This is a genomic window from Bacillus cereus group sp. BceL062 (genome assembly GCF_051780025.1).
GTDB classification, from domain to species: domain Bacteria; phylum Bacillota; class Bacilli; order Bacillales; family Bacillaceae_G; genus Bacillus_A; species Bacillus_A toyonensis.
In genome coordinates this window covers 112567-168672 of record NZ_JBPWGY010000005.1, presented here as the reverse complement: position 1 = coordinate 168672, position 56106 = coordinate 112567, and the positions used below count along the sequence as shown (strand labels likewise).

The following is a 56106-nucleotide window of genomic DNA, read 5'->3' as shown; positions in this document are numbered from 1 at the left end:
TGAAAATACATGGAGATTGAAATGGAGACAAAAGTGTTAAAAATGTTGTTAGGAAAAGGAATATCCAGACTTTGATTAAAAGAAAAAACATGCACAAAAAATGTGCATGTCACATACAAAATTACTTTGCCTCTGGTGCTCTAACAACAGATTCGAATTTACCTTTATGCGAAGCATCGCAATAAGGCATATTTTTTGATAAACCACAACGGCATAAAGAAAATGCTGATTTTGCTGAGAATACATTCCCTTGTGAGTCGACTAATTCCACGTCCCCTGTAACGCGAAAAGAGCCATTATCATTTACTTTAATTTGTACTTTTGCCAACGCTATCCCTCCTTCCCAAACGCTTAATTTCATCATATAATCAAGGGAAGCACTTGACAATATAAAGTGAAACTTTAATTAGTGGAGGGGGTTCATTCCACTGATTATTAGCCTTCACCAATCGGGCGATTACGGGCAGTTAATCTCCCGCCTAACTTCTTTGCTTCAGCCGAATTTTGAGATGGGAGTCTCACTGCCCGTTAACGCGGGATAAAAAGAGCACTTTCTTTGGGAGAGAAGAGAGTGTTATAATGTTTTTTATAACTGACTAGAGTAAGGTGACGAAAGATGGACAAACAATTACTTACATTACGAAATATTGCAAATGAGCGCACGTGGGCATCATTTTTGAATGATAATCATCCATATAGTTTATTGCACTGGTCGATTGCCGGTGTAGGACAAGAAGCGAAGGATGTTTGGTTACTTCAAGATGAGGTAACGTTTCAAACGACAGAATTTCCAACGCTAGATGAAGCTGTGCAATGGATTTCTGAAAACATGGAACAAGTTACAGACGTTTTATCGCAATGAAAAAAACAGGCTTATGCAAGCCTGTTTTTTGTTTCTTTTACGCATGTGTTCAAAAATTGATCAAGAGCTGCTTCATACTCCTCTTTATTTTCGTTATAAGAGCAAGCGTGTGCACCGTGTTCTGCAATATAAAGTTGTTTATTATTTTCTTTTGCTTCATATAGAGCTTTTGTCATATCGGCTAAAATATAATCGTCATCTTTACTATGAATAAAGAGAACGGGATTGTTAATGTTTTTTATACAGTCGATTGGTGAAACTTCACGAATTGTATACCCGTCACGAACTTTTAAAAAAGCATTTGCTAATGGTAATAAAGGCCATTTGGGTAAATGGAATTCAACCTTTAAGCGGTGCTGTAATTGCCCATAGAAATCAGAAAAAGGACAATCTGCAATATAGAAATCAGCACCATCTTCTACAAGTCCTGCGTATTGAAGTAGTGTTGCAGCGCCCATAGATTCACCATGAATACCGAGTATTATATTTGTGCCAAAACGACTTTTTAGCCAGTCAACTACTGATTTTAAATCATGTTTTTCATAGTATCCATAGCTTGTTGTTTTTCCTCCGGTTTTACCATGACGACGATGATCATAAATAAGGACATTATATCCTCTGCTTAAAAATAAGTTTGCATATTTTACAGAGTTCATTTTGTTTACAGTTACGCCGTGACAAAAAACCATAAACTTGTTGGAATGACCTGCAGGAATGTAATATCCATGAAGATCATATCCGAATTGCGAAGGGATATGAATTTCTTCTTTATGAAGAGCATCAAAATCTTCTATACGAAAATGTTTTTTCGATTCTCTTTCTAGAACTTCTTCCTCTGTTTTTTTCTTCAAGTACATCACTTTATTTGTAAAGAAAATCCCAAGGGCAGTTATCGCACCTAGTATAGTAAACAATGCTGCAAAAAAACGTTTCATACTTTACCTCATCCTCCAAATACCGTTACATGTGATACACTTACATTGTATCACAAGGATAGAAAAGGAGAGAAATAGGAAATGGTGCATATAAAAAAAATTACATCAACAATGAAAGAAACAATCCGAATGTTCATGTGTGAAAACTGGGGGAGCTCATTGATGGTTTCACGTGGTAAGGGGCATCAGTTAGAAGAGCTACCAGGGTTTGTTGCGTTTTTAGATGACAGAATAATCGGAATTATAACGTATGAAGTGACTGGGGATTTGTGTGAAATTGTATCGTTAGATAGTTTTGAAGAAAGGAAGGGGATCGGGACGAAGCTTGTGGATTGCGTATTGCAAGTTGCTCAAGAAGCACAGTGCCAAGGAGTTTGGCTCATTACAACAAATGATAATATGAACGCGTTACGCTTTTATCAAAAACGTAATTTCATGATGACAAATTTATATGTAAATGCAGTAGAAGAGGCGCGAAAAATAAAGCAAGAAATTCCGCGCATTGGATATAATAATATCCCGATTTTACATGAAATTCAGATGGAGTATCGTTTATTAAAATGATGTAACAATTTTCAGAAATATAAGTTATTAATCTTGACGAATATTGTAATTTAAGTTACCTTAAAATTGTAATCTATTACCATATTAAGGGGTGACGATGTGGCAACTATACGTGATGTTGCAAAATTGGCAGGTGTTTCAGTCGCAACCGTTTCACGAGTTATTAATGAAAAAGGATACGTTCATGACGAAACAGTAAAACAAGTAAAGGAAGCAATTGAGGAATTACGTTATAGGCCAAACAGTGCAGCAAAGCCATTATTTAAAGAGAATTCAACAATCATTGCATTACTTGTAGAGAATTTATGTAACCCATTAAACATCACTTTGCTACATTGTATTGAGGAAATAGCATATAAAGAAGGCTATCAAATAATCGTTTGTAATATAGAGAATAAAGATAGATACATACATATGTTGAAGCAAAATAACGTTGCAGGTGTTATTTTGACAAAATCAGTTTTTAAAAGTCTAGGGAAAATCGAATTCCCATTTGTTGTGATGGAGGACAAACAAACTCTTACAAATCATTATGAAAGTGGACAGAGGGCTGTTTCTTTATTAAAAGAGAAAGCATGTCACTTTCTTGCTTATTTCGGTGAGGGGGAAGAAAGTGAAGAAATGGAAGAGCGTATATCAGGATTTTTAGACGCTGTTTGGGATGAAGGGATCTCTTATCGAGAAGCATGTGTACAAAGGTATACGAATAAACAGTTTATTACATTATTGCAAACTCATCCGTATATAGATGGAATTGTAGCTTCAAGTGATAAGGTTGCTACCGAGTTAATTCGAGCAGCCAAATTTCTAAATATACATATACCAGAAAAATTAAAAATTATTGGACCGAATGGGAGTATCGAGAGTGAATGGATAGGTCCATCACTACCAGCAATTGAAAATTACGTCGAAGAAGAAGCGAAAATAGCTTTTCAACAATTAAAAGGGAAAATGAAAAAGTAAAAGGTGCGTTTTATACGCACCTTTTACAATGTAATTGCGGCAATAAAGCCAAATATAAGTAACGGTATATTATAATGCAGAAAAGTCGGTACACATGTATCCCATATATGATGGTGTTGACCGTCAGCGTTTAAACCTGATGTTGGTCCAAGTGTACTATCAGATGCTGGAGATCCTGCATCACCTAGCGCTCCTGCTGTACCGATAATTGCAATTGTAGCCATTGGACTAAATCCAAGCTGAATGCAAAGGGGTACAAAAATTGTTGTTAAGATAGGGATGGTTGAAAAGGATGAACCAATTCCCATCGTAACGAGAAGTCCGATAACGAGCATAAGAAATGCAGCAAGCGGTTTGTTATTTCCGATGAAATGTGCACTCGTTTGCACAAGTGATTCAACATGTCCTGTTTTTCGAAGAACAGCGCCAAATCCAGCGGCAGAAATCATAACAAATCCGATAAAGGACATCATACGCATTCCACTTGTTAATATTGCATCTGCTTCTTTAAGGGGGAGACTACCACTAATTGATAAGACAATAATCCCCGCTAAGGCACCGAAAATCATTGATTCTGTTGCTAATTGAACAGTTAATGTAGCTGTGATAGATAATAATCCGAAAGTGATGCTTCGCTTTGTATAGGGAACGATTTCACTTTCGGCGGTATGAATTTGTTCTGTTTCATATGTACGAGGTTTTCGGTACGTAATGAATACTGCTACACATAATCCGATAATCATTCCGATTGCTGGAATAGTCATCGCTTTTGGGATAAGCGCGACATCAAATGTAAGGCCGCTTTGGGCAGCATTTGTTTGCAATACGTCATGATAAATTTTTCCGAATCCTGCAGGGATCCACATATAAGGTGTAATTAACCCGAATGTAATAATACATGTGACAAGTCTACGATCTACTTTCAGCTCGTTTAATACTTTTAAAAGTGCAGGAATTAAGATTGGGATGAAAGCGATATGAACAGGGATAACATTTTGTGAGAAACAAGCCATTGTTAAAATGATGAATAAAATCAGTATTTTAGAATAAACTTGTTTTTTTGTGTCTTGTTCGTTGCCAATCCATTTTAATGCGGTTTGAATCATGGCATCTGGAAGTCCTGTTTTAGAAAGAGAAATAGCGAAACCGCCAAGCATTGCATAGCTTAATGCGATAGGGGCACTGTTTCCAAGACCAGTTGTAAAAGTGTTAATTGTTTCTGAAATACCGAGTCCGCCGATAAGTCCGCCTGTTAGAGCTCCAATAATAATGGCGACAATGACTTGGACACGTAACAAACTAAGCAATAGCATGACTGCTACTGCGACGAGTACAGCGTTCATAATAGATATAATCTCCCTAATTTTTATTCTGTTAAGGCAAGTGAATATGAAGCAGTTTGCTATATTTATACATAATACTTGCGACATATTATTATAAAATGTTTTCTATGAAATGTAAAAGAGCCTTTTGTATTTAATGATGAAAAGATAGCTCTTGTTTGATGGATTGTAAAGAATTAGCAAATAGTTCTGGTTCTTCTAGATCAGGAGAATGTGCTGAATTTGGAAACCAAATCATTTTCTTTATGGGTGCTTCAATAACATCACAATATTCTTGAACGAGTGCATACGGAGTTTGATAATCATAGCGACCAGAACAAAAATATACCGGAATAGATAAACTTGAAATAGACGAAAAGAAATCGATTGTCAGCATTTCTTCCCATAAAACGCCAGATTTTAAATTTCCTGCGAGAAACTTGAACCAATCTAATAGCGTATACTCAGGAGAAAAGAAACCTTTTCGTATGAAAGAAAAGGAAGATCCGTTTTGGATTGCGCCTCCAAATGTGCCAAGCCACTTTCTTTGAATAATAAGACGTCTCGTATCTAAAAATGGTGGTTTGCCTAATTTTAAAAGGGAAGCTAATGCTTTTTTATGATCATGTTTTTTGGCAGAATGAATTAAATGTTGATATAGCAATTCTTCATTTTGTTTCATATGTACAATTTGCCCTATACCGATGTAAGCCTCGATATATTTTGGATATTGATGTGCTATGTTAAGCCCAATAATACTTCCCCAAGAATGACCAGCGAGAAATAGTTTTTGTTTGTTGAACCTTTTAAGTACATATTGAATCACTTCTTTTGCATCGGAAACGAATTGTTCGATTGTGAAATTTGCTCCGAAATCTTTCATTGAAAAGGATTTACCTGCCCCGCGTTGATCCCAATTAATAACGATAAAGTGCTTCTCTAATTCTTTTTGGAAATGGCGAATAAATCCGATTTGTGCCATGCCAGGTCCGCCGTGACAGCATAATAAAATAGGCTGTTCTACGTTTTGACCACGCATGAGGAGGAATTGTTTTCGGTTGTTAATCATAACGCTTTCCATCGTAGCAATACTATTAGGAATGAGTTGTTTATTTTCATTATAGAACTGTGGGGTACAGCTACGAAAAAGCATATTGAAAACCTCCTTTTCTGAAATCGTATGAATCGCACAGGCTATTTATTTTGCATATACTGTTAGAAAATCATTGTAACATACCATGCTAGTGTCATTTCAACATGGGAGGAGGGGAAATTGTGACGATTGGAGAAATTATAGATTGTTTAAATAGGCGTGAATCCATCGCTATTATAGCAAAGCGCCTTGAAATAAGTCCGTATACATTATCGAAGAAATTAAGGTGGATTGGATACGAGTATGATGGAGAACGGAAGAAACGTATTTTTGTAGGAGATGGAGAAGAACCACGTCACTTACAACTCCAAGAAGCGACCGCCCTTCAATATGCGAAAACAGATTATCAAGTATTAATTTATGAGCAATTACAAAGCATTTATGAATTATTAAGAAAGAGAGAAGAAGTAAGTGCACCAATTATGAGTAAAAGTATAGAAAAAAAGAAACGTACCTTCTCTATTAATAAAGAAATATTAGCAAGATTAGACATCATATCAGAATCAAAAGGGATTCAAAAATCTAAACTTGTAGAAGAGGCATTACAACAATTTATACAGCAATTTGACTTTAACAACACATCACATTTTGATAATTGAAGAAAAGGATACTGTGTTCATTATAAGAACGAGTATCCTTTTCTTTGTTTCATGTATATTACGGCTAGAATAAAGGATAAGTGCATATCCTTTGCAATGAAAAGTACAGAGTGCTTATTTCGAGCGTACTTAATTTATTTTTTGAATTCTACCATCAATAGTTGGTTGAATTGGCTCTTTTACTTGTTTTACATAATCAACTAGTGCTTCAAAGTCATTTGGACCAGTCTCTGCATTTTTACCATTTTTAAATGATACGAATCCATCACCACCAGAAGCTAAGAAAGCATTTGCAACTACGCTATACGTTTTAGATGGAGATAATTCTTCTCCATTTGTTAAGCGTATATTCGTAACCTTTTCACCGTTTGGTTTGCTTGCATCCCAAGTATATTGAATACCTGAAATTTGCAGCATTCTCGTTGTTCCTTTTTGCCATTGTTGATTTAAAATATCACGAATATCTTGACCTGTTAAATCTGCTTTAATCAACTGATTTCCAAAAGGTTGAATGCCGTACAATTCGCCCCATGTAATATCACCAGCGTCTAAGTCATTACGAATCCCACCAGGATTCATAAGTGCGATTTGAGTTTGCATCGTTTGGCGCTGTGCATCGGCAACTAAATTTCCAAGTGTAGATTCACCAGCATCGTTTTGTTTACGGTCAATAGATGCTGTAGATTTTCCGACTACTTCATTTACAAGAGGTGCGATTTTTTCTTTATATTGATCTAACTTTTGTTTTACTTGTTTATCAGGTTCGACACCTTCATGGTATGTTGTAACAACTTCAGCTTTTTTCTTTACGATATCTTTTGTTTTACGGTCAATTGTTACATCTACGTCTGAGAAAGCCATCCCGTAAGAGTTCGCTTGTACGATAAGTTTATTATTAACAGTACCATTTACATACGTATGACTATGCCCACCGAAAATAACATCAACTTCTGGATCAGCTTCATTTGCAATTCGGTTAAGGTCGCCATTTGTTATACCAGACTCATCTGTCGTTCCGCCAACATGTGCAAGGACAACGATGGATTTAACACCGAGACGCTTTAATTGTTGCGTTGATTTATTAATCGCTTCCACTTCGTCAGTGATCTGTACATTTTTAAGCATAGTAGGCATAACGACATTTGGTGTATCAGTTGTAACGACACCGATGAATCCTACAGGAACACCATCTACCATTTTTACAGTAAATGGTGGTAAGAATAAGCGACCAGTTGATTTGTTATAGAAGTTTGCAGCGACATAAGGGAAGTTTGCTCCTTTGAAATTCCCTGTTTTTTCGTGGTAACCACCGTAAATGAGTCGTTTCATTTCATCGATGCCTTCATCAAATTCATGGTTTCCGATTGTACCTACATCAAATTTTAAGTCATTTAAAAATTCAATCGTTGGTTCGTCTTGTAACAATGCTGAAACTGGTGGACTAGCTCCGACAATATCGCCAGCATGTACGAGAAGTGTATTAGGGTTTTGTTTTTTACGTTCTTTTAAATAAGTGGCTAAGTAATCAGCGCCACCGGCTTCTTTATTATTAATTTTTTTAACAGTATCTAGTTGTCCATGGAAATCATTAATGCCAAGCATTTGTACGTCTATGTAACGGTTTTGTTCGGCTGGAGTCTGAGATGGGGGAGCGGCGAATACACTTGAAAAAGTAATGGTGCTTAAAACTGCGACAGCGGGAATAATTTTTTTCCACATAATTCATTTCTCCTTTTTTTATAATCTGACATCATACGACATAATTTTAATAGATTCATAGGATTATATCTATATAAAAATTTAGTTTTTTTAAAAAATTAACAAATTTACAAATAATGAATAATAGAGTAATGAACCTTTTTTATTGTCGATTTCAGCATGTATCCTCTATAATGGAGAAAAAAGTAAAAGGTGAGCGGTATGAAGAAAAAGAAACAAAGGCAAGTGCAAAGACAATCTCAAATGAACCAACCGAAGAAAGAATCACTTACATTAGGTGATCAATTAAATGATTCACTCATGCAACAATTAAAAAATAAGAAAAAAGAGTTACAAGTGAGAGAAGAGAAAAAAGAGGCAGCAGAACTGGAAAGAAAGCGTCAAGAGCAAAAAGAACGTGAAAAGAATAAATCATTTGAAGAACTGTTAAGTGAAAGTAATCTTACTTGGAAAGACTTTAAATAATAACGAAAATGATCAGTGTATATCGCTGGTCATTTTTTTGACGAGCTTGTAAGAAAAGGGGAGTTAAAATGAGAAAAATTGTAGTCGTACCATATGAAAATCATTGGATTGAAAAATTTCAAATGGAAGCCGAAAGATTGAAGTCTGTGCTGCCAGAAACAGTGGAGATTCATCATATTGGCAGTACATCAGTGCCAGGACTAGCAGCTAAACCTATTATCGATATGATTATGGAGGTAGAAAGTATCGGTCGTGTAGATCGTTGGAATGAAAGATTTAAAGAGCTTGGTTACATCGTAAAAGGAGAAAATGGTATTTCAAGACGCCGTTATTTTATTCATGGAACGGAGGAAAAACGCTCGTATCACTTACACGTGTTTGAAAAAGGAAATCCTGAGATAGTAAGGCATTTAGCGTTTCGTGATTATATGATGGCGCATTGTGAAGAAGCAAAGGCGTATGCAGTTTTAAAGAGAGAACTAGCCGAAAAATATACATATGATGGCACGTTATATACGGAAGGGAAAAACGAGTTTGTACGTAATATTGATGAAAAAGCAAAAGAATGGAGAAAAGGAAACGTAAATAATTGAGTTCGTATTTTTAGTGTATAAAATTATTATGTCAACTATACGTATATTTTGACTTTTTGGATGAATCTTGTTGAAATAAAGTAGTGGTTTATAAAATGTAACAATGAAAGGGAGAACGACTGTGCATATTCCAACAACTACACTTCATAATGGCGTGAAAATGCCGATGATTGGTCTAGGCGTCTATAAAGCGAAAGAAGGCGACGAAGTAAAGCAAGCAGTAAAAACAGCGTTAGAAGTTGGATACCGTTCGATTGATACAGCAGCTGTATATGAAAATGAAAGCGGTGTCGGTGAGGCAGTTCGTGAATCAGGAATTCCGAGAGAAGACATATTTATTACAACAAAAGTTTGGAACGACGATCAAGGATACGAGGAGACACTCGAAGCATTTGAAAACAGCTTAAAGAAATTACAGATGGACTATGTAGATTTATATTTAATCCACTGGCCAATTAGAGGGAAGTATATTGAAACGTACCGAGCTTTAGAAAAATTGTATGAAGAAGGTAAAGTACGCGCGATTGGTGTTTCTAATTTTCATAAACATCATTTAGAACTGTTATTACCAAATTGTAAAGTGAAGCCTATGGTAAACCAAGTGGAACTTCACCCGATGTTAACACAATTTGAATTGCGTAATTTCTGTGAAGGTGAGCAAATTCAAATGGAAGCGTGGAGTCCGTTAATGAGGGGCGGCGAAGTATTCGAGCACCCAATTATTCAGGGGATTGCTAACAAATATGAAAAAACACCCGCACAAGTTATATTACGATGGGATATTCAAAGTGGGATAGTAACGATTCCTAAATCTGTGACACCATCTCGTATTCAGGAGAATTTTACTATCTTTGATTTCTCATTAACTGAAGAAGAGATGAATCAAATTAATACGTTGAATCGCAATTTACATGTAGGAACGAATCCGGACAAATATGATACGTTATAAAAAAGACTGCCTCCTAATGTTTAATGTTGGGGGCAGTCATCTGTTTTTATCAGTAAATCGATATTTTAACGGTGCAAGGCATATGAATCATGCTTAACGATTTTTTGAAGTTGTATATATTCTTCTTTTGTTACAGGTAACTGTTGGCAAGCGTGTACATTTATCTGTAATTGTTGAATAGAGCTTGCACCAGGTATAACAGCTGCAACAGTTTCGTTATGTAAGCAATAGTGAATAGCTGTTCCTGTTAAAGATTTTTCTCCGATAACTTCTTTTACACTCCCGAGTGTAGTGTTTAATTCATCGTAAGAATAAGAGAGATAGTCCTTTTCTTTTACTCTTTCTATCTTTCTTGCATTGTTGTCAGTTAAAATTCCTTTCGCAAGTGGTCCGCGGGCAATGACACTAATTTGGTGTTCATTAAGAAGTGGGAACCATTCTTCTGGACGACGATTTAAAAGGCTATATTCCATTAGTACACTAACGATATTTGAGCGTTTTGCATACTCACGGATGACATTTGGACGTATAGAAGAAATACCGTAATGGCGAATAATACCTTCTTTTTTCAATTCTTCAAAAGCTTCAATAGTTTCATCTATCGGATCTTCCAGCGTTCCGCCATGAAGTTGATAAAGGTCAATATAATCAGTTTGAAGTCTACGTAAACTTTCTTTTACTTCGGCTTTTATGTAGGCTTTAGAAGGGTCCCAAGCCCAGCCGTTTTTTTCTTCTGTCCATCGATTTCCAACCTTTGTTGTAAGAACAATTTGGTCTCGTTTTCCCTTCAATGCTTTTCCAACAAATTCTTCGTTTAATCCATAATCATATAAATCCGCTGTGTCAAAAAAATTGATTCCTAAATCGATTGCTTCATCGATAATGCGCATAGCTTCTGTTTCAGATGTGCCGAGAGACATACAGCCAAGTCCCATTTCTGTCACAAATAAATCTGAGTTTCCTAATTGACGTTTTTTCATAAGTCAACCTCCTTTCCTTTATTGTACGAAAGGGAAAAGAGGTTGACAAACGTTTACTTTTTATTCGCTGTAAGCCACTCTTGTACGGTTGTATACTCTTTGCCATATTGTTTTAGTTTATGGCGAATCTGCCATGCTTTGCCGACTAACGTGATGCGATTTGGTAAAATATAAACTTTCATTTCTATCACGCTCCTTTCAATGTGGTAAAATGTATGAAGAAAGAATAGGAAATAGAACAGGGAGATGAAATAGTATGAGTAATCTTGCAGAGAGAACGGTAAAAACTGAGCCGATTTTTGATGGTAGAGTTATAAAAGTTCGTGTTGATGATGTAGTATTACCAAATGGAGAAATGAGTAAACGTGAAATCGTAAATCACCCTGGTGCAGTTGCTATTATCGCTATTACTGATGAGGGGAAAATTGTGCTTGTTGAGCAGTACCGTAAAGCGCTTGAGAAGGCGATTATTGAAATTCCTGCTGGGAAATTAGAACCTGGGGAAAAGCCAGAGGTGACAGCAGCTCGTGAATTAGAAGAAGAAACAGGATATGTATGTGAAAATATGGAGCTCATTACTTCTTTCTATACATCTCCAGGATTTGCAGATGAAATTTTATATGTATATAAAGCGACAGGTTTGACAAAAAAAGAAAATAAAGCAGCTTTAGATGAAGATGAGTTTGTGGAATTAATGGAAGTATCATTAGAAGAAGCGATTGATCTTATGAAAGACCTTCGTATCCATGATGCGAAGACGATGTTCGCTGTGCAATATTTACAATTACAAAAATAAAACACTCGCCAAAGGCGAGTGTTTTTTAATTGATTTTTGCATATACACGTGCATCACGTAAGCTACCATCTGGCGCAAGGAAATCATTTTCCATTGTACCTTCTAGAATAAATTCTAAACGTTCTGCTAAGTTACATGCATTGGCATTTGTTGCATCAGTACGAATTTCAATCCTTCTAGCACCTAGCTTATCAAAGGCAAATTGAATGGCACCTTTAACAGCTTCAGTCATATAACCTTGTTTTGTATAAGCACTATGGAGCCAAAAATGAAGTGAAAACTTTGGAATATCCCAGTTTTCAGGCTTGAGCGTAATAGCTCCGATGAATGTACCGGATACTTTATCGTATAAGTGAAAATCAAGTGTTTCACGAAGTAAAAACTGCCCGTGAGCGTTACGAACGATTTCTTCAGCACTCTCTTCTGTTTCAGCGTCAATTGGCATCCATGGTACTAAGTCTTCTAGAGAAGCTTGGATTGCTTCATATACTTCTGCACCATCACCTGGAAACGGCTTGCGAACTTGTAAGCGTTCAGTTTGAAATAATGTTGGAAAATCTAATAATAATGGTTTCAAGAGAAATCCCTCCTATTCTCTACTTTTTAGTTTAGCAAAGTAGAGCGGAATTTCAATGTTAATTCGTCATACTTTTTTTCTTTCTTTCATACATTTTTAGTAAGAGTGTGAACGGAGGGAAGAAAAATGTGGCGAAAAACTTGGCAAAACCGCGTAATGTCTCACATACAGGAAAACTCTTCATTATATATATTTAATGCTGTTTTATTATTGATGGGAGTAATATTTGGAGCTATTCTTGTGAATAGTTTACAAATGAATCAAAAGCAAGATTTATCATTTTATTTACAACGTTTTTTTGGACAAGTTTCTAAAGGAGAATTTGCTATTGCAGGCGAAATGTTTCGAGAAAGTTACTTTTCGCAATTAAAATATATCGGCTTTATTTGGATTTTAGGGATTTCAATTATTGGGTTGCCCCTCATTTTTATTTTATTATTTGTAAAAGGAGTAGTTGTTGGATTTACAGTAGGTTTTTTAGTAAGTCAGCACGGATGGAATGGATTATTATTAGCATTTGTATCTGTATTGCCGCAAAATTTAATTATCATTCCAGTCTTTCTCGTTATGACAACAATTGCTGCAAGCTTTTCCTTACGTATGATTAGGCATCAGTTTATTAGGAAAATAACCGAGCCACTATTACCATTATTAATTCGTTACACATGCTTCTTTCTAGTGATCGGAGTGGTGTTAGCTCTTGCTTCTAGCGTTGAAGCATATGCATCACCAGTTTTAATGAAAGAAGTTGTTGAGGCTATTAACAAAAAATAAATACTTTTTGAGAATAATTATCAATTTGTTTTTATTGTTTTTCTTTTGACAGAAGCCCTTCTTCTGATATAATGGTGTAAGAGTGGCGAGGAGGGAGTAGTACCGAATGGAAGAAAGAATTGAACGAATTAAGAAGCAATTACATGCAGCGAGCTATAAATTAACACCGCAACGTGAAGCAACAGTTCGTGTGCTGCTAGAAAATGAAGAAGATCATTTAAGCGCAGAAGATGTTTACCTCCTTGTAAAAGAAAAGTCGCCAGAGATCGGATTAGCAACCGTCTATCGAACTTTAGAGTTATTATCTGAGTTAAAAGTTGTCGATAAGATTAACTTCGGAGACGGTGTTTCACGCTATGACTTACGCCAAGAAGGTGCGCAGCGTTTCCACCATCATTTGATTTGTACACAATGTGGTGCTGTACAAGAAATACAAGAAGATTTACTTGGTGAAGTGGAAAGGAAAGTAGAACGAGACTGGAGCTTTAAGGTGAAAGATCATCGTTTAACATTCCATGGGATTTGTAAAAACTGTCAAGAAAATGAAACGGATGAAAAATAACCTTTTCCTATTTATCTAGGAAGAGGTTTTTTATTTGAATAAGGTATAAATTGGTGAAAGCTTGGCATATGTTGTAATAACTTATATTTTGGAGGAATTTACAATGCGCCGAGCTTTAAAATTAACTTTTGATGGAATAAAAGTATTTTTATTATTTACAAGTTGTACGATTTTGTTTTATTTCGCTATACTATGGATAAATGAAGAATACGAAAGCTATCATCGTTATGAAAAGCCAAAAGAAGAGACTGTAGAAAAAGTATCAGGGAATGAAGAACCGGCAAAGGATGCTTTCGTAAATAGAATGATGTTTTTCTATGAAAATGGGGAGTAGTGTAGATTGGAAGATCAATTAAAAGATTTTATTCATTATATGATTGTCGAAAAGGGATTAGCGAAAAATACAGTAGTATCTTATGAACGTGATTTAAAAAGCTATGTAAAGTATTTGCAAAATGTAGAACAGATGAAAACCTTTCATGAAGTGACACGTTTGCATATTGTTAACTTTTTGCAGTATTTAAAAGAAAACGGAAAATCTTCGAAAACATTAGCACGTCATATTGCATCAATTCGTTCATTTCATCAATTTTTACTTCGTGAAAGAGCGGTAGAGCACGACCCATCAGTACATATCGAAACGCCGCAAGGAGAACGAAAGTTACCAAAAGTATTATCAATCGATGAAGTAGAGGCGTTACTGCAGACACCAAAAATGACGAGTGCTTTTGGGATTCGTGATAAGGCAATGCTAGAGTTATTGTATGCAACAGGACTTCGTGTTTCAGAATTAATTGCTTTAAATTTAGAAGATGTACATTTAACGATGGGATTTGTTCGCTGCATTGGGAAAGGGAATAAAGAAAGAATTATTCCATTAGGAAGTTTAGCGACAGAAGCGATTCAAAAGTACATTGAAAAAGGAAGAAGAGAATTGATGGGTAAAAAAGTAGTAGATGCACTATTTTTAAACCATCACGGTAATCGATTATCAAGGCAAGGTTTTTGGAAAATATTAAAACGATTAGCGAAAGAAGCGAATATTGAAAAAGAACTTACACCTCATACGTTACGTCATTCTTTTGCTACGCATTTATTAGAAAATGGGGCAGATTTACGTGCTGTACAAGAAATGCTTGGACATGCAGATATTTCAACGACGCAAATTTATACGCACGTTTCAAAAGCTAGATTAAAAGATGTATATAAACAGTTTCATCCGAGAGCATAGTTACTATGCTCTTTTTTCATAGATTAAGAAGAGTAAACCGTTTCACAGAAACTTCACAAACATTTCGTATATTGTTTTCAGCAGAAGACTGGAATATTACAATGTTTTTCCTCTATACTAAAGAAAGTATGAAGGAGGAAAAGATGATGAAAAAACTTATTATGACGTTATTTATCGCGATGCTAGCTTTAGCTGGCTGTAATACAAACAAAGAAGAACCGAAAAAAGAAAAGAAGCTTGAAGCTATAAAAGTAGCATTTCAAACGAATCCGAAAGAAATTAAACCTGGTGAAAAAACAGAAGTACAAGCACTTGTTACACAAGGAAAAGAAAAAGTAACGGATGCTGATGACGTAAAGTTTGAGATTTGGAAAGATGGCGACGAGAAACACGAAATGTTAGATGGTAAGCATAAAGGAAAAGGTGTTTATGCTGTAGAGAAAATATTTGAAACTGATGGAGTATACCATATTATTCCTCATACAAATGCACGTGATATGCACGTTATGGAAGAACACAAAGTTGCTGTAGGGAATGCGAAAGTAGAAGATGCAAAAAAAGAAGAGGCACATGGTGATCATAAAAGTGACACAATGATTCATCTTATGGCTGGTGACATAAAAGCAAATGCTGAATCAACGATGAAAGTTCATTTAAAGCAAAAAGAAGAAGCATTAACTGGTGCTGAAGTGCAACTTGAGATTTGGAAAGATGGCGTTGAAAAGCACGAATTTATTCCAGCAAAAGAAGGGAATAAAGGAGAGTATGAAAGTAAGCATACTTTCAAAGAAAACGGTGCTTACAAAGTGAAAGTGCATGTAAGAAAAGGCGAACTGCATGAACATAAAGAAGAAACAGTAGAAGTAAAATAAAAAGTAGCTCTTTAGAGCTGCTTTTTATTTTTATATGAAGAAATAAATCATAAAATAATTAGCACTTCTTCGCAGAATGGATTACAATAGAAGTGTGAATAAAATAAGAAATTCTACGAAAATGTATTAAAAAGAAAGCGTAAACATGTTATGATATCAATATCAGATGTCTGACATCTGACTTAGAAAAAACTAGAAATGTTTTTGAGTCGTTTCAAATAAAACGAAATAGGTTAGAGAATGATTTAAAGAAGTACTGTTTGACAATGAGAAGGAAAGAGAATTCTTATGAATAACAGTTTCACTTTATAGCGTTTTGAACATACTACAAGAAGTAGAACTGAACTTATAGGAGGTCGCAGTTATGAATAAATATAAACGTATATTCCTAGTCGTAATGGACTCTGTAGGAATCGGTGAAGCACCGGATGCTGAACAATTTGGTGATCTAGGATCTGACACAATTGGTCACATTGCTGAACATATGAATGGATTACAAATGCCAAACATGGTGAAATTAGGTCTTGGTAACATTCGTGAAATGAAAGGTATTTCTAAAGTAGAGAAGCCACTTGGATATTACACAAAGATGCAAGAAAAATCTACTGGTAAAGATACAATGACAGGGCACTGGGAAATTATGGGTCTTTACATTGATACACCATTCCAAGTGTTCCCTGAAGGATTCCCGAAAGAATTACTTGATGAATTAGAAGAAAAAACGGGCCGTAAAATTATCGGTAATAAGCCAGCTTCTGGAACTGAGATTCTTGATGAACTTGGTCAAGAGCAAATGGAAACAGGCTCTTTAATTGTTTACACTTCTGCAGATAGCGTACTACAAATTGCAGCACACGAAGAAGTAGTGCCACTTGATGAGTTATATGAAATTTGCAAAATTGCACGTGAATTAACACTAGATGAGAAGTACATGGTAGGCCGTGTTATCGCTCGTCCATTCGTTGGAGAACCAGGGAAATTCACACGTACACCAAATCGTCATGACTATGCATTAAAACCATTTGGTCGCACAGTAATGAATGAATTAAAAGATAGCGACTATGATGTTATTGCTATCGGTAAAATCTCTGATATTTATGATGGTGAAGGGGTAACGGAATCACTTCGTACGAAGTCTAATATGGATGGAATGGATAAGCTTGTAGATACATTAAACATGGACTTTACAGGTCTTAGCTTCTTAAACTTAGTTGACTTTGATGCATTATTTGGCCACCGTCGTGATCCACAAGGATATGGAGAAGCACTGCAAGAATATGATGCACGTCTTCCAGAAGTATTCGAAAAACTAAAAGAAGATGATTTATTATTAATTACAGCAGACCATGGTAATGATCCAGTACATCCTGGTACTGATCATACACGTGAATATGTACCGTTATTAGCATATAGCCCAAGCATGAAAGAAGGCGGACAAGAGTTACCACTTCGTCAAACATTTGCTGATATTGGTGCAACTGTAGCAGAAAACTTCGGTGTGAAAATGCCAGAATACGGAACAAGCTTCTTAAACGAGCTAAAGAAATAGGGGGATAAACAAATGAATCGTGAACTTATTACAAAATCAGCTTCATACTTAAAAGAGAAATTTCAAGAAACACCACAAGTAGGACTAATCCTTGGATCTGGACTAGGTGTATTAGCAGATGAAATCGAAAATGCGGTAACAGTGCCTTACAGCGAAATTCCTGAATTCCCAGTATCAACTGTAGAAGGACATGCAGGTCAATTAGTATTCGGTACACTTCAAGGTGTAACAGTAGTAGCAATGCAAGGACGTTTCCATTTCTACGAAGGATATGACATGCAAAAAGTAACATTCCCAGTTCGTGTTATGAAAGAGTTAGGTGTAGAAACTGTTGTTGTAACGAACGCGGCTGGTGGTGTAAATACATCGTTCGAGCCAGGTGACCTTATGTTAATTTCAGATCACATTAACTTCATGGGTACGAATCCATTAATCGGACCAAATGATTCTGAAATGGGTGTACGTTTCCCTGATATGTCTACATCATATACGACAGAACTTCGCGAAATGGCGAAACAAGTTGCAGCAGACTTAAACATTAAAGTACAAGAAGGTGTATACGTTGGAATGACAGGTCCTGTATATGAAACACCTGCTGAAATTCGTATGCTTCGTACACTTGGCGGAGATGCAGTTGGTATGTCAACAGTACCTGAAGTAATTGTAGCTCGTCATGCTGGTATGAAAGTACTAGGTATTTCTTGTATTTCAAACATGGCAGCTGGTATTTTAGATCAGCCACTTCACCATGATGAAGTAATTGAAACGACAGAACGTGTTAAAGCAAACTTCTTAGCATTAGTAAAAGCTATCGTAAAACAAATGAAGGGGTGACCTCACAATGAGAATGGTGGACCTAATTGCAAAAAAACGTGATGGACAAGCATTAACGACAGAAGAAATTAACTTTATTGTTGAAGGATATACAAATGGTGATATTCCTGATTATCAAGTAAGTTCACTTGCAATGGCAATTTTCTTCCAAGATATGAATGATCAAGAACGTGCAGATTTAACGATGGCAATGGTAAATAGCGGTGATACAATTGACTTATCAGCCATTGAAGGGGTAAAAGTAGATAAGCATTCAACAGGTGGAGTTGGTGATACAACGACACTTGTATTAGGTCCATTAGTAGCTGCTTTAGGTGTACCAGTTGCGAAAATGTCTGGGCGTGGTTTAGGACATACTGGTGGCACAATTGATAAATTAGAAGCAGTTCCAGGATTCCATGTGGAAATTGAAAATGATGAATTCATGCGTCTTGTAAATGAAAATAAAATTGCTGTTATCGGTCAAAGTGGAAACTTAACACCTGCTGATAAAAAATTGTATGCACTTCGTGATGTAACGGCAACAGTAAACTCAATTCCGCTTATTGCAAGCTCGATTATGAGTAAAAAAATTGCTGCTGGTGCAGATGCAATTGTTCTTGATGTGAAAACTGGAGCAGGTGCATTTATGAAAACAGATGAAGATGCAAAACGTTTAGCAGAAGCAATGGTACGTATCGGTAATAACGTTGGCCGTAATACGATGGCTGTTATTTCTGATATGAGTCAACCACTTGGTGAGGCTATTGGTAACGCATTAGAAGTACAAGAAGCAATTGATACATTACAAGGTAAGGGACCGAAAGATTTAGAAGAGTTATGTTTAACACTTGGAAGTCAAATGGTATACCTTGCTGGGCAAGCTTCATCTTTAGAAGATGCGCGTGAAAAGTTAATTGAAGTAATGAACAACGGCAAAGCGTTAGAATCATTTAAAACGTTTTTATCAGCACAAGGCGGAGATGCATCTGTTGTTGATGATCCTTCTAAATTGCCACAAGCACAATTTAAAATTGAAGTAGAAGCGAAAGAGGACGGTTATGTATCGGAAATCGTTGCAGATGAAATCGGAACAGCAGCAATGCTTTTAGGAGCAGGACGTGCAACGAAAGAATCTGAAATTGATTTAGCAGTTGGCTTAATGCTTCGTAAAAAAGTAGGGGACAGCGTGAAAAAAGGTGACTCCCTTGTTACGATTTACGCAAACCGTGAAAATGTTGAAGATGTAAAAGCGAAAATTTATGAGAACATGAAAATCTCTAAAGAACACGTAGATGCACCAACTTTAGTACATGGAATTGTAACGAAGTAATAAAGTGAAACTTTAATCAGTGGGGGCTTTATCCCCACTGATTATTACCCTTCACTAATCGGGCGTTTACGAGCAGTTGATCCCAGACCTAACTTCTTTGCTTTCGCTGAATGTTGAGGTAGGGGTCTTACTGCACGTTAATACAGGATAAAAAAAGGCTGAGGAGATTTCTCCTTGGCTTTTTTTACTATTTTTTGTTTATAATAATAGTGGGTGAAATTATGATTAGAATATGTGCAGTAACAAAAACAGATGAAGTATTATATGACGTTTCGCTAGAAGAAACAACGAAAGACCATATTGTATGGTATTGGCTAGATTTATATAAGCCAACGAAAGAAGAGTATACATATATTTTGCAAGACCATTTTAAGTTCCATCCCCTTGCAATTGAAGACTGTATAGAATATGTACAGAGGCCAAAAGTTGATTTTTATGATGGATATAATTTTTTAGTTCTACATGGATTTGGTGAGGATGGATTAGAACCGCATGAAATCGATTTATTTATTAGTGAGCGTTATATTGTTTCTTTCCATTTTTCTCATAACAATGCAATCGAAAGAGTATGGAAAACACTTGGTGAAAAGAAACGTATTAAGAAAGGTCCTTTGCATGTGGCACATACAATTATTGACCAAATTGTAGATGACTATTTCGCACCTGTTTATTACATTGAAGACCATTTAAATGCGATTGATGATAATTTAACGGGTGAGACAGCAGGAAGCGTGCTAGAAGAGGTATTTGATATACGTGCGGATTTATCTAAGCTAAGGCGGACAATTATTCCGATGCGTGATTTATTGTATCGTATTTTAAATTCAACTCGTTTTTACGGCATAAGTGATCATGAGATTTACTTTAAAGATATACATGACCATTTGCTTAAATTAACTGAAATGATTGAAGCGAGCCGAGAGTTGACGGCAGATATTCGGGATAGCTACTTTTCATTAAACTCACATCATATGAATAACATTATGAAAACACTAACTGTTTTCTCTACTATTTTCATGCCACTAACATTTATTGCAGGAGTATATGGAATGAACTTTTCACATATGCCAGAGCTTGGTGGGAAGTATAGTTATTTTATTTGTTTATTGTTAATGGCGTTAATTGGTGGCGGAATGATGGCCTGGTTTTATAAAAAAGGATGGTTTAAGTAAAAAACACCGAGGTATTCACCTCGGTGTTTTTTTATTTAACCAATAGCATGTAATACAAACATGGCTAAGAATAAGCATGTAACGATATACATAGATGGTGCGACTTCTTTACGCTTTCCAAGTGCAACTTTTAAGATAGGGTAAGCAATAAATCCGAACGCAATGCCATCAGCGATACTATATGTGAGCGGGATCATAACGATAATTAAAAACGCTGGAAATCCTTCTGAAAAGTCGTTCAGAGGAATTTGTTGAATGCTTGTAATCATCAGACCGCCAATAATAATTAAGATTGGTGCAATGGCACTATCAGGAATTAATTTGACAAACGGAAGAGCGAACAGTGATGCAAAGAATAACATCCCAGTAACGATAGACGTCAGACCTGTTTTTCCGCCTGCAGTAATACCTGCGGCACTCTCTACTGTTGAAACGGTAGGACTTGTGCCAAATAGACCACATGTCATTGCTGAAATCGCATTGGCTTGGTAAGCACGTGGGAATTTGCGGTCATCTTCTAATAAACCGTGCAGAAGTCCCATGTTCTCAAAAATAAGCACCATGCTTAAGGAGAATGTTGCAATCCAAAACGGTAAGGAAGAAAGTTTCCCAAATGACATAGCTCCAAACACATCGCCGTAATTAGCGAATGAGAATGAACTATTTCCCATTTGACTCGTATCAACAAGACCAAATAGCCATGCAATACCAGTTCCTATTGCAATCGTCCATAAAAAGTTTCCACGTACGTTACGAATAAATAATACAAGTGCAACGATAAGAGTAAGCAATGTCGCAAGAACGACAGGATTACTTAATTTCCCCATTGCAACAGCAGTATTTGGATTCGAAACGACTAAACCACCTTTTTGCAATCCGATAAATGCTAAAAACAATCCGATACCGACAGTAATAGCTTCCTTTAATGACTTTGGAATCGATACTGAAAGCACGCGAGCAATTGGTGTAAACGCAGCAATTGCAAAAATAATACCAGAGATAAAGACAGCTGCTAATGCTTCTTGCCAAGTTAAACCGAGCGTATGCACAGCTGTGTACGTGAAGAATGCATTTACACCCATACCTGGGACAAGAATAGCAGGTGCATTTGCCCAAAATGCCATGAGCAGACATCCGACAAATGAACTGAAAACAGTTGCTAAAATTCCAGCCTCAAGTGGAATGCCGGCATCTGATAAGATTGACGCATTTACAATCATTATATATACGATTGTGAAAAATGACGTAACTCCAGCTAAAACTTCTTGTTTTGGTGATGTTTCGTGTAAGCCTAATTTAAATGTTCTTTCAAGTATTCCTTTCATGTTAAACCTTCTTTTTCATATCCCTCTCCCACCCGTGATATCTCTTTTGTAAGAGCTCACCGTCCTTTATTATATCAGAACATCATGTTTTTACAACAACGAAAATGATAACGTTTACTTATAAACGAAATTATTTATAAATACGTAAAAATAGCCCGTATAGTTGAAATGATTTCTAATTCTCCCGATTGAATAGGTGGAGCTGTTTGCGCATGCAAAGTAGCATAGGAAGCAATCTCCCGTGGTAATTGAGCAGATTCTTCAACGAGTGAGAGGGGGACAGGATTAATATTTAAATTGTATGTACTCGCAATAGCACGAGCTTTTTCTACCGCTTGATGCAGAGCCTGAATAAGAGCTTGCTCATAATATTTATTTGGATGAGATATTCGAAAACGTAAACCTTTTGCTAAATTTGCTCCATTTGAAACGGCTATATCATATACTTCCCCTGCTTTTTGTACATTTAAAACGGTAATTTCATACAAATGTTCCACACGATATCCTTGTAGTAACGCTTTATCATTTACATACTCGTATTGAGGAGTGATCGTATAAGAAATCGTTTCTATATCTTTATCAGCAATACCAAGCTGTTTAAGTGCATCCAGCAATTGTTTTGATTGTACTGCATTTTCTTCTTGCGCTTGTTTCACATTTTTACTATCAGTTCGAATGCCAAGTGTTAATAGAACAACATTTGGTTTCGCTTTGACAACACCTTCACCTTGTACAGTAATAGTCGCTTCTTTACCAGTATTAGCTGTGCGTACGTTGTGTAAATAAGGATTCATTCCACCCTGCATTTTCCATCACCATCCTTTTTATATGTATATGTGTGAACAAAAAAGAAATTTATATGAAAAAAGTTACATAAATGAGAATGTTGAGGAAAGAAAGCATATACAACATAGGTATTTATAGATTATAATATGTGTAAATATGATAAAAAAGGGACGAGGCTAGTGAACGAAAAAAGAGAAACACTGATTTTAGATTTATCCGCATCATTTCGAAAGATGATACGTTTATTACAAAATGATATTAATACACGCTTTGCAGAACATATGCCATATAATGAATTTTCTGTATTACGTGCGTTATTTTTAAACAGTCCACAGATGGCTTCGCAAATTGCGAGTGAAGTAAACGTAACCTCCAGTCATATTACAGCTGTTACAGATCGTCTCGTACGAAAAGGGTTTGTAGAAAGAAAGCGTTCAAATTCAGACCGGCGTATCGTGTACTTAGAAATTACAGAACACGGAAGAGAAGTAACTGAAAAACTTGAAGCTGTGCGTAAGGAATACTATAAAGAGAGATTTAAAGGTTGGAGCGACCAAGAAATAGAAATGGTATTAGAATTATTTGGCCGCGTATTATAATAAATGAGGATAGGAAGCGAAAGCTTTCCTATCCTTTTTCTTTTGAATAAAAATATTTTGAAACTCCAATACTTTAATTAAAAAGAATCGGAGTGAAAAATTATGAAACGTATTTTTACGCTTTTCATTATGATTGGAAGTATGTTCTGCTTTAATAAGTTCGTGGATGCCGCAACGCCAATTTATGTCGTTCAAAAAGAATTACAACATATTTCAAATAAGCAACCTATTTTATATTCAAAACTATGGATTCGTTCTATGCAGAATGCCATTTTATTTCATCATAGTGATAACATGCGGCATGAAGATACGATAAGCAATGTGACAAAGTCTTCTCTTGTAAAAGTAAAACAACTTCCACTTCAGAAAGCATCACAGTACATCCCGAGATTATCACAATATATTGCTAAGTTTGAGGCTGAAAATGTTCAAGTGTATTATGTTGCAGCTCGTTATGAAGTGAAAAAAGAAAATCCGTATCAGTTAAATGGAATGAATTATTTTATGCAAGTGTTTATTCAACAAGGGGGAGAATGGAGAATTGCTGAAAGTATAGTTGCTCCAACAGATCAAATCGTAGCAAATGGTGACGGGTTTGGAACGAAGCAAGAAAAAGAGTATGGGAAAAGAAGAGAGAATGTGAAATAACCTCCTCAATAAGAGGAGGTTATTTTATTTGAAATTCCAAGAGACTTTCCATTTTAATATTTTAGGTAGAAGGAAGTAGGTAATTATGCTCGTCACGAAAAATCCAATGTAAAAATTCAGTAATGATTTGTCTCTCCCCAAGACTAAACCACCAACTATTCCTATAAAGAAAATAGCAAGGCTCATAACTATTTTTTGAAACTTTGGATATAGTAAGAAACTTCCATTTCGCTCGTTGACTGAACGAACATATAAATATAAACTGAGTGGTAACAAAATAATGATATATATAATAGGCGCAATCAATAATTTTGCTGAAGGGATTTTTGTAAAGTTTGGTCCGTTATGACGCACTCCATCATCATCAATATAAGAACTTTGTGGATCGTAATCAAAGCGAATAGTAAAATTTTCTGCCGGACCAGAAATCCGCATGTTTTCCATAACCCGATGCATATTGCCATTGTTCTCATGAAAGTCAATATTTGAGTGGACAGCGATGACTCCTGAGATAAGTGTTGGAAGTAATAATGGGAATATGAATATAGCTGCAGTGAGAAGTCCTTGCGAGATAAGATTCCCAGTTATTGTCCCTATACATAAGGCAAGTGTATAAATAGCAATTAATACAATTAACATGTATATAAAATAAGAATGAAATGGGGAAAATACTTGATATTTATTATGAAAAGTTAACTTTTTCATAATAGCAAATAGTCCCCAGTTTATACTAACAGCTGCTACAATGTTACAAATACCAAACAACCATTTTGTCATAAAAAGGTGTGAACGTTTAAAAGGCATAGACCAAAGAAAATCGATGGAGTTATTTTGCCTTTCCCAACCTATTAACGTACAGGCTAGAATGATAAGTGCACCACCTTGAAAGATGACAGGGTCCATAAGTAATAAACCAAAATTGTAATGATATACATATTCCCCTTCTTTTTGCATCTTTAGAAGGTATTGTTGTTCAATCGATGCCAAATAGTATTTGTATGACAAATTGTATAAGCTAACGAACCAAAAGAGCCATAAAACATATTTACTTTGTTGATACGTTCTTAGCCATAGTGCTTTTTGAAACATAGGATCTCTCCTTTAAAAAACTTTATAATTTGTTAGGCGTGATAATACAATATAAGTAATGATTCCAGCGAGAAACAAACCGATATAGTAGTTAAATAAGAAACTAAATTGATTTATTTTATAGCCACCTAGTAATGCAAAGTAAATGGTTGTTCCCCATATCCATATTCGTAAATGTTTTTGGAAAATAAATATCTTTTGAGTGTTTTCATTAGGCGATCGTGTATATAAAAATGAGCCAAGTAGTAAGTAAAATATTGTATACAAAATAGGGACTAACACTGATTTAGCCGAATAATACGTATAAGATGCTGGATCTCTTAAAGTAGTTGGGTCATTTTCTTTTTTGCGCGATTCAGGATTATATTGGTAATAGATCGCGAAATTATATATTGGTGCAACTATATTTGTTTTTCGATTGATTTCATCAAGCTGGTGATACAAGTTGGTATTTGTAGTATCTGTAGCCTGTAAATGGTTTATTGTAAAATTGTACAATAATGGAGTAAATGTAAGTCCCATTAGTAGCCATGGAATACAAAAAGCGATTTGTGAAACAATGCTCCCAGTAAAAGTACCGATACATAATGCAGCTGTATAGACTGCAACATAAGAAACAATTGCATAAAGAAAGTATCGATGAAATGGACTGAATGTTTGATACTCAAAATGAATGGTTGTTCTATAAATAATGTACATAAGGATCCAGTTTACAAGGAGAGACCCTATAATCCATAGTGAACCGAAAGCCCATTTAGAGAAGAAAATATCTTTTCTTGTAAATGGCATTTCCATAAGTAGGGTAATAGATTGGTTGCTACGTTCCCAACCTATTAATAGACAAGCTAAACAAATAATAAGAATAGTTAGCCAAAAACTATTACCTGTATTTGACAAAAAAGCATAATAGTAATAGAAAGTCCCCTTTTCTGAGAGTTCATAATAATTAGCAAGTTGTTGCTGAGCTGCTTTATAGTATCCGAAAGATAAAAGATAAAGTGTACTCAAGAAAAAGAGTAATACAGCATATTTCCCGCGTTTCCAATTCCACATCCATAGTGCCTTATGAAACATACCCATCCTCCTCAAGTATCGTAACGAAGACATCTTCAAGTGACATTGTTAACTCTTCAATAAGTATTGGTTGCTCTTTATAAAACTTTTCAAGCGTTGTAGCAACATTTCCTTCAATTAAAATCGTAAATACTTTTCCTGTTTGATTTAATATTTTAATATTGCTTAAGTTTTCTAGTTTTTGAGGTAATGACCGTTCATAAGCTACTTGTATTTTTGCAAATCGTGATTTTGCATCATCAAGTGAAGTAATAGATGCCACGGTATGGCCTTTTAACATAATGATTGTATCTGCAATTTGTTCCACTTCATCTAAATGATGAGTTGAGATGAAAATGGTAATCTCCTTTTCTGCAACTTCTCCAACGAGAAACTGCAAAATCTGTCTTTTAACGATAGGATCGAGCCCATTTGTCGGTTCATCTAAAATGATATACTCTGCTTTTGTAGCAACGGCTAAAATGATCGCAAGCAGCGCTTTCATTCCTTTTGAGTAACTACGAATCCGCTTGTTTGGTAAGTTAAAAAGTTCAAGCAGTTCGTAGAAATATGATTCATCAAATGCTGTATAAACTGCTTTATAAAATTTCACGATTTCTTTTACTGTATATCCGTTCAGTATGTTAGTAGAATCTGGGACATATACGACCTTTTGTTTCATTTCAGGATGCATATGGATATCTGTATTTTCATATGTAACCGTGCCTTCATCTGGGTCTAAAATGCCGATCATCGTTCGTAATAAAGTTGTTTTCCCCGCACCGTTTCTTCCGAGTAATCCGACGATACTACCTTTTTGTAATGTGAAAGAAACATCGTCTAAAATCGTTTGATTATCAATTGTTTTCTTCAAACTTGTCACTTTCAGCATCCATATTTCCTCCAATCTCTTTATAGTATGAATCTATCCAATCATGAATTTTATCTTTCGTAATCCCAAGATAAGAGGCTTCTAGTAATAATTGATGAAATTGCTTTTCAACCATAGCGATTTTCCTTTCGTCTAATGTTGGGGTAATCGATTGGGATACAAATGTTCCTTTTCCTCGTAACGTTTCAATAATCCCTTGTCGCTCTAATTCTTGATACGCTTTACTCACTGTATTTGGATTTATAACAAGTAATGAAGCGAGCTCGCGTACAGAAGGAAGTTTATCACTTGGAGCTAACATGTTTTTTAATACGAGTTCTTTTATATTTTGAACAATTTGTTCCCATATCGGAGTGTTGCTTCTTGGATCAAGTTGAATATGCAAGAGCAATGTCTCCTTCCTTATATGTATTAAGTGTACTACTATGCATAATACACTTAATACAATATAGGGTATGAATGTATTTGTCAACTGAAAAAAATAGAAAAATATGGTATTAAAAAATGGTAAATTGGAAAAAATAGGTCTGATATAGAATGGAGGGTTAGTCATGAAGCGAGTTTTTGGAATACTTGTTTGTTTCATGTTATTGCTTTCTGGTACTTCAGTTAGTTTTGCACAATCTGAGAAAACGAAGCAGGAGAAAACAGAAGAAACCGCGCCGAAGTTAGCGGAGCAAGCATCGTCAGCAATCGTAATTGAGCAAGATACAGGTAAAGTTTTATTTGATAAAAATCCGAATGAAAAGTTACCACCTGCTAGTATGACAAAGATTATGACAATGCTATTAATTATGGAACAAGTTGAAAAAGGAAAACTAAAACTAAACGATAAAGTTAGAGCAAGTGAACATGCAGCTTCAATGGGTGGATCACAAATCTTTTTAGAACCTGGGGAAGAGATGACCGTAAATGAAATGCTAAAAGGTATTGCCATTGCATCTGGAAATGATGCATCTGTTGCAGTAGCAGAGCATATCGCTGGTTCAGAAGAAGGATTTGTAAATATGATGAACAAAAAAGCGAAAGATTTAGGGTTGAAAAATACACATTTTCAAAACCCGACAGGTCTCCCGGCTAAAGATCATTATTCTACAGCAAATGATATGGCTATAATGGCGAGAGAATTGATGAAGTATCCACTTATTCGCAAATACACAGGTAAATACGAAGATTATTTACGAGAAGATACGGATAAGAAGTTTTGGCTCGTCAATACAAATAAGTTAGTGCGTTTTTATCCTGGAGTAGATGGTGTCAAAACGGGCTTTACAACAGAAGCAAAATATTGCTTAACAGCATCGGCTGAAAAAAATGGCATGCGTGTTATTTCAGTTGTTATGGGAGCACCTACATCTAAAGAACGGAACAATCAAGTGACGAAGCTTCTTGATTATGCATTTGGTCAATATATGACGAAGAAAATGTATACGCGCGGTGAAAAAATTAAGACTGTACAAGTAGGAAAAGGTAAAAAAGAAAAAGTAGATTTAGTTGCATCAGATAATGTGTCTCTTCTTATGAAGAAGGGCGAAAATATGGACAAAGTAAAGCAAGAAGTAATTGCTGAAAAGAAAGTGAAAGCACCGATTAAAAAAGGTGATGCACTTGGCACGCTTGTTATTAAAAAAGATAAAGAGGTTTTATTAAAACAAACAATCGTAGCAAAAGAAGATGTTGCTGCAGCAAGCTGGTGGGAGTTATTTAAAAGAAGTTTTGGGATGTTTTCAACATCAAAATAGCGGCAAACATTTTGCCGCTTTTCTATTCGTATGTAAGTAAATAATTGTTGAATGGTTTCACTTTATGGCGAAATAGTTCTTCTTTTGTCAGTAGGAAGGATTCTTATGTTGTATCACGAAAATCTTTATGTATGTAAATGAGTAAAGTTTGAGCATAAGGAGGAAATCGTGTGAGTCTTTCCATGCAATTAGAAGTAAAACGTGACGTCCTATGTGTGAGACTAGCGGGTGAATTAGATCATCATACTGCTGAAGAGTTGCGAACGAAAGTGACAGATATGATTGAGACACATGGTGTTCATCACATTGTTTTGAGCCTAGAGAACTTATCATTTATGGATAGTTCTGGTTTAGGTGTGATATTAGGCCGATATAAGCATGTAAAGGGATTAGGTGGAGAAATGGTTGTTTGTGCAATTTCACCGCCTGTTAAGCGTTTATTTGAAATGTCGGGCTTATTCAAAATTGTTCGCTTAGAAGAAAGTGAAGCGCACGCGCTCGCGACGTTGGGGGTGGCATAAATGAGAAATGAAATGAACCTTCAATTTTCAGCATTAAGTCAAAATGAATCATTCGCTCGCGTTACAGTGGCAGCATTCATTGCGCAACTAGATCCAACGATGGATGAGCTAACGGAGATTAAAACTGTTGTGTCAGAAGCGGTTACAAATGCAATTATTCATGGATACGAAGGAAATGCAGAAGGTACTGTTTATATTTCTGTAATTTTGGAAGAGGCAATGGTGAAACTCACGATTCGAGATGAAGGGATTGGCATCTTTAATTTAGATGAGGCAAGACAACCCCTTTTTACAACTAAACCTGAATTAGAGCGTTCCGGAATGGGATTTACTATCATGGAAAATTTTATGGATGAAGTAGAAGTTATTTCAAACGAATCTTTCGGGACAACAATCCATTTGACAAAATACTTATCAAATAGTAACGCTCTATGCAATTAAGGAGAATAGCCTATGGACATAGAGGTCAAAAATGAGAAGAAGAAACCTCAGTTAAAGGACCACGAGCTAAAAGCGTTAATTCAAAAAAGTCAAGGTGGAGATCAACAAGCAAGAGATACGATTGTTCAAAGTAATATGCGTCTAGTATGGTCGGTTGTACAGCGTTTTTTGAATCGAGGATACGAACCAGACGATCTATTTCAAATTGGATGTATTGGGCTCTTAAAATCGGTAGATAAATTTGATTTATCTTTCGACGTGAAATTTTCAACATATGCAGTTCCAATGATTATTGGAGAAATTCAACGATTTTTACGTGACGATGGATCAGTGAAAGTAAGTAGATCTTTAAAAGAAACAGGCAACAAAATTCGAAAGATGAGAGACGAGCTTTCGAAAGAATTCGGAAGGGCTCCAACGATTAATGAAGTAGCAGAGGCGCTAGAACTAACGCCTGAAGAAGTTGTTCTGGCGCAAGAAGCGAGTCGTCCTCCTTCATCGATACATGAAACCGTGTATGAAAATGATGGAGACCCTATTACTATTTTAGATCAAATTGCAGATCAATCTGAAACGAAATGGTTTGATAAAATAGCTTTAAAAGAAGCAATTAGAGAATTAGATGAACGAGAACGTCTTATTGTATATTTGCGCTATTATAAAGATCAAACCCAATCAGAAGTAGCAGAGCGCATAGGTATTTCGCAAGTACAAGTTTCAAGACTTGAAAAGAAAATATTAAAACAGATGAAAGATCGAATAGATGAATAACTGTCTATTCGATTTTTTTTATGACTTTAATAGGAGGGAGTTGTTAATTTTCGCAAAAATTAACAGAATTTATTGTTAATTCAGTTAATTTGAAATATAATCCAAGTATGAACTTGTCATAAAGGGGGAAGGAAACATGGAAACGAGGCAACAATGGGGAACGAGGGCTGGATTTATTTTCGCAGCGGTCGGCTCAGCCGTTGGATTAGGAAACATATGGCGTTTTCCTTATACAGCGTATGAAAATGGAGGAGGTGCATTCTTTTTACCGTACTTATTTGCATTATTAACGACTGGTATTTCATTGCTAGCATTCGAATTCGCTCTTGGGCATCGTCATCGTGGTTCTGCGCCACTTACATTCTTCCGTATTCATCCACGTGCTGAATTTATTGGATGGTGGCAAATGTGTGTAACGTTTATCGTTTCAACATATTATGCAGTAATTATCGCTTGGTCTATTTCGTATACGTATTTTGCAATTACTGGAGCGTGGGGGAAAGACACGCAATCATTTTTATTTAAAGAATATTTACATGTTGCAGATAAACCAGGGCAATTTGGGGGGCTTGTGCCAGAAGTATTAATTCCGTTAGCTCTCGTTTGGATTATTGTGCTTGGCGTTGCATTCAAAGGCGTTAAAAAAGGAATCGAAGTTGTTAACCGCATTTTTATTCCTTTATTAGTTGTTATGTTTTTAATTATCGTTGTTCGTGCAGTGACGATGGAAGGTGCGATGCAAGGGTTAGATGCATTCTTTAAACCAGACTGGAGTCGTATTTTTGATGGGAAAGTATGGCTTGCTGCTTATGGACAAATTTTCTTTAGTTTATCTCTAGCATTCGGAATTATGATTACGTATTCTAGTTATTTACCGAAAAACTCAGATACAACAAATAATGCTTTTATTACAGGGTTTGCAAATTCAGGATTTGAATTATTAGCCGGAATTGGAGTCTTTGCTGCTCTTGGATTTATGGCAAATAACATGGGAGTACCAGTTGATAAAGTTGCGAGTGCTGGCGTAGGGCTTGCGTTTGTAGTATTCCCACAAATTATTAATGAATTACCGATGTCACCGTTATTTGGAGTATTATTTTTCTTATCGTTAACTGTTGCTGGAATTACATCACTCATTTCACTTGCGGAAGTATGCTTTGCAGCTGTATCTGAAAAATTTAGTTTGAGTCGTCAAAAGACGATTGGAATTATGGGAACACTTCTCGTGTTAGTTTCTCTTGTTTTTGCAACACGTGGTGGGCTTATGTTTCTAGACGTTGTTGATTATTTCGCTAATAATTTTGGATTAATTACAATTGCACTAGCTGAAGTGGTTACGATAGGTCTTATCTTGCGCCGTCTACCTATTTACCAAAATCATGCTAACTTTGTATCTGATATAAAGTTAGGAACGTTTTGGAGAGTGAGTTTACTCGTTATTACTCCACTCATGTTAGGGTATATGTTAATTGATGGTGTAATCCAAAATATTAAAAAGAACTACGGAGATTATCCGACGGAATTTGTTGTAACATATGGTTGGTCGATAGCGGCAGCATTCCTTCTAGTCGCACTAGTTATTGGTTTGAAAAAATGGAATGCACAAATACATTCAGATTCTGCCCAGCTTGAAAAAGAATGGAAAGATCGAGGTGTTTCATGATGAGTGGATCAGCGATTATGATGATGGTTATTGGTATCGTAGTCATTTGGGGAGGACTCGCATTAAGTATCGCAAATTTATTTAAGAAAAAGGCATAAGCTAAAAACATCTGTACCGAAACGGTACAGATGTTTTTTATGAAAAAATTGTATTAGAAAAAAATTCAATAACCATACTACAACTACGAGGAAGAGTGAAGGGGTGAATGAAAATTGGAAGGAACGATTTATATTAAAATGCGCAATCGTTTAAAAATTTCTCCTGCGTATGAAATAAAGCTGAGTGATGTCGCTCAACTTGCAGGAGATTCTTTTGTAGTTGAGTCTTTACAAAATGAAATAGTTTACAACGTAACAGCACATGATAAGACGCATGTTGTAATTGATGTTATGAAAGTAATTGAAATTATTCAACAAAAAGCATCTCATGTACAAATTAATTTACTAGGTTCTGGACAAACTCTTGTTGAAATTATATATGAAAAAAAGAAAGTGCCCCCAATTTTCTTTGGGCTTGTATGGTTGTTGTTGTTCATTGGAGCGGCTCTTGCGATCATTTATTTCCATGAGGATGTAAGTATGCAACAAGTACACCAGCGGTTATATTACATGATTACTGGAGAGTTTAAGGAGCAACCACTATTATTTCAAGTTCCCTATTCAGTAGGTCTTGGATTAGGTATGGTTTTATTTTTTAATCATGTATTTCAAAAGCGAATTAATGAAGAGCCGAGTCCGTTAGAAGTTGAGATGTTTCAATATCAACAGTCGCTTGATCAATATGTAATTGTTAATGAAAACAAGGATAACACGAAACAGCTTGCCGATGATTGAATGTGGGTTTGTTATATTAATTGGTTTAGCTGGCGGGATTGCAGTAGGTAGCGGATATGTTGCCTTTTTAGCTGTACTTGGTATAATCCCTCGTTTAGCTCAATTAACGAGAAGTGGAAAGCATATTCAATATTTTGAGTGGGCTGTCATTGCGGGAACTTTAACTGGGGCTTGGTGTAGTTTGAAAAACATTACATTTCAAACATCGCAATATTGGCTTGTAATATTAGGTTTATTTTGTGGTACATTCATTGGAATGCTTGCTGCGGCATTAACGGAAGTATTAAATGTTTTACCTATTTTAGCGAAACGAGTCGGGGTAGAGGGGAAAATTGTTGTTTTACTCGTTGCTCTTGTACTTGGCAAAGTAATAGGCTCATTGTTTCACTGGATTTATTTCGTAAAGTAGGAGGCAATATATAAATGACAAACCGAAAACTGAAAGATGATTACATAAATAAAGTGAAGGAGTACCATCCAAAGCCAAACTATTTACTAAATTGTGTGAAGGCATTTCTTGTAGGTGGGCTCATTTGTACAGTCGGAGAAATATTGATGAAATTTTATATACATTATTTTCACTTTAGTGAACAAGAGGCAGGAAATCCGACAGTTGCAACTCTTGTTTTATTGTCGGCGATTTTAACAGGATGTGGTGTATATGATAAAATCGGTCAATTTGCTGGAGCAGGATCGGCAGTACCAGTTACAGGATTTGCAAATTCTATGGCGAGCGCTGCGCTAGAACATAAGAGTGAGGGGATTGTTCTAGGGATTGCTACAAACATGTTTAAGCTTGCAGGAAGTGTTATCGTGTTTGGCGTTGTTGGAGCATATATTATCGGATTAATAAGATATACTTTTAAAATTTTTATGTCTTAAAGGAGGGGCGAGTATGAGGTTGACAGGAAAACAAACGTGGGTATTTCAAAATGATATTTACGTAAATGCAACGGGTACTGCTGTCGGTCCGAAAGAAGCTGAAGGCCCTCTTGGAAAATGTTTTGATATTTCATATAATGACTTGCATTGTGGAGAGGAAAACTGGGAACTTGCTGAACGAAAATTAATGTCAGACTCAATGCAACAAGCAGTGCAAAAAGGGAATATAAAAACATCACAAATTGATTTCTTTTTAGCGGGCGATTTATTAAATCAAACAGTGACAGCGAATTATGTTGCGCGTCAGTGGGGGATTCCTTTTTTAGGAATGTTTAGCGCTTGTGCGACGTCAATGGAAACTTTAGCAGTTGGATCAGCATTTATAGACGGTGGATTTGCGAATCGTGTCTTAGCTACGGTGAGTAGTCATAATGCAACGGCTGAAAGGCAATTTCGTTATCCAACAGAGTATGGGGGACAAAAGCCAGAAACCGCAAATTCAACTGTTACAGGTGCAGGGTCCATATTAATTAGCAAAGAAAAAAGTGCAATTAAAATTACGGCAGCTACGATTGGAAAAGTGCAAGATTTAGGAATTATGAACCCTTTAGATATGGGATCGGCAATGGCACCAGCTGCTGCTCATACAATCCAACAGCATTTTGAAGATTTAGGAAGAAGCGCAGCTGATTATGATTTGATTGTTACTGGTGATTTATCGGCTGTTGGGACACCAATTGCAAAACAACTTTTATTTGAGGAAGGTTATGACCTTGGGCATATATACAATGATTGTGGATTAATGATTTATGATTCAAATCAAGAAGAAGTGTTTGCAGGTGGCAGTGGTTGTGCTTGTTCCGCTGTTGTCACATACGGCCACTTATTACGTGAAATGCAAAAAGGGAATTTACAACGCATTTTTGTCGTTGCAACGGGGGCTTTATTGAGCCCAATGATGATGCAACAAAAGGAAACGATTCCAACAATTGCGCATGGTGTTGTGTTTGAAAGAGTTAAAGGAGAGTGAATTGTGGATTTTGTATATGCATTTCTTGTAGGAGGAGCGATTTGTGTAATTGGACAAGTATTGTTAGATTTTGCAAAGTTAACACCGGCCCATTTAATGGCAAGTTTTGTAGTTGTCGGAGCCATTTTAGACGGATTCGGATTGTATGATAAGCTTATAAAATTTGCAGGTGCTGGAGCAACAGTCCCTATTACAAGTTTTGGACATTCACTATTACACGGAGCAATGCATGCGGCGGAAAAACATGGGTATTTAGGAATTGGTATCGGCATGTTTAGTTTAACGTCTGCGGGCATTTCCGCAGCTATATTATTTTCATTTTTTGTAGCACTTATATGTAAACCGAAAGGATAAATCAAATGAGACGAAGGGTTGTTTTGGTAACAGATGGAGATGAATATGCAAAGCGGACAATTGAGCTGTTAACAAAGGAATTTGGGGGCAGGTGTATTTCAGCATCGCAAAGTAATCCAACCAAATTGACAGGGAAGAAAGTTGTTGAGCTTATTATGCAAACGCCATATGACCCTGTATTTGTCATGTTTGATGACAGTGGATTTATTGGAGAAGGATCTGGTGAAAAGGCTTTAAAATATGTAGCCACACATAAACAAGTTGATGTACTTGGTATTTTAGCGGTAGCATCTAATACACATCATTGGGAATGGGCGCGTGTAGATGTAAGCGTAGATCGGAATGGGAATTTAACAGAATACGGTGTTGATAAATTTGGACTTCCAGATGGTGAAATTGGCAGGATTAGTGGGGATACGATTTATTGTTTAGATGATTTGAATGTTCCAGTCATTGTGGGGGTCGGTGATATTGGCAAGATGTGTGGAAATGATGAATGGGAGCGAGGATCACCTATTACTAGAAAAGCAATTCAATTAATTTTGGAAAGGAGTGGGTTTTATGACGAAGCCTAAAAAAGTGAATATCCCGATTTCGTCTTTTTTAAGTGATAATGAAAATTACTTAAAGCAAACTGTTGGATTGGGTGTCACATATGATGTTGGTATTCGTAAATTTCAAATTTTAAACAAAGAAATTGGTGTGTTATTTGTAAATGGACTTTGTGATACGAATTATATTATCCCTATTTTAGAAGAAGCGGTGGATACAAATGAAATAAGGGATATAGAAGAAGATACAGTAAAGCTTTTAGAGAATCGTTTAATTCATCAACAAGTCAGTAAAGTAAAAACGATGGATGAAGTAATGCTCCAAGTATTATCAGGGCTTATTGTTATATTTGTGGAAGGTGAAACGGAAGCTTTTGCAATTGATGTTCGTAGTTATCCGGGGCGGACACCGACAGAACCAGATACAGAAAAGGTAGTACGTGGTGCAAGGGATGGTTTTGTTGAAAATATTGTTGTAAATACAGCGTTAATCCGTAGAAGGATCCGCGACCCACGTCTTCGAAATGAAATGGTTCGAGTAGGGGATAGATCACAAACCGATATTTGTATTACATATGTACAAGATGTTGCAAATCCAGATTTAGTGAAGATTATAAAACAAGAATTAAATAATATTGAAGTAGATGGGATTACGATGGCGGATAAAACGGTGGAAGAATTTGTAGTCAAACAAGGTTATAATCCATTCCCGCTTATTCGCTACACAGAAAGGCCAGATGTAGCAGCGAACCATTTGTTAGAAGGACATGTGTTAGTACTTGTTGATACATCACCAAGTGCTATGATCACTCCAACAACATATTTCCACCATTTACAGCATGCAGAAGAATTTAGACAAAATCCAGCTGTAGGTACATTTTTACGTTGGGTACGTTTTTTAGGTGTTATTTTCTCGTTATTTTTATTACCATTTTGGTTAGTATTTGTATTTGATCCAACTCTTTTGCCACCGAATCTTGCTTTTATTGGACCGACTAAGATGACGCATTTACCAATTTTATTACAAGTGTTAATGGCAGAGGTCGGACTTGAGTTTTTAAGAATGGCTGCCATTCACACTCCGACGTCGTTATCGTCTGCGGCGGGGTTAATTTCTGCTATATTAATTGGTCAAATTGCCATTGATGTAGGGTTGTTTGTACCAGAAGTTATTTTATATGTAGCTGTTTCGATGATTGGGGCATATGCAACACCGAGCTATGAATTAGGACTAGGAAATAAGGTTGGGAAATTGTTTGTAATTATTTTAACAGGTCTCTTCCATGAGATAGGGTTTGTAATTGGAATGACGATATTGATTTTATTTTTAACGTCTATAAAAAGTTTACAAACACCGTATTTATGGCCGTTTCTACCATTTGATTGGGGCGCGTTAACGAAAATTTTACTCCGACCAACTATGTCTAGTTTAAAAGTGCGTCCTAGTATTGTGCGACCTCAAAATGTAAGAAGACAAAAATAAACGGGATTATGCTCCCGTTTATTTTTTTATTGAAAATTTATTTTTTTTTTAACAAAAACCAAACATTTTTTGTGTACACTTAGAGTAGATATTGTGTATGAAAGGGGAAGAGGACATGATTAAATTATTTGTAAGTGATTTAGATGACACGCTCGTTTACAATGTGAATGATATGCAAAAAGAAGATGAACGTGCACTTTGTTGGCTAGCTGAAAAAGGGACAAATATTTGTTTTGCCTCTGGCCGCTTTACTCACCGAATTGATGAAGTCGTAAAAAAGTTTTCATTCCCGTATTACACAACAGGTTTAAATGGGGCGACAATGTTACTGCCGGACGGTAAAATATTTCATGAATCAAGTTTTGAAGATAGTGTTGCCCAGGAAATATATCGATATATACATAACAAAGGACTAGCAGATATTGTTTGTGCAAATGAGCAGCGATATACAAAAAGAAAAAATGAAAATCATCATACTTTTGAAGAGTATATGGGGGTACATATTGCTGAAATAGAAGCGTTAGAAGAAGAATTTGGTAAGACTGTACATCCAGCGAAATTATTTGTATTTGGAGAAGAAGAGAGAATTGTAGCATTAGATCAAGAGTTACGAAATACGTTTCACAGTGAAGCGGAAGTTTTTATATCAGGTAAACGTTATGTTGATATTATGCCAAGGGGTGTAAGTAAGGGGAGTGCTTTAAGGCGACTAATGGAACATTTAAAAATTGAAGCAAATGAAGTTGCCTGCATTGGAGATTCTTTTAATGACATTTCAATGTTTGAAGTAACCCCGCATTCATTTACTCTTCATCATGCTCATCCATATGTGAAGAAGAAAGCAAATCATGTTGTTCGTTCGGTTGAAGAAGCTGTTATGAAATTACCGTTACTTGTATAAAAAAGAAGCTCGTCACTGACGAGCTTCTTTTTACTTGAATAAAGATTTAACAAAATCAATGATGCTTGAGAAGAAATCTTTAACTTTATCTAGGAAACTTTGCCCTTCTTCAGACCCTAAAAAGGCAGAAACGTGTTCTTTTGCTTTATTTAACTGACTGCCAACTTGATTCCAATCGATATTAAGATTTTTCATTTTATCAAATAACGCTACTAAGTTATCCAACTGTTCATCCGTTAATGTAATGCCGAGTTGATCAGCAATTTTTTTAATTAATGAACGTAAATCTTCCGTTGTTTTTGGCTGCTCTTTTGCAATCTCTTCTTTAATTTTTGCAACAAGTTGAACTGCTTTTTCTTCACCAATTTTATCACCGAGCTGGGCCGTTTGCACCATTTCTTCATTGGCTACTTTTTTTACTTCCTCAGGAATTGCTTTGTTCGATGTTGTTTCATAGGCCTTCATTAAACCTGTTAAAGCAGCAGTTCCTGAAACTTTAAATGGTGCAGTAATTTGAATCTCTGCATCTTTCACACCTGCTGTAATAAGTGCGTTTGTGTACATTGCATCTGTTATTGAATTAATGTTTTTTGAACGTACAATGAGACCAGATCCTGGCTTTGTGTATGTAATCATAGAAGAGGAAATTGCTCGCGTACCAATTTGTGCTTTTGGAACAATTCCTTCTAGAAATTTATGTTCTTCCGCATTAGACACAGTAATAATTGTAGCATCTTTCGGTGCTTTCATTTCTTTTAACAGATCTTGTTTTTGTTGTTCAGATAAGTTTTCTCCTAGTGTAACAATTGATTCTCCCTCAATGATGTCTGCAAATGAAGCTGTTGGCATCATAAATACCGTTACAGCTAATAGCAGAGCTAGTAATTTCGTTTTCACGAAAAATCGCTCCCTTTCTCTTTCTAAAATTTTCGGGCAACACAGTTATTATAGTATATATTTCTTATTTGTCACCTAGCTTTGTCCACATTTCGAAAAAGAAGTATGTAGATTGTCGGATTCTTTTTGTTTCTAGTCATGAATGTGGTAATATAGTGCTGAGATACTTGAAAGGAGACATATACATATGAAAACTTTAGGATACATATTAATGGAAAATGGTGAAAAAATCGAATTGGAATTTTTCCCAGAAGAAGCACCGAAAACAGTAGAAAACTTTAAAAAATTAGCAGAGCAAGGATTTTATGATGGTGTGACATTCCACCGCGTTATTCCTGGCTTCGTAAGCCAAGGTGGAGACCCAACAGGAACAGGTGCAGGTGGCCCAGGTTACTCTATCCCATGTGAGACTGATGGAAATCCTCATAGACACCTTGTAGGATCACTTTCTATGGCACATGCTGGCCGTAACACAGGTGGCAGCCAATTCTTTGTTGTTCATGAGCCACAACCGCATTTAGATGGCGTACATACTGTATTTGGTAAAGCGACAAGCGGTATTGAAACAGTATTAAACATGCGTCAAGGCGATGTAATGAAAGAAGTTAAAGTTTGGGAAGAGTAAGTTATGGAAAAAGGGAGCTTTTGCTCTCTTTTTTATTTTTTAAATAGGAATGAGTATTTTCTTTACAGTACATGATACAAACTGTACTGTAATTGTTGCTAAAATATATGACTTATGAGAACAAACTTTTAACAAATTACATAGAATACACTAGATTATATGTTTCAATAAACATTTTTTATTATATTAATTTTGCTAGAATTAAGTTGCTCTATGGTGACTAATAATGAAGCGGTAATGAGTAGCGGATGTTACTTTTAACTATCATATAGCATTGTTTTTTTAAAATCTACTTAGAAAGAAATAGTACTGAAACATATATTTGACTTTCTTCTTTTCGCTTTGTATGATTATCAAGTTGTTTTAGGCTCTTCTCACTCTGTTGAAAATATTGTAAAATGAATGTGATATGAAAAGAGTGATTGAGGGGATTCATAGTTTGTAACTTTTGTAAGAAGGGATAAGGGTTATGTTAATTCGTTTTAAAAAAAGTTATGAAAAAATTGCAATGGGGCTTCTTTCGTTTATGCCAACTGAAAAAGATGTGAAAACATTACAATTGACAATGAAAGAGTATGAAGCGAAAGAGGATTGGCAATTGTATTTGTGGAAGCAAAATGAAGATTTTGTTGGAATAATGGGGATTGTAAAAAAAGAGAATCAAGTATTAGAAATTCAGCATTTGAGTGTGAACCCGTCTCATCGTCATATGGGAATTGGGACGATGATGGTTCAAGAGTTAAAGAGCAAATTTCTTGAGTTTACAATTTGCGGAAATGAGCAAACAGCAAGTTTTTGCGAAAAGTGTAAAGGGCTTGAACAAAATATACATTCATGAAAGCAGGGATAAGTAGTTTATTATCTCTGCTTTCTTTTTTGTAATTGTTCTTTGCGTTCAGTGATGACTTCTGTTCGATCACGTAATGTGTGCTTGTGTAGGATATATTCACTAGGAGTAGCGTTCATATCTTTCCACGGAAGGTTTTGTTTCTGACATAACTGCATACATTTCTTTTCCAATGATGTGTCCGATAATGGTAAAAATAACGGTACAAAACTTTCTTTTTTTTGTATAGATTGCACTCTTTCATTGAGTAAGGGTAGAAGTTGCGCTTGATTGATTCCTAAACGTTGTAAAAGTGCACTGTTTTTTTCTAAAATTGTGATTGCACTTTTCATCATCTTTGTGGCGCCATTCCAGTTAGTGCGTCTTTGGTGGTATAAAGAAACTGCCACTTGAATGAGACCGACTAAGTAATCATCACGATTTCCTCTCGGTTTGGTTTTCCAATACTCTTCCAATATTTCGTGACATTCAAAATAGTCATAGTCTCCGTGAAAATGAATTAAAAATTGTATGTATTCGGTAGGATACATATTTTTCGCCCCTATCTAACGGTTATAAATACAAGTGTATCATAGAAATATGAACAATAAACGACTAGGAGATTTTCCCTAGTCGTTTATTGTTCATGTTAGCAGAAGCAAGCTGCCCCTACAATAATTAGTAAAATAAACAGTACAACAAGTAATGCGAACCCACCGCTAAAACCGCAATCAACGTGACCCATAGTTTTTTGACCTCCTACATTGTTCTTACTACACTGTTATCATATGAAGCTGTGGGCATGATGACATAGGCATAGGTCTATTTTTAATTAAATTTCTTAAAAAGGTTGGATAGAACATGAGTATGCTCTATACTTATGTTGTTATAGAAAAAATGTGGTGGGATGCTTTGTGCAGTATAATTTTAAAGTAGAGGCTTTTGAAGGGCCTTTAGATCTATTGTTACATTTAATACATCGTTATGAAATTGATATATATAATATTCCTGTAGCGGATATTACAGAACAATATTTGTCTTATGTCCATACGATGAAAGAACTACAATTAGATGTTGCAAGTGAGTATTTAGTAATGGCTGCAACGTTATTGCAAATTAAAAGTAAAATGTTGTTGCCGAAACATGAAGAAGATGTACTTGATAATGGTGATGACTTTATAGATGACCCTCGTCAAGAATTGATGGAGAGGTTAATTGAATATAAGAAATATAAGCAAGTTGCTACTGAGTTAAAAGAAAGAGAACAAGAAAGAGCACAGCTATATACACGTCCGCCAATTGATTTTACATCGTTGCAACAAGAAGAGGAGACAAGCTTACCTCTTGATGTTACGTTATATGATATGCTAGCGGCATTTCAAAAATTAATGCGCCGTAAAAAAGCAAAGAAACCTGTAACAGCACGAGTTACTCGTCAAGAAATACCAATTGAACAACGAATGGCTGATATTCTAAAACAGTTAGAAATAAAAGGTGGCCGTCAAAGTTTTTATGATTTGTTTGCTGATGAAGAACGTGAAATAATGGTTGTAACATTTTTAGCGGTTCTTGAGCTTATGAAAAAACAACAAATTAGCATAGAACAAGAACATAATTTTGATGAAATTTTTGTATCGAGTTCTAATAAATCCGCATAGAGCTTGTATGGGAAATGGGATAGAGAAACAGTTTATCTCATGTTACGTTTTAATGAATCGTTTGGAACAAGAAAAGAAATATTGAACCGAACGCATTGATTGTGATTCGGTTTTTTGATGTGTAATTTTAATGAGAAAATAGGAGGAAGGAGCTCGGGCAATGGATAGAAAAGAACAAAAATCAATCATTGAAGGGCTTTTGTTTGTTTCTGGTGATGAAGGGATTTATCCAGAACAAATAGCGAAAGTTCTTGAAATTGAAGTGAATGAAGTAATAGATATTTTAGAAGAAATGCAAAAAGAATATGAAGGTGCACATCGCGGTTTGCAAATTGTACAATATGCAAAAGTATATCGCTTTGCTACAAAGAAAGAACATGCTTCGTACTATCAGAAATTAATAGATATCCCAACAGCTGCCTCACTCTCTCAAGCTGCTCTTGAAACGCTAGCGATCGTTGCATATCGTCAACCGATTACAAGGACAGAAATGGAAGAGATTCGAGGGGTAAAAACGGACAAGGCACTACAAACGTTAGTTTCACACTTACTTATAAAAGAAACTGGCCGAGCAGAAGGTCCGGGGCGTCCTATTTTATATGGAACGACAAAAGAATTTTTGGACACATTTGGATTGAAAACATTAGATGATTTACCGCTACTTTCTGAAGAGAGTGAACAAATGAATGAAGCAGATTTATTCTTCGGTTCTTTACAAGAAATATCAAAATAAAAGCTTAGCATTTTGCTAAGCTTTTTTTGTATATCAATTATATCCCGTGCCATACTAAGTGAAAAAAAGGAGACGAGTTATGAAGGGTATACGAAGTATTTTGTTGTTAATTTCTGTTTTATTATGTTTTTCTTTAAATAGTACCTCGGCTAAAAGATATATGATGTCTATTCATGCTACGTCTCCTTTACATATGCAGCGGCAATATCTTAGTAAAATGCAAGTGAACTTTTTAAAAGTTGGACAAGGTGATGCAACACTTATTGTATTGCCAAATGGACAAACAATGTTAATTGATGGAGGACCTTATGAAGCAGGAGAGGTTATTATTCAAAAACTAATCGAAAAAGGGATAAACCATTTAGATGTTATTGTCAGTACGCATCCTGATATGGATCATATTGGTGGACTAATTCCGATTGTAGAGCAAATCCCGGTCTCACTTATACTAGATAGTGGAAAAACATATAGCTCTTTTACATATCATACGTATCGAAATAATATTAAGAAAAGGGGAATACCTTTTGTTTCGGTAAAGGAAGGACAATATATACCGCTAGATCCACATGTTTCTATACAGGTATTAAACAATGGGAAATCGAAAGATGAAAATAATGAATCCTCAATTGTTTTAAAGGTTCGATATGGAAAGGCTGACTTTTTATTGATGGGCGATGCTGATGTACGGACGGAACATGAGATATTAAAGCAATTTGATGTACATGCAGATATATTAAAAGTTGGGCATCATGGCTCATATACTTCAACAAGTGAAACGTTTATAAAAAAAGTAGAACCACAGTTCGCTATTCTTTCGTATGGGAGTAGCAATCCGTATGGCCATCCTCACCAAAGTGTAGTAAGGAGATTGAAACGGTACGGTATAATGATATATGGAACAAATAAACGCACTGTAGAAGTGAATACAGATGGGGAACATATTATGATAGGGTCTAGTGGATTAATGCCATTATTGAAGTAATTCATACATTAGAGATGGAGACCGTCCCTTTTTGGAAAAAATGAATAACATATATTATAATTACGAGAGACGTAATTATAATATATGTTTCGTTAAACAAAATGGAAATTTCATTAGAATGTATAGACAACTACTCGTGCGTATATTAAGATGGAATTAGGCGAATAAGGTAATAAGAACAAGTAGGAAAGTTCATGGGAAAGGGTCGATGAAAATGAAAACGCAAATTGTCATCAATGCCAAAATTTACACAGGTCAAGAAGTAGTGGAAAACGGATTTATTCGTTACGCAGAAACAATTAAAGAAATTGGTTTGATGGCTCAATATGTACCACAAGAAGATGAAACTGTTATTGATGCTACAGGGAAGATTGTAATTCCAGGTATGATTGATGTTCATATTCATGGTGGATACGATATTGATGCGATGGATGCAAATAGCGATGGATTAGTAACTCTAGGTAAAGAAATGTTAAAAGAAGGGGTTACAACTTACTTCCCGACAACAATGACACAAGCTCCAGAAGCGATAGAAGCGGCACTAAGTGCTGCAAAGGAAGCGAAAGAAAAAGGAGCACATTTCGAATATATTCATTTAGAAGGACCGTATGTTTCAAAAAAACGTGCAGGTGCACAACCACTAGAACATATCGTTCCTGCGAATATTGAACAGTTTAAACAATGGCAGGAAGCAAGCGGTAATTTAATTAAGTTAGTAACATATGCACCAGAGGAAGAAGGAGCATTAGAGTTTGAACAGTATCTTGCTGAAACTGGTGTTGTTGGCACAATGGGGCATACAGATGCAATTGATGCGCAACTAAAAAATAGAAACATTACACATGCAACACATTTGTACAATCAAATGCGTGGATTACATCACCGTGAACCAGGAGTTGTTGGTCATGTGTTATTAAATCCAGATGTAATGGTTGAAGTAATTACAGATGGCATTCATATTCACCCTGATATGGTGAAATTAGCATATAAATTAAAAGGACCGAAAAAAGTAAGTGTCATTACTGACGCAATGCGAGCAAAAGGTCTTGAAGATGGATTATATGAACTTGGCGGACAGCCAGTACATGTAAAAGATGGTAGTGCTCGATTAGAAGATGGAACGTTAGCTGGTAGTATTCTAAAAATGGATCAAGCTTTCCGAAATGCAATTGAATTTACAGGATGTTCAATCGAAGACGCAGTACGTATGACATCAGTTAACCAGGCAGAAGAGTTTGGATTAAATAATAAAGGTGCGTTAGCGGTAGGGAAAGATGCAGACTTTGTTGTGATGACTGAAAATTTACATGTATATGATACCGTTCGTTTAGGAATTCATATGAAGGAAGGGAAGTAATTAAATGAATATTCTTGTTGTAAAAACTCCAGAAGAATTAGCAGAAGCAGGTTATAAATTAATTGAAGAAGTTGTAAAATCAAAAGAAAATCCAACATTAGGAATGGCTACAGGAAGCTCCCCATTAGGTATTTATGCAGAAATGCGAAAAAATAAACTTGATACAAGTCATGCAACCACTGTAAACTTAGATGAGTACGTAAATTTACCACACGAAGATAAAAACAGCTATCACTATTTCATGCAAGAACAGTTGTTTGATTATCTTCCATTTAAACAAACTTATGTACCAAACGGGATGGCAAGTGATTTAGAGGAAGAGTGCACACGTTACGAGAGCATTCTAGTTGCTAACCCAGTTGACCTACAGATTCTTGGAATCGGTGAAAACGGTCACATCGGATTTAACGAGCCAGGAACAGCATTTAATTCTCCAACTAACATTGTTGAATTAACAGAATCTACACGCCAAGCAAACCTTCGTTTCTTCGAAAAAGAAGAAGATGTGCCAACTCATGCGATTACAATGGGAATTGGAAGCATTATGAAAGCAAAACAAATTCTACTTGTTGCTATGGGGCCTAAAAAGGCAGAAGCACTTAAAGAGTTATTGCAAGGTGAATATAGTGAAGCGTGTCCTGCTACAGTTTTACAACGTCATCCGAATGTAACCGTAATCGCTGATCAAGAAGCTCTATCTTTATGCAGTGAGGCGATTGCTGATGAACATCGACAAGTATTCACCATTTCCGATCTATTATCAGATTCAAGAGTGGGTGAAACAGCTAATTGAGGACGGCGAATGGAAGCCGGGAGACAAAATCCCATCTGAGAATGAACTTTGTGATAAGTTCGAAGTGAGTCGTATGACAATCAGACAGGCGATTAATAATTTAGTGGAACAAGGCTATTTATATCGGAAACGTGGAATTGGAACGTTTGTCCAACTTCCGAAAGTGGAACAAAAATTGCAAGGAATGACGGGATTCACAGAAGATATGATTTCTCGCGGGATGAACCCAAGTAGTCAATTACTTAGTTTCCGCCTAGTTCCAGCTACTGCGAAAATAGCAGACCGGTTGAGAATACAGGAGGGGGAGTCGGTTTATGAAGTGAGGCGTATTCGCTTAGCTGATGATGAACCGATTGCTTTTGAGACGACATATTTGTCGCCAGCTCTTGTAAAAGATATTAACGAAGAAATATTGCAACAATCTTTATATGAACATTTAGAGAAAAAACTGGGCTTTAAGCTTGTTAGCGCTACTCAATCAATTGAAGCTTCCATTGCAACGGATAATGAAGCTGAACATCTGCATATTCCTAAAAAGGCGCCTGTGCTTGTAATGCGCCAATGGTCATATTCAGAAGGTGAGATACCGTTAGAGTATGTGAAATGTATTTATCGTGGGGATCGTTATAAATTTATTACAAACATCGCACGTAACAAATAATATATTTCAGTTTGTAAAGTACAGTAAATTTTAAAGTGTTTAACATGTAAAGAAATAAAAATACGACTCATCCTTATAAGGAGTGAGTCGTATTTTTATTATGAGTAATTACGTGGTTAACAGCATCTTTAACCGTATTTACTACATAGTGAGCGTGCTCTTTTACTGCGTCATCTGCTTGAGACATAGCAAAACTGTGAGGAGTTAAAGAGAACATTGGAATATCATTATAAGAATCCCCTATGCAAGCAATTTCCTCTGGTTGTATTTGAAATTCTTTTAATAAAATAGAAATAGCAGAACCTTTACTAATATTAGGTGGCATTACATCTAAACATTGTTCTGCTGAAATGAAGGTGCTAACTTTCCCATGAAATTTTTCATCAATTTTTTTCTGAAGGAGTTGTAAGCTTTCCTTCGTTCCACCGACAGAAATTTTATTTGGAAAAATTGTATCATCAATTTTCTGTAATAGATTAGGTTCTTCAACAGAAGTCATCGTTACTTGTTGTTCAAGTTCATGAATAAACGGTGTTTTTTCTTCAATGTAGTAGTTATGTTCATCACTTACATAACGGAAATAAGGGTCTTCATTTGTCATAGCTAACAAATCTGGAAGAATGCTGGAATCGAAAGTTGCAGATAATAGCTTCTTATTTTCATGTGTATATACAAAAACACCATTTACACTAATGCGATGGAAATTTGTATTAACCGCTCTCATTAAGTCTGCAATTTCATTATCAAGTCTTCCAGAAGCGAAACAAAGAATTACATTTTGTTCAGCTAAGCTGCGCAAAGCGATAATATCTTGTTCGTCGATAAAACCTCCGTGTTGCATCATTGTTCCATCAATATCACTTACAAACATTTTAATCATGTTGCAATCTCCTTTCTATGTACAGTTGCCCTTACATTATACGCATCATATACAAACATGTCTAAAAAATGAATTTTTATTAAATGGTAGATGTTTTACATTGACGACAAAGAAGAATATTCTGTAACATAAAAGCAGGCTATTTAAGTACGAGGGTGGTGTTATATGAGTAATTATCTAGAAATTAAAAAAGTTTTAAATAATAATGTCATCATTGCTAGCCATCCTGAACACGAGGAAGTAGTAGTGATTGGTAAAGGAATTGGATTTGGAAAAAAAGCGAAAGATGTATTGGAGCAAGAACAAATTGAAAAAATGTTTGTTTTAAAAAATGAACGTGATCGAGAACAATACAAACTGTTAGTGCCGCATGTGAGTGAAAAATTAATTGAATTAATGAATGACATTATGTTCTACATTCAAGAAAAGGCAAAATCGCCATTAAATGAACATATTCACATCGCTTTAACAGATCATATTTCTTTTGCAGTTAAGCGGTTAAAACAAGGACTTACAATAGATAATCCTTTTCTGGTTGAAACGAAAATGCTGTATCCAGAAGAATACGAAATTGCTGAAGGTGTTGTAGACCTTTTAAATTCTCGTTTGCAAATTACATTGCCAGAAGGAGAAATTGGTTTTATTGCACTCCATATTTACAGTTCACTTACAAATTCAGATTTATCTTCAGTTAATCAAAACTCCCGTCTCATTGCACAACTTGTATCTTTAATTGAAACAAGCTTACAAATTACATTAGACCAAGAAAGTATTCACTATTTGCGCCTTATTCGTCATTTACAATATGCTATTGAACGGGTGAAAAAGGGAGAAAAAGTTGAGGAATCACAAAGCTTTGCTGATTTATTAAAGGCAGAATATCCCGTCTGTTATAATTTAGCCTGGAAGCTGGTTAAGGTCATGCAAAAAGAATTGCAATTGCCTGTATATGAAGCTGAAAGTATTTATTTAACAATGCACTTGCAACGATTAGTGAAAGCGGAGCATGTGTAAAAAGACATATATTTTTGTCTAAAATGAAAACGTTAAAAAAAATCATTGAATCGCTTACAATAGTTATGTATAATAACTATTGCAAAGTTATACAAATTTCGACAAACACATTAAGGTAAGTAACGAAAACGTTTGCCTTAATTATAGTGAACTTATACGTAAACCTATTTTTGACACGTGTTACTGATTCGATCAGGCATGAGTGGAGAAAAGCCAGGAATGTAAGCTAGAGAAAGGGATATACTACCCTTTGTATAGCTATCGTTCTATCTTTTTTTCCTCATGCCTTTTTGGCGTTTGTCGGAAGGTATCAATATAGATAAGAGAGGAAGGGTTTCCATGTTTAAGAAGATCTTTGGTGTTCTTCAAAAAGTCGGGAAAGCGTTAATGCTTCCAGTAGCGATTTTACCGGCAGCAGGTATTTTACTTGGATTTGGTAATGCATTTCAAAATCCACAGTTAACAAATGTTATTCCTGCTTTAAAAGCAGATTGGTTCGTAATGGTTGCAAAAATTATGGAACAATCTGGTGATATTATTTTCGCTAACCTTGCATTATTATTCGCAGTTGGGGTAGCAATTGGTTTAGCAGGTGGAGACGGAGTAGCTGGTTTAGCAGCATTCGTTGGCTACCTAATTATGAACAAAACGATGAGTGTGTTCTTAGAAGTAGATAAGTTAGTAAAAGTAACAAGTTCTGGAGCAGACCCAGTGAAAATTGGATTTGCAGATCCAGCATATGCGAATGTATTAGGAATTCCAACGCTACAAACAGGAGTATTTGGTGGTATTATCGTCGGTATAGTAGCGGCATATTGCTATAATAAATACTTCAATATTGAATTACCTTCATACCTAGGTTTCTTTGCAGGTAAGCGTTTCGTACCGATCGCAACTGCAACATTCTCTTTAGTAGTAGGTATTATCATGTGCTTCATTTGGCCATACATTCAAGGTGGCTTAAATACGTTCTCACATCAAATGATTGATGCGAATAGAACGTTAGCAGCATTTATTTTTGGTTTAATTGAACGTTCATTAATTCCATTTGGATTACATCACATTTTCTATTCACCGTTCTGGTTCGAATTTGGTCAGTACACAAATGCAGCTGGCGAATTAATCCGCGGTGACCAAAAAATCTTTATGGCACAGTTAAAAGATGGTGTAGAATTAACAGCAGGTACATTTACAACTGGTAAGTATCCGTTCATGATGTTCGGTCTTCCAGCAGCAGCTTTAGCAATGTACCATGAAGCACGTCCAGAAAATAAAAAATTAGCAGCTGGTATTTTAGGTTCTGCTGCATTAACATCTTTCTTAACAGGTATTACAGAACCACTTGAATTTTCATTCTTATTCGTAGCACCAGTATTATTCGGAATTCACGCTGTATTTGCTGGTCTATCATTTATGACAATGCAAATTTTAGGTGTTAAAATTGGTATGACATTCTCTGGTGGTTTAATCGACTTTATGTTATTCGGTGTATTACCAGGCCGTACAGCATGGTGGTGGGTAATTATTGTAGGTCTTGTACTAGCAGTTATTTACTACTTCGGATTCCGCTTTGCAATCCGTAAATGGAATTTAAAAACACCTGGTCGTGAAGTAGCAAATGCGAATGACGGCGCAGGAAAAACAGAAGCAGGTGAACTTCCTCGAGAAGTATTAGTAGCACTTGGTGGTAAAGAAAACATTGCTTCTTTAGATGCTTGTATTACTCGTTTACGTGTTCAAGTTAACGAACAAAAGAATGTAAACAAAGACCGCTTAAAAGAACTTGGAGCGGCTGGTGTACTTGAAGTTGGAAATAACATTCAAGCTATTTTCGGACCAAAATCTGACACATTAAAATCACAAATTCATGATATTATGTCAGGTCGTACACCTCATGTTGAAAAAGAAGAGCCTGTAAAGGTAGAAGAAACTCCTCAAAAAGTTGATGAAAATGAAACAATCGTATCACCAATTGAAGGGAAAATCTTACCGATTACAGAAGTACCTGATCAAGTATTCTCAGGAAAAATGATGGGAGACGGATTTGCAATCGAGCCAACAGAAGGAACAGTAGTTTCTCCAGTTAATGGTGAGATCGTCAATGTATTCCCTACAAAGCATGCGATTGGTATTCAATCTGAGGGCGGAAAAGAGATATTAATTCACTTTGGTATTGATACTGTAAAATTAAATGGTGAAGGATTTGAGGCACTTGTAGCGCAAGGCGACAAAGTGAAACAAGGACAACCATTATTAAAAGTAGATCTTGCATTCGTAAAAGAAAATGCACCATCTATTATTACGCCAATTGTATTTACAAATTTACAACAAGGGCAACAAGTCGAATTGAAAAAAGATGGAAATGTTAAGAAGGGCGAAAACGCTATTATTGACATTCAGTAGGAATTTGACGCAAAATGTTTATAATTATAATAGGCGATGTGGTTGACCGAACATCGCCTATTATATACAATAGATGATGTAGTACTCACGTCTATACAACTAAAAAAAACTGTAATTTAAAGGAGATAAATTATCATGGAAAAAATCTTTAAAGTAACTAGCGACTCAGGAATTCATGCACGTCCAGCAACTCTACTTGTAAACACTGCAAGCAAATTTGGTTCTGACATTAACTTAGAGTATAACGGAAAAAACGTTAACTTAAAATCAATCATGGGCGTTATGTCTTTAGGCATTCAACAAAACGCAGAAATTAAAATCACTGCAAATGGTGATGATGCAGCTCAAGCACTAGCAGCTATCGAAGAAACTATGAAAAACGAAGGATTAGGAGAATAATGACTCTTAATATTCAAGGGATCGCTGCATCAAGTGGGATTGCTATTGCAAAGGCTTTCAGACTTGAGAATCCTGAATTTAACATTGAAAAGAAATCAATTACAAACGAAGCTGCTGAAATTGCACGCTTAGACGCTGCGCTTGAGAAAGCAAAAACTGAATTAGAAGCAATTAAGGACCACGCTTTTGCTGAGCTGGGTGCTGATAAAGCTGCGATCTTTGAAGCACATTTATTAGTATTAAATGATCCAGAACTAGTAAACCCGGTAAAAGATAAAGTAAATAGCGAAAAAGTAAATGCTGAATTTGCAATGGATGAAGTTGCATCAATGTTTATTTCTATGTTTGAAAACATGGATAACGAATATATGAAAGAACGTGCTGCGGACATTCGTGACGTAACAAAACGCGTTCTTGCACATTTACTAGGAATTAACTTCTCAAACCCTGGTACAATTTCTGAAGAAGTAATCATTATTGCTGAAGATTTAACACCATCTGATACAGCTCAGTTAAACCGTAAGTATGCAAAAGGTTTCACGACTGATATCGGTGGACGTACATCTCACTCTGCAATTATGGCTCGTTCTATGGAAATTCCTGCAGTTGTTGGTACGAAAGTTGTTATGGAGAAAATCCAAAATGGCGATATCGTAATCATTGACGGTTTAGATGGAGAAGTAATTGTAAACCCATCGGAAGAAACTCTTCGTTCTTTTGAAGAAAAGAAAGCGAAATTTGAAGAGCAAAAAGCAATATGGGCAAAATTAAAAGACCAAGCTACTGTAACGAGCGATGGACATCACGTTGAGCTTGTTGCTAATATCGGAACACCAAATGATGTACAAGGTATTATCGATAATGGCGGAGAAGGCGTTGGTTTATACCGTACAGAATTCTTATACATGGGCCGTGACAATCTTCCAACAGAAGAAGAGCAGTTCGAGGCGTATAAAGCAGTTCTTGAAGGTGTAAAAGAAGGTCAACCTGTTGTTGTTCGTACACTTGACATCGGTGGAGATAAAGAGCTTCCATACTTACATTTACCAAAAGAAATGAACCCATTCTTAGGATACCGTGCAATTCGCTTATGTCTTGATGAGCAAGATGTGTTCCGTACACAACTTCGTGCATTACTTCGTGCTAGCGTATATGGTAACTTAAAAATTATGTTCCCAATGATTGCAACTCTTGATGAGTTCCGTCAAGCGAAAGCGATTTTATTAGAAGAGAAAGCAAAGCTTGTAGAAGCGGGTACAACTGTTTCTGATTCTATTGAAGTGGGTATGATGGTTGAAATTCCAGCTTCAGCAGTATTAGCAGATCAATTCGCAAAAGAAGTTGATTTCTTCTCTATCGGAACAAATGACTTAATCCAATACACAATGGCTGCAGACCGTATGAACGAACGTGTAGCTTACTTATATCAACCATATAACCCATCTATTTTACGTCTTGTAAAAATGGTTATCGATGCTGCTCATAAAGAGGGCAAATGGGCTGGTATGTGTGGTGAGATGGCGGGAGATTCACTTGCCATCCCATTATTATTAGGATTAGGCTTAGATGAGTTCAGTATGAGTGCAACATCTATCCTTCCTGCAAGAACACAACTAAGCAAGTTGTCAAAAGCAGAAATGGAAACATTAGCAGAAAAAGCATTAACAATGTCAACTGCTGAAGAAGTTGTTGAATTAGTTAAAAGCATATAATCAATAAAAAAACCTGAGTCGATTTGAAATCGGTCTCAGGTTTTTTCTATGAGAAAAGTAAATCTTATTTGCTTACTATCGAGGATAAGAGACAGAATTAGATAGCGATTGCAACGATATCAGTTGGGCATACACGTAAAATACCAGTAAAAGTATTTCGATTTTGATTGTTCTTATCGTCTTTATTGTTATCTTTGTCGTCTTTGTTATTACGAGCTAAAGCAGAGAAAAGAGCAACACCGTTAGCGAAACCTTCAAAAATTACATTGTTGAAAGTACCATTACCTCTAATGCTTAAAAGAGAAAGCTCTGTTCCAACTGAAATGCTAGCAAGTACGTTACATACAGCTGGTTGTTGTGGTTTTACCTCTCTCTCTTTCTCACGATGGTCGCGATGGTCACACTCTCTTTCACGATGATGACAGTCTCTAAAGTTATCACAGCATCCAAATGATCCAAACATAATCCTCATCACCCCCTTCACACTTATAATCTATGTAAGTTCGGTAGTTAGTGACTGGACAGAGCGTGGAATTTTTTCTAGGGTATTTTCTCATTTTAAAAGACTAGCTGGGTGTTTAGTACGGAATGATGTTTAAAATAGGGGAAATATCACAAAAAAGTGTAAAGACCACCAAAATGAATGAAATAGGTAGGCTTTACACTTTTTTACTTTTATATAAAACAATGATATATACTGGGAGAGCTAAGAGTAATGGTGCAATGGATCGTGCAGTATGTTTTTCTGTGTCTAATTGGAACGCTTCTTCTTTTGGGAATTGTAACACTGATATGTTTGCAGCATCGCCAATAAAATATAGAAGTAGTACAGTTACTATGTAACTTAAAAGTGCGATAAAGCTTCCGTATGAACTCAATGAAAATCCCTCTCTTGTTATCTATTTGTTATCATTGTATCATAATTGTAACAAAAATACACGGTTATATTTCGATACTTTAACAAATTTCGACACAAAACGTCATATTTATTTATGGAATTAACATAAACTGTACTGTTTATCTATCTGTAGATATCCAATAACACATTGTAATATTACGGATGTGTGACAGAGTATAAAAAAACGAAGGTAATGAAATTACCTTCGTTTTTACTATTTTGCCCATTCACTCACTTGCTCTACGCTCATTCGTGGTGCAGGGTGGCCTTTTAAAGTTGATTCACCAATTGTAATAAGCATAATTGGTACGTATCGAGATGAAACATTGAATTCTTCTGTAAGTGCTTGTGGATTGAAACCACCGATAGCGCAAGTGTCCCAGCCAGTTGCTTTAGCTGCAAGCATAAGTTGCATTGCTGCTAAAGATGCATTTGAAAAAGCAGCATCTCTTGGGAATTGTTCACGAGTATATGCAGATTCAATATTTTTAGCTAAACGCTCTTTTGCTTCTTCTTTCATAAAGCCTTGTTCAACAATTGGACCATAAACGGGTGCAACATTTTTATAAGCTTCTAAATCACCTAAAACAGCGACTACTGCAGAAGCATCGAGAATTTGTTGTTGGTTATAAGCAATTGGATGTAATCGTTTTTGTACATCTTCTCCTTGGAAAACAAGGAATTTCCAGTGTTGCAGGTTCCAAGCAGAAGGTGCTTGTGCAGCTGCTTTTAAAATTTCATGTAATTCTGTCGATGAAATTTCTTTGTCTGGGTTGAATGCACGTGTAGACGTGCGTTCATATAGAACGTTAAAAAAGTTATCGTTTGTCATTATATATCCTCCAAATTACATATCAAATTATTTAAAAATAAATGTAATATCTTCTACTTACATTTTGTAAGTTGTCGAGTTTAAGAATATAATATCTTTATTTTAATTGTCAAGTTTTAAAGAGTAAGCTAGGGCATTCATACAAACGATACAATTCCTATAATCATACACTAAAAAAGGAATTTATAGAGTGAAAAAGCGAAGATTACATTCTCAATTAGCTTGTTGCTATGTATCCCTCACGCATTAAAGTTTTTGGGAATAGCTATTTATAAAACGTTTGTGAGGAATTCTGTAGAACAAGATATATGAAGTGAGTGAAGACTAGTGATGAACATACTACATTTTTTATTAGAGAATACGGTTTTCCAAAATGTACTACAAGATCTTAAGTTAAATGTCCTTTATATAGAAAATGGATGCACACATCAACAAACGATTGAAAATATTCATCCCAAATGCATGTTTATAGCAAATAGTTTTGAAGAAGGAGAACTATTGTTTCATAAGACTAAACCGCATATTGTAATTATGTATGTAACAGATTTTTCTCAAATAAAATATATAAAGAATATGTATAATCCACATAGTACATTCATTGTCATTTGGGATCAACAAATAACAAATGAGTTTACAGAGGTGCTTACGTTAGGAATACGTAATATTGTGATAGCACCAGTAACTCCACAAGTAGTTTTAGAAGAAGTAAATAAAAGTTTGTATCAACTTTCTTTAGTGCGGCAAGTAAGTTTGCAACAAGAACTACTGCAGATGATGTTTGATTTTCACAATGATCTATTATTTATAGTAGAAGATGATGAGATTGTTGATTGTAATACGAATTTTTTAGAGTTTTTTGGATATGAAAATTTGTTTGATTATCGTGAGCAACATTTAGTGTTTGCCGAACATTTTATTAGAGAAAATGGATATTATTCGACGACTCATGATATAACATGGTTAGATGATACATTATCATATGATAGAAGAATTAAGATGTCTAATTATGAAGGAATTGTATCAACTTTTTTATTACGTGCGACGCCGTTACCAGAAGATTTATCGAGATTTATTGTAAAGTGTACAGAG

Annotated in this window: 67 protein-coding genes (1 of these 67 only partly in view); 46 read left to right on the top strand and 21 right to left on the bottom strand. The window is 35.7% G+C overall.

Annotation, left to right across the window (positions count from 1 at the left end):
* Positions 1–121: 121 nt before the first annotated feature.
* Positions 122–364 (bottom strand): CDGSH iron-sulfur domain-containing protein, encoded by a 243-nt coding sequence (locus ACS2MN_RS14125; RefSeq protein ID WP_015000940.1) that lies wholly within the window; start codon positions 362–364, stop codon positions 122–124.
* Between the two features lie 252 nt (positions 365–616).
* On the opposite strand from ACS2MN_RS14125, the gene ACS2MN_RS14120 reads away from it, so the two are divergent.
* The gene (locus ACS2MN_RS14120) at positions 617–862 is read left to right on the top strand and encodes a DUF2552 family protein (RefSeq protein ID WP_000360799.1); all 246 of its coding nucleotides are present in this window, start codon (positions 617–619) and stop codon (positions 860–862) included.
* A gap of 11 nt (positions 863–873) precedes the next feature.
* On the opposite strand, the gene ACS2MN_RS14115 is transcribed toward ACS2MN_RS14120, so the two are convergent.
* A complete protein-coding gene (locus tag ACS2MN_RS14115) occupies positions 874–1797 on the bottom strand; it encodes an alpha/beta hydrolase (protein ID WP_000819221.1) in 924 nt (307 codons plus the stop codon).
* A gap of 81 nt (positions 1798–1878) precedes the next feature.
* On the opposite strand from ACS2MN_RS14115, the gene ACS2MN_RS14110 reads away from it, so the two are divergent.
* Both ACS2MN_RS14110 and ACS2MN_RS14105 read left to right on the top strand, forming a co-directional pair.
* A complete protein-coding gene (locus tag ACS2MN_RS14110; RefSeq protein WP_000233396.1) occupies positions 1879–2361 on the top strand; it encodes a GNAT family N-acetyltransferase in 483 nt (160 codons plus the stop codon).
* Between the two features lie 99 nt (positions 2362–2460).
* Complete coding sequence (locus ACS2MN_RS14105) at positions 2461–3324, top strand: LacI family DNA-binding transcriptional regulator (protein WP_000201331.1); 864 nt, start codon at positions 2461–2463, stop codon at positions 3322–3324.
* 23 nt (positions 3325–3347) lie between these two features.
* Here the strand turns inward: ACS2MN_RS14105 and ACS2MN_RS14100 are convergent, their stop codons facing one another.
* Both ACS2MN_RS14100 and ACS2MN_RS14095 read right to left on the bottom strand, forming a co-directional pair.
* Positions 3348–4667 (bottom strand): Na+/H+ antiporter family protein, encoded by a 1320-nt coding sequence (locus ACS2MN_RS14100; RefSeq protein ID WP_000994821.1) that lies wholly within the window; start codon positions 4665–4667, stop codon positions 3348–3350.
* 133 nt (positions 4668–4800) lie between these two features.
* The gene (locus tag ACS2MN_RS14095) at positions 4801–5799 is read right to left on the bottom strand and encodes an alpha/beta fold hydrolase (protein WP_000898945.1); all 999 of its coding nucleotides are present in this window, start codon (positions 5797–5799) and stop codon (positions 4801–4803) included.
* 122 nt (positions 5800–5921) lie between these two features.
* On the opposite strand from ACS2MN_RS14095, the gene ACS2MN_RS14090 reads away from it, so the two are divergent.
* Positions 5922–6398: a ribbon-helix-helix domain-containing protein gene (locus ACS2MN_RS14090; protein ID WP_000151922.1), complete on the top strand. Its 477-nt coding sequence runs from the start codon at positions 5922–5924 to the stop codon at positions 6396–6398.
* Between the two features lie 129 nt (positions 6399–6527).
* Here ACS2MN_RS14090 and ACS2MN_RS14085 read toward each other — a convergent pair whose 3' ends face one another.
* Entirely contained in the window at positions 6528–8117 is a 1590-nt protein-coding gene (locus ACS2MN_RS14085) for a bifunctional metallophosphatase/5'-nucleotidase (RefSeq protein ID WP_000265574.1), read from the bottom strand.
* A 201-nt stretch (positions 8118–8318) separates the two neighbouring features.
* On the opposite strand from ACS2MN_RS14085, the gene ACS2MN_RS14080 reads away from it, so the two are divergent.
* From ACS2MN_RS14080 to ACS2MN_RS14070, 3 genes are all read left to right on the top strand, one after another.
* Complete coding sequence (locus ACS2MN_RS14080) at positions 8319–8582, top strand: YqkE family protein (protein WP_000727568.1); 264 nt, start codon at positions 8319–8321, stop codon at positions 8580–8582.
* Positions 8583–8650: 68 nt separating this feature from the next.
* On the top strand, positions 8651–9175 hold the full coding sequence (locus ACS2MN_RS14075) for a GrpB family protein (protein WP_088055232.1): 525 nt from the start codon (positions 8651–8653) through the stop codon (positions 9173–9175).
* Positions 9176–9296: 121 nt separating this feature from the next.
* A complete protein-coding gene (locus ACS2MN_RS14070) occupies positions 9297–10124 on the top strand; it encodes an aldo/keto reductase (RefSeq protein ID WP_000547983.1) in 828 nt (275 codons plus the stop codon).
* 65 nt (positions 10125–10189) lie between these two features.
* Here ACS2MN_RS14070 and ACS2MN_RS14065 read toward each other — a convergent pair whose 3' ends face one another.
* Both ACS2MN_RS14065 and mciZ read right to left on the bottom strand, forming a co-directional pair.
* The gene (locus tag ACS2MN_RS14065; RefSeq protein ID WP_000747220.1) at positions 10190–11104 is read right to left on the bottom strand and encodes an aldo/keto reductase; all 915 of its coding nucleotides are present in this window, start codon (positions 11102–11104) and stop codon (positions 10190–10192) included.
* 53 nt (positions 11105–11157) lie between these two features.
* On the bottom strand, positions 11158–11286 hold the full coding sequence (mciZ, locus tag ACS2MN_RS14060) for a Z-ring formation inhibitor MciZ (protein WP_000870290.1): 129 nt from the start codon (positions 11284–11286) through the stop codon (positions 11158–11160).
* A gap of 74 nt (positions 11287–11360) precedes the next feature.
* Between mciZ and ACS2MN_RS14055 the strand changes: the two genes are divergently transcribed.
* Positions 11361–11900 carry an NUDIX domain-containing protein gene (locus ACS2MN_RS14055; RefSeq protein WP_088055230.1) on the top strand — a complete coding sequence of 180 codons (540 nt, stop codon included), beginning with the start codon at positions 11361–11363 and terminating at the stop codon, positions 11898–11900.
* Between the two features lie 25 nt (positions 11901–11925).
* On the opposite strand, the gene ACS2MN_RS14050 is transcribed toward ACS2MN_RS14055, so the two are convergent.
* The gene (locus ACS2MN_RS14050; protein WP_000803486.1) at positions 11926–12477 is read right to left on the bottom strand and encodes a GNAT family N-acetyltransferase; all 552 of its coding nucleotides are present in this window, start codon (positions 12475–12477) and stop codon (positions 11926–11928) included.
* 126 nt (positions 12478–12603) lie between these two features.
* Between ACS2MN_RS14050 and spoIIM the strand changes: the two genes are divergently transcribed.
* The 9 genes from spoIIM (at position 12604) to corA (ending at position 20783) form a co-directional block, all read left to right on the top strand.
* Positions 12604–13251: a stage II sporulation protein M gene (gene spoIIM / locus ACS2MN_RS14045; RefSeq protein WP_000269108.1), complete on the top strand. Its 648-nt coding sequence runs from the start codon at positions 12604–12606 to the stop codon at positions 13249–13251.
* Between the two features lie 106 nt (positions 13252–13357).
* Positions 13358–13813 (top strand): ferric iron uptake transcriptional regulator, encoded by a 456-nt coding sequence (fur, locus tag ACS2MN_RS14040; protein WP_000392657.1) that lies wholly within the window; start codon positions 13358–13360, stop codon positions 13811–13813.
* Positions 13814–13916: 103 nt separating this feature from the next.
* Positions 13917–14147, top strand: a complete 231-nt coding sequence (locus ACS2MN_RS14035) for a YqzK family protein (RefSeq protein WP_001250432.1) — start codon at positions 13917–13919, stop codon at positions 14145–14147.
* A gap of 6 nt (positions 14148–14153) precedes the next feature.
* The gene (xerD, locus tag ACS2MN_RS14030) at positions 14154–15044 is read left to right on the top strand and encodes a site-specific tyrosine recombinase XerD (RefSeq protein ID WP_000390076.1); all 891 of its coding nucleotides are present in this window, start codon (positions 14154–14156) and stop codon (positions 15042–15044) included.
* Positions 15045–15190: 146 nt separating this feature from the next.
* Complete coding sequence (locus tag ACS2MN_RS14025; RefSeq protein ID WP_000733662.1) at positions 15191–15916, top strand: FixH family protein; 726 nt, start codon at positions 15191–15193, stop codon at positions 15914–15916.
* A gap of 364 nt (positions 15917–16280) precedes the next feature.
* Positions 16281–17465 (top strand): phosphopentomutase, encoded by a 1185-nt coding sequence (gene deoB / locus ACS2MN_RS14020; RefSeq protein WP_001046072.1) that lies wholly within the window; start codon positions 16281–16283, stop codon positions 17463–17465.
* Positions 17466–17477: 12 nt separating this feature from the next.
* Entirely contained in the window at positions 17478–18299 is an 822-nt protein-coding gene (locus tag ACS2MN_RS14015) for a purine-nucleoside phosphorylase (RefSeq protein ID WP_001078444.1), read from the top strand.
* 7 nt (positions 18300–18306) lie between these two features.
* A complete protein-coding gene (locus ACS2MN_RS14010; protein ID WP_001243091.1) occupies positions 18307–19611 on the top strand; it encodes a pyrimidine-nucleoside phosphorylase in 1305 nt (434 codons plus the stop codon).
* Positions 19612–19820: 209 nt separating this feature from the next.
* Entirely contained in the window at positions 19821–20783 is a 963-nt protein-coding gene (gene corA, locus ACS2MN_RS14005; protein WP_346994726.1) for a magnesium/cobalt transporter CorA, read from the top strand.
* Positions 20784–20818: 35 nt separating this feature from the next.
* Here corA and ACS2MN_RS14000 read toward each other — a convergent pair whose 3' ends face one another.
* Together ACS2MN_RS14000 and ACS2MN_RS13995 are read right to left on the bottom strand one after the other, a co-directional pair.
* On the bottom strand, positions 20819–22108 hold the full coding sequence (locus tag ACS2MN_RS14000) for an NCS2 family permease (RefSeq protein WP_000676245.1): 1290 nt from the start codon (positions 22106–22108) through the stop codon (positions 20819–20821).
* A gap of 134 nt (positions 22109–22242) precedes the next feature.
* Positions 22243–22914, bottom strand: coding sequence for an SIMPL domain-containing protein (locus tag ACS2MN_RS13995; protein ID WP_001161463.1), 672 nt, complete (start codon positions 22912–22914; stop codon positions 22243–22245).
* A gap of 159 nt (positions 22915–23073) precedes the next feature.
* Here ACS2MN_RS13995 and ACS2MN_RS13990 point away from each other — a divergent pair, with 159 nt between their 5' ends.
* Both ACS2MN_RS13990 and ACS2MN_RS13985 read left to right on the top strand, forming a co-directional pair.
* Positions 23074–23493: a MarR family winged helix-turn-helix transcriptional regulator gene (locus ACS2MN_RS13990; RefSeq protein WP_001003306.1), complete on the top strand. Its 420-nt coding sequence runs from the start codon at positions 23074–23076 to the stop codon at positions 23491–23493.
* Positions 23494–23595: 102 nt separating this feature from the next.
* Entirely contained in the window at positions 23596–24141 is a 546-nt protein-coding gene (locus ACS2MN_RS13985) for a hypothetical protein (RefSeq protein ID WP_346994727.1), read from the top strand.
* Between the two features lie 24 nt (positions 24142–24165).
* Here the strand turns inward: ACS2MN_RS13985 and ACS2MN_RS13980 are convergent, their stop codons facing one another.
* From ACS2MN_RS13980 to ACS2MN_RS13965, 4 genes are read right to left on the bottom strand one after another with little or no spacing between them, the layout of a single operon-like run.
* Positions 24166–25230 carry an ABC transporter permease subunit gene (locus ACS2MN_RS13980; protein ID WP_000486530.1) on the bottom strand — a complete coding sequence of 355 codons (1065 nt, stop codon included), beginning with the start codon at positions 25228–25230 and terminating at the stop codon, positions 24166–24168.
* Positions 25231–25242: 12 nt separating this feature from the next.
* Positions 25243–26304, bottom strand: coding sequence for an ABC transporter permease (locus ACS2MN_RS13975; protein ID WP_000468554.1), 1062 nt, complete (start codon positions 26302–26304; stop codon positions 25243–25245).
* Positions 26294–27175, bottom strand: a complete 882-nt coding sequence (locus ACS2MN_RS13970) for an ABC transporter ATP-binding protein (RefSeq protein ID WP_000922134.1) — start codon at positions 27173–27175, stop codon at positions 26294–26296. Before ACS2MN_RS13970 ends, ACS2MN_RS13975 begins: the two co-directional genes overlap by 11 nt.
* Positions 27141–27560, bottom strand: coding sequence for a GntR family transcriptional regulator (locus ACS2MN_RS13965; protein ID WP_000548026.1), 420 nt, complete (start codon positions 27558–27560; stop codon positions 27141–27143). Before ACS2MN_RS13965 ends, ACS2MN_RS13970 begins: the two co-directional genes overlap by 35 nt.
* Before the next feature lie 166 nt (positions 27561–27726).
* Between ACS2MN_RS13965 and dacF the strand changes: the two genes are divergently transcribed.
* The 14 genes from dacF to ACS2MN_RS13895 all read left to right on the top strand — a co-directional run bounded on the left by dacF (position 27727) and on the right by ACS2MN_RS13895 (position 38347).
* A complete protein-coding gene (dacF, locus tag ACS2MN_RS13960) occupies positions 27727–28917 on the top strand; it encodes a serine-type D-Ala-D-Ala carboxypeptidase DacF (RefSeq protein WP_000831987.1) in 1191 nt (396 codons plus the stop codon).
* 170 nt (positions 28918–29087) lie between these two features.
* On the top strand, positions 29088–29438 hold the full coding sequence (gene spoIIAA, locus ACS2MN_RS13955; protein WP_000059133.1) for an anti-sigma F factor antagonist: 351 nt from the start codon (positions 29088–29090) through the stop codon (positions 29436–29438).
* A complete protein-coding gene (gene spoIIAB, locus ACS2MN_RS13950; RefSeq protein WP_001243394.1) occupies positions 29439–29879 on the top strand; it encodes an anti-sigma F factor in 441 nt (146 codons plus the stop codon).
* 12 nt (positions 29880–29891) lie between these two features.
* Positions 29892–30650, top strand: coding sequence for an RNA polymerase sporulation sigma factor SigF (sigF, locus tag ACS2MN_RS13945; protein WP_000350732.1), 759 nt, complete (start codon positions 29892–29894; stop codon positions 30648–30650).
* A 136-nt stretch (positions 30651–30786) separates the two neighbouring features.
* Positions 30787–32313, top strand: coding sequence for a sodium-dependent transporter (locus ACS2MN_RS13940; protein WP_000450075.1), 1527 nt, complete (start codon positions 30787–30789; stop codon positions 32311–32313).
* Positions 32310–32411, top strand: coding sequence for a methionine/alanine import family NSS transporter small subunit (locus ACS2MN_RS13935; RefSeq protein ID WP_002093318.1), 102 nt, complete (start codon positions 32310–32312; stop codon positions 32409–32411). Before ACS2MN_RS13940 ends, ACS2MN_RS13935 begins: the two co-directional genes overlap by 4 nt.
* A gap of 114 nt (positions 32412–32525) precedes the next feature.
* A complete protein-coding gene (locus ACS2MN_RS13930; RefSeq protein WP_000399262.1) occupies positions 32526–33146 on the top strand; it encodes a stage V sporulation protein AA in 621 nt (206 codons plus the stop codon).
* Positions 33139–33555: a stage V sporulation protein SpoVAB gene (gene spoVAB, locus ACS2MN_RS13925; RefSeq protein WP_000568664.1), complete on the top strand. Its 417-nt coding sequence runs from the start codon at positions 33139–33141 to the stop codon at positions 33553–33555. The genes ACS2MN_RS13930 and spoVAB overlap by 8 nt, the downstream gene beginning before the upstream one ends.
* 14 nt (positions 33556–33569) lie before the next feature.
* Positions 33570–34028 (top strand): stage V sporulation protein AC, encoded by a 459-nt coding sequence (gene spoVAC, locus ACS2MN_RS13920; protein ID WP_000184907.1) that lies wholly within the window; start codon positions 33570–33572, stop codon positions 34026–34028.
* Between the two features lie 13 nt (positions 34029–34041).
* Positions 34042–35058 carry a stage V sporulation protein AD gene (gene spoVAD, locus ACS2MN_RS13915; RefSeq protein WP_001241135.1) on the top strand — a complete coding sequence of 339 codons (1017 nt, stop codon included), beginning with the start codon at positions 34042–34044 and terminating at the stop codon, positions 35056–35058.
* A gap of 3 nt (positions 35059–35061) precedes the next feature.
* A complete protein-coding gene (gene spoVAE / locus ACS2MN_RS13910) occupies positions 35062–35412 on the top strand; it encodes a stage V sporulation protein AE (protein ID WP_000348322.1) in 351 nt (116 codons plus the stop codon).
* 5 nt (positions 35413–35417) lie between these two features.
* Positions 35418–35987 (top strand): stage V sporulation protein AE, encoded by a 570-nt coding sequence (locus ACS2MN_RS13905; protein ID WP_001254419.1) that lies wholly within the window; start codon positions 35418–35420, stop codon positions 35985–35987.
* Positions 35974–37446: a spore germination protein SpoVAF gene (gene spoVAF, locus ACS2MN_RS13900; RefSeq protein ID WP_088055229.1), complete on the top strand. Its 1473-nt coding sequence runs from the start codon at positions 35974–35976 to the stop codon at positions 37444–37446. The genes ACS2MN_RS13905 and spoVAF overlap by 14 nt, the downstream gene beginning before the upstream one ends.
* Positions 37447–37543: 97 nt before the next feature.
* Positions 37544–38347 carry a Cof-type HAD-IIB family hydrolase gene (locus tag ACS2MN_RS13895; RefSeq protein WP_015000932.1) on the top strand — a complete coding sequence of 268 codons (804 nt, stop codon included), beginning with the start codon at positions 37544–37546 and terminating at the stop codon, positions 38345–38347.
* Positions 38348–38377: 30 nt separating this feature from the next.
* Here the strand turns inward: ACS2MN_RS13895 and ACS2MN_RS13890 are convergent, their stop codons facing one another.
* On the bottom strand, positions 38378–39244 hold the full coding sequence (locus tag ACS2MN_RS13890) for a DUF1002 domain-containing protein (RefSeq protein WP_000850510.1): 867 nt from the start codon (positions 39242–39244) through the stop codon (positions 38378–38380).
* A gap of 187 nt (positions 39245–39431) precedes the next feature.
* Between ACS2MN_RS13890 and ACS2MN_RS13885 the strand changes: the two genes are divergently transcribed.
* Positions 39432–39869, top strand: a complete 438-nt coding sequence (locus ACS2MN_RS13885; RefSeq protein ID WP_000853789.1) for a peptidylprolyl isomerase — start codon at positions 39432–39434, stop codon at positions 39867–39869.
* A 469-nt stretch (positions 39870–40338) separates the two neighbouring features.
* Positions 40339–40707: a GNAT family N-acetyltransferase RibT gene (gene ribT, locus ACS2MN_RS13880; RefSeq protein ID WP_000908405.1), complete on the top strand. Its 369-nt coding sequence runs from the start codon at positions 40339–40341 to the stop codon at positions 40705–40707.
* Between the two features lie 20 nt (positions 40708–40727).
* On the opposite strand, the gene ACS2MN_RS13875 is transcribed toward ribT, so the two are convergent.
* Entirely contained in the window at positions 40728–41246 is a 519-nt protein-coding gene (locus tag ACS2MN_RS13875) for a DUF309 domain-containing protein (RefSeq protein ID WP_000283583.1), read from the bottom strand.
* A gap of 98 nt (positions 41247–41344) precedes the next feature.
* A complete protein-coding gene (locus ACS2MN_RS13870) occupies positions 41345–41440 on the bottom strand; it encodes a YjcZ family sporulation protein (protein WP_000510194.1) in 96 nt (31 codons plus the stop codon).
* Positions 41441–41609: 169 nt separating this feature from the next.
* Here ACS2MN_RS13870 and scpA point away from each other — a divergent pair, with 169 nt between their 5' ends.
* The 6 genes from scpA (at position 41610) to phnF (ending at position 46879) form a co-directional block, all read left to right on the top strand.
* Positions 41610–42353 carry a segregation/condensation protein A gene (scpA, locus tag ACS2MN_RS13865; RefSeq protein ID WP_001199749.1) on the top strand — a complete coding sequence of 248 codons (744 nt, stop codon included), beginning with the start codon at positions 41610–41612 and terminating at the stop codon, positions 42351–42353.
* Between the two features lie 160 nt (positions 42354–42513).
* Positions 42514–43086 (top strand): segregation/condensation protein ScpB, encoded by a 573-nt coding sequence (gene scpB, locus ACS2MN_RS13860; protein ID WP_000375175.1) that lies wholly within the window; start codon positions 42514–42516, stop codon positions 43084–43086.
* Between the two features lie 79 nt (positions 43087–43165).
* Positions 43166–44068 (top strand): ComEC/Rec2 family competence protein, encoded by a 903-nt coding sequence (locus ACS2MN_RS13855; RefSeq protein WP_438894710.1) that lies wholly within the window; start codon positions 43166–43168, stop codon positions 44066–44068.
* Between the two features lie 214 nt (positions 44069–44282).
* The gene (nagA, locus tag ACS2MN_RS13850; RefSeq protein ID WP_098709244.1) at positions 44283–45425 is read left to right on the top strand and encodes an N-acetylglucosamine-6-phosphate deacetylase; all 1143 of its coding nucleotides are present in this window, start codon (positions 44283–44285) and stop codon (positions 45423–45425) included.
* Between the two features lie 4 nt (positions 45426–45429).
* Positions 45430–46218 carry a glucosamine-6-phosphate deaminase gene (gene nagB / locus ACS2MN_RS13845; RefSeq protein ID WP_098709232.1) on the top strand — a complete coding sequence of 263 codons (789 nt, stop codon included), beginning with the start codon at positions 45430–45432 and terminating at the stop codon, positions 46216–46218.
* The gene (gene phnF / locus ACS2MN_RS13840; protein ID WP_073990542.1) at positions 46148–46879 is read left to right on the top strand and encodes a phosphonate metabolism transcriptional regulator PhnF; all 732 of its coding nucleotides are present in this window, start codon (positions 46148–46150) and stop codon (positions 46877–46879) included. The genes nagB and phnF overlap by 71 nt, the downstream gene beginning before the upstream one ends.
* Positions 46880–46952: 73 nt before the next feature.
* On the opposite strand, the gene ACS2MN_RS13835 is transcribed toward phnF, so the two are convergent.
* Complete coding sequence (locus ACS2MN_RS13835; RefSeq protein ID WP_438894709.1) at positions 46953–47759, bottom strand: HAD family hydrolase; 807 nt, start codon at positions 47757–47759, stop codon at positions 46953–46955.
* 165 nt (positions 47760–47924) lie between these two features.
* Here ACS2MN_RS13835 and glcT point away from each other — a divergent pair, with 165 nt between their 5' ends.
* From glcT to ptsP, 4 genes are all read left to right on the top strand, one after another.
* Positions 47925–48773: a glucose PTS transporter transcription antiterminator GlcT gene (glcT, locus tag ACS2MN_RS13830; RefSeq protein WP_000073868.1), complete on the top strand. Its 849-nt coding sequence runs from the start codon at positions 47925–47927 to the stop codon at positions 48771–48773.
* Positions 48774–49112: 339 nt separating this feature from the next.
* Positions 49113–51176: a PTS glucose transporter subunit IIABC gene (gene ptsG / locus ACS2MN_RS13825; RefSeq protein ID WP_000473187.1), complete on the top strand. Its 2064-nt coding sequence runs from the start codon at positions 49113–49115 to the stop codon at positions 51174–51176.
* 135 nt (positions 51177–51311) lie between these two features.
* On the top strand, positions 51312–51575 hold the full coding sequence (ptsH, locus tag ACS2MN_RS13820) for a phosphocarrier protein HPr (protein WP_000411080.1): 264 nt from the start codon (positions 51312–51314) through the stop codon (positions 51573–51575).
* The gene (gene ptsP / locus ACS2MN_RS13815; RefSeq protein WP_000174209.1) at positions 51575–53287 is read left to right on the top strand and encodes a phosphoenolpyruvate--protein phosphotransferase; all 1713 of its coding nucleotides are present in this window, start codon (positions 51575–51577) and stop codon (positions 53285–53287) included. The genes ptsH and ptsP overlap by 1 nt, the downstream gene beginning before the upstream one ends.
* Positions 53288–53384: 97 nt before the next feature.
* Here ptsP and ACS2MN_RS13810 read toward each other — a convergent pair whose 3' ends face one another.
* The 3 genes from ACS2MN_RS13810 to ACS2MN_RS13800 form a co-directional block, all read right to left on the bottom strand.
* Positions 53385–53750 (bottom strand): DUF3915 domain-containing protein, encoded by a 366-nt coding sequence (locus ACS2MN_RS13810; RefSeq protein ID WP_000468033.1) that lies wholly within the window; start codon positions 53748–53750, stop codon positions 53385–53387.
* Positions 53751–53946: 196 nt separating this feature from the next.
* Positions 53947–54165: a hypothetical protein gene (locus tag ACS2MN_RS13805; protein WP_088055227.1), complete on the bottom strand. Its 219-nt coding sequence runs from the start codon at positions 54163–54165 to the stop codon at positions 53947–53949.
* 234 nt (positions 54166–54399) lie between these two features.
* On the bottom strand, positions 54400–55017 hold the full coding sequence (locus ACS2MN_RS13800) for a nitroreductase family protein (RefSeq protein ID WP_000180373.1): 618 nt from the start codon (positions 55015–55017) through the stop codon (positions 54400–54402).
* Between the two features lie 330 nt (positions 55018–55347).
* On the opposite strand from ACS2MN_RS13800, the gene ACS2MN_RS13795 reads away from it, so the two are divergent.
* A protein-coding gene (locus ACS2MN_RS13795; protein ID WP_142285940.1) for a GGDEF domain-containing protein crosses the window boundary here: on the top strand, positions 55348–56106 show its 5' portion. It continues 534 nt past the right edge of the window; only the first 759 of its 1293 coding nucleotides appear in the window; its start codon is at positions 55348–55350; its stop codon lies beyond the right edge, outside the window.

Coding starts and splice junctions, on each gene's coding strand:
- ACS2MN_RS13905 (WP_001254419.1), top strand. CDS start 35,418: ATGAGACGAAGGGTTGTTTTGGTAACAGATGGAGATGAATATGCAAAG.
- ACS2MN_RS13995 (WP_001161463.1), bottom strand. CDS start 22,914: ATGCAGGGTGGAATGAATCCTTATTTACACAACGTACGCACAGCTAAT.
- ACS2MN_RS13855 (WP_438894710.1), top strand. CDS start 43,166: ATGAAGGGTATACGAAGTATTTTGTTGTTAATTTCTGTTTTATTATGT.
- nagA (WP_098709244.1), top strand. CDS start 44,283: ATGAAAACGCAAATTGTCATCAATGCCAAAATTTACACAGGTCAAGAA.
- ACS2MN_RS13975 (WP_000468554.1), bottom strand. CDS start 26,304: ATGTTTCATAAGGCACTATGGATGTGGAATTGGAAACGCGGGAAATAT.
- ACS2MN_RS13870 (WP_000510194.1), bottom strand. CDS start 41,440: ATGGGTCACGTTGATTGCGGTTTTAGCGGTGGGTTCGCATTACTTGTT.
- ACS2MN_RS13800 (WP_000180373.1), bottom strand. CDS start 55,017: ATGACAAACGATAACTTTTTTAACGTTCTATATGAACGCACGTCTACA.
- ACS2MN_RS14115 (WP_000819221.1), bottom strand. CDS start 1,797: ATGAAACGTTTTTTTGCAGCATTGTTTACTATACTAGGTGCGATAACT.
- sigF (WP_000350732.1), top strand. CDS start 29,892: ATGGACATAGAGGTCAAAAATGAGAAGAAGAAACCTCAGTTAAAGGAC.
- fur (WP_000392657.1), top strand. CDS start 13,358: ATGGAAGAAAGAATTGAACGAATTAAGAAGCAATTACATGCAGCGAGC.
- dacF (WP_000831987.1), top strand. CDS start 27,727: ATGAAGCGAGTTTTTGGAATACTTGTTTGTTTCATGTTATTGCTTTCT.
- ACS2MN_RS14125 (WP_015000940.1), bottom strand. CDS start 364: ATGATGAAATTAAGCGTTTGGGAAGGAGGGATAGCGTTGGCAAAAGTA.
- ptsP (WP_000174209.1), top strand. CDS start 51,575: ATGACTCTTAATATTCAAGGGATCGCTGCATCAAGTGGGATTGCTATT.
- spoVAF (WP_088055229.1), top strand. CDS start 35,974: ATGACGAAGCCTAAAAAAGTGAATATCCCGATTTCGTCTTTTTTAAGT.
- ACS2MN_RS14055 (WP_088055230.1), top strand. CDS start 11,361: ATGAGTAATCTTGCAGAGAGAACGGTAAAAACTGAGCCGATTTTTGAT.
- ACS2MN_RS14065 (WP_000747220.1), bottom strand. CDS start 11,104: ATGAAAAAACGTCAATTAGGAAACTCAGATTTATTTGTGACAGAAATG.
- ptsG (WP_000473187.1), top strand. CDS start 49,113: ATGTTTAAGAAGATCTTTGGTGTTCTTCAAAAAGTCGGGAAAGCGTTA.
- scpB (WP_000375175.1), top strand. CDS start 42,514: ATGGATAGAAAAGAACAAAAATCAATCATTGAAGGGCTTTTGTTTGTT.
- glcT (WP_000073868.1), top strand. CDS start 47,925: ATGAGTAATTATCTAGAAATTAAAAAAGTTTTAAATAATAATGTCATC.
- ACS2MN_RS14085 (WP_000265574.1), bottom strand. CDS start 8,117: ATGTGGAAAAAAATTATTCCCGCTGTCGCAGTTTTAAGCACCATTACT.
- ACS2MN_RS14035 (WP_001250432.1), top strand. CDS start 13,917: ATGCGCCGAGCTTTAAAATTAACTTTTGATGGAATAAAAGTATTTTTA.
- ACS2MN_RS14025 (WP_000733662.1), top strand. CDS start 15,191: ATGAAAAAACTTATTATGACGTTATTTATCGCGATGCTAGCTTTAGCT.
- ptsH (WP_000411080.1), top strand. CDS start 51,312: ATGGAAAAAATCTTTAAAGTAACTAGCGACTCAGGAATTCATGCACGT.
- ACS2MN_RS13835 (WP_438894709.1), bottom strand. CDS start 47,759: ATGATTAAAATGTTTGTAAGTGATATTGATGGAACAATGATGCAACAC.
- spoVAB (WP_000568664.1), top strand. CDS start 33,139: ATGATTGAATGTGGGTTTGTTATATTAATTGGTTTAGCTGGCGGGATT.
- spoVAD (WP_001241135.1), top strand. CDS start 34,042: ATGAGGTTGACAGGAAAACAAACGTGGGTATTTCAAAATGATATTTAC.
- ACS2MN_RS13935 (WP_002093318.1), top strand. CDS start 32,310: ATGATGAGTGGATCAGCGATTATGATGATGGTTATTGGTATCGTAGTC.
- spoIIM (WP_000269108.1), top strand. CDS start 12,604: ATGTGGCGAAAAACTTGGCAAAACCGCGTAATGTCTCACATACAGGAA.
- ACS2MN_RS14110 (WP_000233396.1), top strand. CDS start 1,879: ATGGTGCATATAAAAAAAATTACATCAACAATGAAAGAAACAATCCGA.
- ACS2MN_RS13980 (WP_000486530.1), bottom strand. CDS start 25,230: ATGTTTCAAAAAGCACTATGGCTAAGAACGTATCAACAAAGTAAATAT.
- ACS2MN_RS14100 (WP_000994821.1), bottom strand. CDS start 4,667: ATGAACGCTGTACTCGTCGCAGTAGCAGTCATGCTATTGCTTAGTTTG.
- ACS2MN_RS13895 (WP_015000932.1), top strand. CDS start 37,544: ATGAAAGGGGAAGAGGACATGATTAAATTATTTGTAAGTGATTTAGAT.
- ACS2MN_RS13940 (WP_000450075.1), top strand. CDS start 30,787: ATGGAAACGAGGCAACAATGGGGAACGAGGGCTGGATTTATTTTCGCA.
- ACS2MN_RS13985 (WP_346994727.1), top strand. CDS start 23,596: ATGAAACGTATTTTTACGCTTTTCATTATGATTGGAAGTATGTTCTGC.
- deoB (WP_001046072.1), top strand. CDS start 16,281: ATGAATAAATATAAACGTATATTCCTAGTCGTAATGGACTCTGTAGGA.
- ACS2MN_RS13885 (WP_000853789.1), top strand. CDS start 39,432: ATGAAAACTTTAGGATACATATTAATGGAAAATGGTGAAAAAATCGAA.
- ACS2MN_RS14075 (WP_088055232.1), top strand. CDS start 8,651: ATGAGAAAAATTGTAGTCGTACCATATGAAAATCATTGGATTGAAAAA.
- ACS2MN_RS14000 (WP_000676245.1), bottom strand. CDS start 22,108: ATGAAAGGAATACTTGAAAGAACATTTAAATTAGGCTTACACGAAACA.
- ACS2MN_RS14120 (WP_000360799.1), top strand. CDS start 617: ATGGACAAACAATTACTTACATTACGAAATATTGCAAATGAGCGCACG.
- ACS2MN_RS13875 (WP_000283583.1), bottom strand. CDS start 41,246: ATGTATCCTACCGAATACATACAATTTTTAATTCATTTTCACGGAGAC.
- ACS2MN_RS14010 (WP_001243091.1), top strand. CDS start 18,307: ATGAGAATGGTGGACCTAATTGCAAAAAAACGTGATGGACAAGCATTA.
- spoVAC (WP_000184907.1), top strand. CDS start 33,570: ATGACAAACCGAAAACTGAAAGATGATTACATAAATAAAGTGAAGGAG.
- ribT (WP_000908405.1), top strand. CDS start 40,339: ATGTTAATTCGTTTTAAAAAAAGTTATGAAAAAATTGCAATGGGGCTT.
- ACS2MN_RS13810 (WP_000468033.1), bottom strand. CDS start 53,750: ATGTTTGGATCATTTGGATGCTGTGATAACTTTAGAGACTGTCATCAT.
- ACS2MN_RS14015 (WP_001078444.1), top strand. CDS start 17,478: ATGAATCGTGAACTTATTACAAAATCAGCTTCATACTTAAAAGAGAAA.
- mciZ (WP_000870290.1), bottom strand. CDS start 11,286: ATGAAAGTTTATATTTTACCAAATCGCATCACGTTAGTCGGCAAAGCA.
- ACS2MN_RS14080 (WP_000727568.1), top strand. CDS start 8,319: ATGAAGAAAAAGAAACAAAGGCAAGTGCAAAGACAATCTCAAATGAAC.
- ACS2MN_RS14095 (WP_000898945.1), bottom strand. CDS start 5,799: ATGCTTTTTCGTAGCTGTACCCCACAGTTCTATAATGAAAATAAACAA.
- phnF (WP_073990542.1), top strand. CDS start 46,148: ATGAACATCGACAAGTATTCACCATTTCCGATCTATTATCAGATTCAA.
- nagB (WP_098709232.1), top strand. CDS start 45,430: ATGAATATTCTTGTTGTAAAAACTCCAGAAGAATTAGCAGAAGCAGGT.
- spoIIAB (WP_001243394.1), top strand. CDS start 29,439: ATGAGAAATGAAATGAACCTTCAATTTTCAGCATTAAGTCAAAATGAA.
- ACS2MN_RS13970 (WP_000922134.1), bottom strand. CDS start 27,175: ATGCTGAAAGTGACAAGTTTGAAGAAAACAATTGATAATCAAACGATT.